The sequence below is a fragment of the Pseudomonas rubra genome (genome assembly GCF_028656935.1).
In the GTDB taxonomy this organism is placed as follows: domain Bacteria; phylum Pseudomonadota; class Gammaproteobacteria; order Pseudomonadales; family Pseudomonadaceae; genus Aquipseudomonas; species Aquipseudomonas rubra.
Genome location: NZ_JAMDGZ010000011.1, coordinates 1 through 50,702, shown reverse-complemented (window position 1 = coordinate 50,702; position 50,702 = coordinate 1). Strand labels below are relative to the sequence as shown.

Below are 50,702 nucleotides of genomic sequence, written 5' to 3'. Positions count from 1 at the left end.
GGATCTAACTTATTGAATAGACTTCGCGGTTCTCCAGGGCCGAGAGCAGCTTGGTCTGGATCGGCAACGGCAAGTCGGCAATTTCGTCCAGGTACAGGGTGCCGCCATTGGCCGAACCAAACCAGCCGGCCCGGCTGCTAGCGGCACCGCTGTGGGCGCCGGCGCTATAGCCGAACAGCTCAGCGTCGGCATAGGTCGGGCTGATCGCCGCACAGTTGACCGACACAAACAGCCCGCCGCGGTCACTGGCACGGTGAATCTGCCTTGCCAGCAGTTCCTTGCCGGTGCCGGTCTCGCCGCGGATCAGCACCGGTAGCGCCAAGGGCGCGAGCAGCTCCAGCTCCTCGCGCAGTTGTCGCGAGCGCGGGTCGACAAATACCAGCGCCTTGGCCCGGATACTCAGCGGGCTCTTGTCCAGTTCGGGAAAGGTCAGCAACGGCTGACCGAAGGTGTCGTGATTACTCATGGCAAACTCCCGCCCTGAGCGCTTTACACCCGGGCGTTCGAATCAAGGCAAAGGGTCAGCGCCTGAACCTCAGGCGCGGCGTAGGGCGTGCTGCTCCAGGCGGTTCTGCAGGCGATACAGGTAGGCAAATCCCTGTTCCCAGCGACGGTGCCCGGACTTGACGTTGATGTGCCCGGCACCGGCGAGAAAACCCACCTCAGCGCCCCAGGCACGGGCCAGTTGCATGGCCCGCGGCGCACTCACGGCCGGGTCGTTGTCGGAGCTGACCACCTGGCTTGGGAACGGCAACGGCAGTTGCGCAATCGGTGCGAAGTTACGCAGCGCAGGTGCACACGTCGGACGCTCGACGTCCGCCGGCGCCACCAGCAAAGCGCCACGAACCCGGCGCAGCAGAATCGCACTGGCTTGCGCCGCCCAATGGGCAACGGTGATGCAACCCAGGCTGTGAGCGATCAGGATCACGGGCGATTCATCGGCGGCCACGGCGTGTTCGAGGGCGGCTACCCAGTCCTGGCGCTGCGGGGTCAACCAGTCGGCCTGTTCGACCCGGGCGCTGTTGGGCAGCACCTGCTGCCAATGGGTTTGCCAGTGATCGTCTGGCGAACCTTGCCAGCCCGGCACAATCAGGTAACGGATCGACTCGTTGCGCATGGGGACGCCTCCTGCTGCGTTTGCGTGCATGAGGTCAAGTATAGGGAGGTGGTTATATTCGTAAAGGAATAAGAAGCTATTTATTAATAACAAAAATAAATATCTTTCATAAAAAAAAGGGACCGCCCCCTGCCGAAGGACGGTCCCTGAAGCATTGCCTGAGCGTTGTTGCTCAGCGGGCGGTAATCACCGACAACTTGGTGATACCCGCGCGTTCGATCGAGGCCATGGCCCGCGCCACTTCCCCATAATTCACGCCATCGTCGGCCTGCAACTGCACACGCAGTTCCGGATCCCTGGCCTTGGCCGCCTGCAGGTTGGTTTCCAGCAAATCAGGCTGGATCTCATCCTTGTTGATAAACAGCTTGCCGCCACCGTCGATGCTGACCACCAGCGGGTCTTTCTGCTCCACCGGAGCCACGGCCTCGGTCTTGGGCAGGTTGATCGGGATGGCATTGGTCAAAAGCGGCGCGGTGACGATGAACACCACCAGCAGCACCAGCATCACATCCACCAGCGGCGTTACGTTGATCTCGCTGAGTACTTCGTCACTGTCTTGGGTCGAGAAGGCCATATCAGGAGGCCTCCTTCACTTTCTGGGTGTTCTGGCCGGTGCCGGCCTTGTGGGCGGCAGGGTGTACCAGCACGCGGAAGGCGCTCTTCTGCGCCAGGCTGTAGAAGTCGTGGGCAAAGTCATCGAGGTCAGCGGCAGTCAGCTTCAGGCGGCGCAGGAAGTAGTTGTAGACCAACACGGCTGGCACTGCGACAGCAATCCCCACACCGGTGGCGACCAGCGCTGCGCCGATCGGCCCGGCGACGGTTTCCAGGCTGGCTGAACCTGCAGCGCTGATGCCCTTGAGCGCTTCCATGATGCCCCAGACAGTACCGAACAGGCCGATGAAGGGCGAGGTGCTGCCGATACTGGCCACTACCGCCAGGCCAGTCTCCAGCGAGCGGCGTTCGCGGACAATCTGCTGGCGCAAGGCCCGCTCGAGCCGGTCCTGGTGGTTGATCGCCTGGCTCAGGTCGCTGGCCTGCTGGCCCGGCTCACCGACAGCAATGGCAGCGTATCCGGCCTGGGCGACACGGGCCGCAGCGCCGGGTTGCCCATGGCTGAGTTCGGCAGCGGAATCCAGGCTTGAAGCGGCCCAGAACTGTTTGTGGAAGCGTTTGTCCTGGTTCTTCAGGCGGACGAACTGCACGCCCTTGACCAGGGCCAGGCCCCAGGTGACGACGGAGAAGCCCACCAGCAGCCAGATCACCGCGCTTTCGATGGATTCGAGGGGGGATGCCAATACAGTCATGATCAATACTCTCTTCTATTAGCGCGAATTAGCGGATCTTGAAGTCGATGGGTACGCTGACCCAGCCGTTCTGGGCCACATCGCCCTGCTTGGCCGGGACGAAGCTCCAGCGCTTGACGGCGGCCAGGGCGGCGTCGTCGAGTTGCTGGCGGCCACTGCTTTTCTGGATCTGGATGTCACCCGGCTTGCCGCTGACCAGCACCTGTACCCGCAGCACCACCGTGCCTTCCCAACCGCGACGCTGAGCCAGCGACGGATACTCCGGCGCCGGGTTCTTCAGGTACGCGGCGTTGGCCGACGCCGGCGTCACCGGTGCGGGCGCCGGGGGTGCGGCAGGCGCTGGCGGTTGCGGCGCTGCCGGCGGTTGCTCGACGGCCTTGGGTTCAGGCTTGGGTACCGGCTTGGGCACAGGTTTCGGCTTGGGCTTGGGCGCAGGTTTGGGTGCAGGCTTGGCGGCAAGTTCATCGACCGGCGGTGGCGGCGGCTCAACCACCGCCGGAGGTGGTGGCGGTGGTGGCTCCACAGCAGGAGGCGCCGGTTGCGAAAACTCGATGGTCATCGGCGGGATTTCCGGTGGTACCACTGGCAACACCGGGGTCGGCGCCTGGCTGACCCAGTACGCCACCGCACCGTGCAAGGCCAGGGCAAACACCCCGAGCAGAATCTTCTCCCGACGGCTCAGCGCGCTTTTCGGTGTGCTTTGCAGGCGCAACTGCGCCAGCGGCAACCGCAGCGGGCGACCGAGGTCGACCAGCTCGCCGCTCGGCGTCTGGCGCCAAAGCACATCGTGAGCACTGGCGGCGGTCTGGACATTACCCATTGATCAACTCCTGGGACGTGGGTGCGGTTCATCGAAGGCAGGTCAATTGCCTTCGCTGGGATGGATCATCAACGTGCACTGCTTATGTCTTAAAGTAATTTTTAAAGTTATAGATAGAACTAAAACGCCTATATAAATTGACCGAACCGCTCTAGGCCGCAGCCTTCAAGGGCTGGCGCCAAACGCCTGAAACGCCATGCTTGCAGGGCATGAAAAGTATTCGGCAAAGGCATGGCAAAACGCTGTTTCAGAAGTCGTAGCGGCCGGTCACACCCAAGGTCCGCGGCGTGCCCAGCAGGCCCTCATAGCCGCCGTTGGCTGCGCTCCAGAGGGTGGTGTAGTAGGTCTTGTCGAAGGCGTTCTTCAGCCACAGCGAGACATCCCACTGGCCTTGGCCAAGGTCGCCACGCAGGCCGGTGGAGAGGTTGACCACGGCGTAGCTGGGGATCTGCGCAAAGTCCGAGTCCTCGACCGTACCGACCGCCTTGGAGCGGAAGGCATAGCTGGCGGTGACATAAGGCTGCAGACCGTTGCCCAGGTCCCACTGGTACTGGCCGTTGGCGTTGGCGATCCATTTCGACGCACCGACCACCTGGTGGCCGCTCAGATCGCAAGCTGCGGGGGCACCCGGCTGCAGAGCGACTTCCGGCGCGCAAGGGGCATCCTTGTAGGACAGGTACCGAACGTCGTTGTAGGAACCGTTGAGGTTAAGGGTCAGGCCACGCACCGGGATCAGTGTGCTTTCCAGCTCCACCCCGCGTGAACGCACAGAGCCGGCATTGGTCAGGTACTGCACGCGGTTGGCATCGTCGTAGGCGTTGGTCTGGTAGCCGTGCACTTCGGTCCAGAACAGGTTGGCATTGAGCTGCAGCCGACGGTCCCAGAGGGTGCTCTTCAAGCCCAGTTCGGCGTTATTGGCGCGCTCGGTGCCGATCAGCAGAGAGTCGGCGCCGGCTACCGGCGCGGTGCCCACGGCCAGGTTGACGCCACCGGACTTCTCGCCGTGAGACAAGGTGGCGTAGCCGAGCAGGTCATCGGTGAAGCGATAACTCAGGTTGAGCAAACCTGAAGGGCTGGTGCTGTACTGGTTGAGATCGCCCGAATCATAAGCGCCAACCCGGCCCTGGCGGGCAGCGGCCGCGGCGCCTGCCACGGTCGCGCCACCCACAGGCGCGGCGCGATCGACCCAGGCGCTTTTCTCCTCATAGGTGCCCCGTACCCCGGCGGTGAAGTCCAGGCGCTCGGTCAGGTGCCAGGTGCCCTGGGCAAACAAGGCGAAGCTGTCGGTCGTGATATGGCCCTTGCCGACGCTGCTGACGTTGGCCAGTGCGCCGGCTGGCGTGCCGTTCCAGATATCCGCCTGGGGCCCGTACTGAACGAAGGATTTGTTATCCAAGTCAGAGCCGAAGTAATAGGCACCCAGCACATAGTCGAAGAAGCCACCGGTGGGCGAGGCCAGGCGAAACTCCTGCGAGTACTGTTTATCGCGCACCGAGACACCGGCGTTGTAGGCCGCCGGCACATTGAGGCCGTCATCGTTGCGCGGGGTGAAGTCCCACCAGCGGTAAGAACTTACCGAGGTCAGGGTAAAGTCGTTGTCCAGGGTCCAGTTGGCCTCCAGTGAAGTGCCGCCCTGGAACACCGTGACCTGCTGATCGTCATCGAGGTTGACCTTGCGCTTGCTGCCGTCGACCAGCGTCGCCCCGGCCGCCCGGGCCCGGGTTTCATAGCGGTTGACGCCATTGATGGTCGGCCCGGTGCTGTACAGCACGCGGGTGCCGGCGCTGGAGTCCTCTTCGTTGTAGTCACCAATCCAGCGCAGGTTGAACTGCTCGCTGGGCTTGTACAGCAGTTGCCCGCGAAAGCCCTGGCGCGAACCGCCGTTGAGGGTGTGGCCGTCGAACTCATTCTTGATATCGCCGTCATTGCGCGTGCGGTAGGCCGAAATTCGCCCGGCCAGGGTTTCGCTCAAGGGGCCGGACAGCGTGCCCTTGGTCTGGAAGTAACCGTCCTCGCCCACCGAGGTTTCGATGCTGCGCTCGGGGGTGAAACTGGGCGCGCGGGTGCTGATGTTGATCACCCCGGCGGTGGTGTTCTTGCCGAACAGCGTGCCTTGCGGGCCACGCAGCACTTCCAGTTGCTCAATGTCCATGAGGTCGAACACGGCCATGCCCGGGCGGCCGAGGTAAACGTTATCCAAGTACAGGCCAACGCTGCCCTCCAGGCCGTCACTGGCCGGGTTGTTGCCCAGGCCGCGGATCGACACGCTGGACTGGCGCGCATGCATGTAGGCGACGTTGACGCTGGGCACCAGTTGCTGCAGGTCCTGGATGCGATACACCCGCTGGCTTTCCAGGGCCTGGCCATCGAGCACGCTGATCGGTGTCGGCACGTCCTGTGCGCTCTCTTCGCGGCGCCGGGCAGTGACGGTCACGGTCTTGAGCTGACTGTCGCTGGCCTTGACCTCAGGCTCTACTGATTCTGCGGCCTGGGCCGGCAACCAATGGGCGCTGCCGGCCAGCAGCAAAGCCAGGGGCAGGCGCTGGAGCCGCCGTGAAGACAAGGGTGCAGCGCGAAGGGACAGGCTCATGGGCGGCTCCTGGCAAAGGAATTTATATTCCTTTAAGTTATTTATTTATGATTCGACATACATTTACTGCATAAGAGATTGCCTTTATAAGGAGTGCACCAGCGGCAGAGCAAATGCATTTGCCCGATACTTTTTATGTGAAAAATGCATATAGACCTGCGCCAACTTCGCCACCTGATTGCCCTTGCCGAACACCGCAGCTTTGTTGCCGCAGCAACCTCGGTGAACCTGTCGCAATCGGCCTTCAGCCGCAGCATCCAGGCCCTGGAGCACAGCGCTGGCTGCCAGTTGGTGGACCGCTCGCACAAGGAGCTGCCGCCGACCAAACAGGGCCTGGTGGTGCTCGAACACGCGCGGCGGCTAATCAGCGGCGCACGCCAATTGAGCAACGAGATCAGCCAGTTCAATGGCCTGGAGGCGGGCGAGTTGCGCTTTGGCTGCGGCCCGGCGCCCGCAGCGGGCCTCGTACCACGGGCGATTGGCGGCTTCATTGGCCGTTATCCCAAGGCGCGGGTGCAGTTTCAGGTCGATGACTGGCAGAGCCTGAACAAACGCCTGCTGGCCGAGGAGTTCGAGTTCTTTGTCGCCGATACCCGCCATTTCGAGGCCGACCCGCAGTATCAGACCCTGCGCCTGCGCCCCCGGCGCTGGCACTTCTGCTGCCGTGCCGGGCACCCGCTGGCGGCGCTGTCCAGCGTCAGCGCCGAGCAGCTGTTGCACTATCCATTGGCCGTCACCCTGCGCCCGCCCAACCTGCGCAAGGTCATCGCCGACCTCAGCGGCCGACCGGATTTCGTCGCCAACGTCGAATGCGAAAACAGCTACAGCCTGCTCGGCGTAGTGCTCAACTCCGATGCCATCGGCATCTGCGGCACCTACAGTGACGCTCTGCACAATGCTTCCGGCAAGCTGGTGCGGCTGAGCATCGACGGCCTGGGTGACGACTGTGAAGAGCTCTACACCCGCTACGGCATCGTCAGCCAGGCGCGCCTGCGCCTGTCACCGCTGACCGAGGCGATGATCGAGCAGATCATCCTCACCGATCAGGCCGACCGCGCCCTCGACGCCCGCAACCTGGAGCACCTGGCGATCTGAGCCATTGCACAAAACGCATCAAAGGCATTCAGCAAATGCGCTTGTGATGCGCGCCGCGGGCGGCGAAAACAGTCAGCTGAAATTCGCTCAGGTGACTGCCATGCCCCACCCCACTGCCGTGCGCAACGTGCTGTACATCATGTGCGACCAACTGCGTCGCGATTACCTGTCGTGCTATGGCCACCGCCACCTGCACACGCCGAACATCGACCGCCTGGCCGCTGCCGGGGTGCGCTTCAGCCGTGCCTATACCCAGGGCACCATCTGCGGCCCATCGCGGATGTCGGCCTACACCGGACGCTATGTCAGCAGCCACCAGGTGGCCTGGAACGGCGTGCCGCTGCCGCTGGACGAGCTGACCCTCGGTGATTACCTGCGCCCAGCCGGGATCCGCACCGCACTGGTGGGCAAGACCCACGCCACGCCGAACCAGGAGGCCCTGCAACAACTGGCCATCGACCCGCTGGGGAGCACGGCCGAACACCTCAACGAGGTAGGTTTCGAGCCGGTTGCCCGCCACGACGGTATCTTCCCCGACGACCCGCAATTCGCCGGCAAACGCGAAAGCGCGCCCTACACCCGCTACCTGCGCGACCACGGCTTTGCCGGCGACAACCCGTGGCACAGCTGGGCCAATGCGGCCCAAGGCAATGACGGCGAAATCCTCAGCGGCTGGCACATGCGCAACGCCGATTTGCCCACGCGCCTGCCCGAACAACACTCCGAGACGGTCTACACCACCGACCGCGCCATCGACTTCATTCAGGCCCAGGGCGAACAGCCCTGGTGCCTGCACCTGTCGTACATCAAACCGCACTGGCCCTACATCGCTCCGGCGCCTTACCACGCGCTGTACAACGCCAGCCAGGTGCAGGCGGCGATACCCGCTGCGCAAGACAATGATCACCCGGTGTATGCCGCGTTCCGCCTGCACCAGGAAAGCCAGAACTTCTCTCGCGAAGCGGTGCGACGCAAAGTGATCCCCACCTACATGGGCCTGATCAAACAGATCGACGACCAGCTCGGGCGCCTGTTCGATGTGCTGCAAAGCAATGGGCGCTGGGATGACACATTGATCGTGTTCACCAGCGATCATGGCGATTTTCTGGGCGACCATGGCCTGGGCGAAAAGGAGTTTCTGCTCGAGCCTGCGGTGGGTATACCGCTGATCGTGCGTGATCCACGGGCCGCAGCCGATATCAGCCGCGGCACGGTGGATGAGCGCTTGGTGGAAACCATCGATGCACTGCCGACCTTTCTCGACGCCCTGGGGCTGCCAGCTGCAGCGCATCGGCTGGAGGGGCGCTCGTTGATCCCTCTGCTGCACGGTACAGCCAACGCCTGGCGCCACTACGCCATTGCCGAATACGACTACGCCTTCCAGGCACCGGCCCGTGAACGGTTGGGCCAACCGATCGACCGCTGCCGGATGACCATGGTGCGCAGCGAGCGCTGGAAGTACATCGCCTATGACGGTTTTCGCGCACAGTTGTTCGACCTGCTCAATGACCCGCAGGAGTTGCACGACCTCGGCGCAGACCCGGCCTTTGCCAGCGTGCAGGAGACGCACCAGGGTTATCTGTTCGAATGGCTGAGGGGCTTGAAACGGCGGACCACCATCAGCCATGCCGAGATCGAGCGGCGTGGGCAGTGGTTTCGCTATGGCGAACCGCGGGAGGATAGCGTAGTGAAGATTGGGGTGTGGTAGGGGCTGCTTTGCAGCCCATCGCTGGCAAGCCAGCTCCCACAGGATTCGCTGTGGGAGCGGGCTTGACCCGCGATGAGGCCCTTAGATATTGGCCACTTTCTGCCAGACCTTGGGCTTGAAGAACAAGGTCTCGCCCCGCGCCAGCCCGCTCAGGCTGTCGTGGTCCTTGACCACCTCGGCCTCGATCAGCTCGCTCTGCCCTTCGACCTTCAAGGTCACCCGGGTAGTCGCTCCCAGCGGACGGATGTCGCGCACTTGGGCCGGGTGGTGGCCCTCGATTTCGTGACGCGACAGCGACACTTCATGGGGGCGGAACAATACGTGCTGGCCTTCGCTCAGGTGCAGGCGGTTGGAATCGCCGAGGAAGTGATAGACGAAATCGCTGGCCGGGTTCTCGTAGACTTCACCCGGCGAGCCGATCTGCTCGATCACGCCCTTGTTCATCACCACGATACGGTCGGCGACTTCCATGGCCTCTTCCTGGTCGTGGGTGACGAACACCGAAGTCAGGTTGATGTCTTCGTGCAACCGCGCCAGCCAGCGGCGCAGCTCTTTACGCACCTTGGCATCCAGCGCACCGAATGGCTCGTCGAGCAACAGCACCTTGGGCTCCACCGCCAGGGCCCGAGCCAGGGCGATACGCTGGCGCTGGCCGCCCGACAGTTGCTCGGGGTAGCGGTCGCTGAGCCAGTCGAGCTGGACCATGTTCAGCAGTTCGTGGACCTTCTCGGCAATCTTGCTCTCGCTCGGACGCTCGCCCTTGGGCTTCATGCGCAGGCCGAAGGCGACGTTGTCGAACACGCTCATGTGGCGGAACAGCGCGTAGTGCTGGAACACAAAACCGACGTTGCGATCACGCACGTCGTGGCCGGAGACGTCTTCGCCATGGAAGACGATACTGCCCTGATCCGGCGTTTCCAGGCCGGCGATGATTCGCAGCAGCGTGGTCTTACCGCAGCCGGACGGGCCCAGCAGGGCCACCAGCTCACCGCTGTGGATATCCAGGTTGATGCTGTCCAGAGCCTGGAAAGCGTTGAAGCGCTTGCTGACGTTACGAACTTCGATCGACATGAATTATTCCTCCGCCGCGTTATGGCGCAGACGGTTAATACGGGACTCGCTCCACTGCTTGAGCAGCAGGATGAAGAGCGCCAGGATCAGCAACAGGCTGGCGACGCTGAAGGCCGCAACGTGGTTGTATTCGTTGTAGAGGATCTCGACGTGCAGCGGCAAGGTGTTGGTCACCCCGCGAATATGCCCGGACACCACCGACACCGCACCAAACTCACCCATCGCCCGCGCGGTACACAGCACCACGCCGTAGATCAGGCCCCATTTGATGTTGGGCAGGGTCACGTGCCAGAACATCTGCCAGCCGTTGGCCCCGAGCAGGCGCGCAGCCTCCTCTTCCTGGGTGCCCTGCTCCTGCATCAGCGGGATCAGCTCACGAGCGACGAACGGCACGGTGACGAAGATGGTCGCCAGGACAATACCCGGCAGGGCGAAGACGATCTGGATGTCGTGATCCTGCAGCCACGGCCCGAACAGGCCCTGGGCGCCGAACATCAGCACGTAGACCAGGCCGGCGATCACCGGCGACACCGAGAACGGCAGGTCGATGAGGGTGACCAGGATGCTCTTGCCGCGGAAGCTGTACTTGCTCACGCACCAAGCGGCGCTAACCCCGAAGACCAGGTTCAGCGGCACCGAAATGGCCACGGCGATCAGGGTCAGCTTCAGGGCCGACAGGGCGTCGGGCTCGAAGATCGCCTCGAAGAAGGTTCCCAGGCCCATTTTCAGGCCCTGGGACACCACGATCACCAGCGGCAGCAGCAGGAACAGGGCGAAAATCAACCAGCCAAGGCTGATCAGGATGCGCCGTGATGTGGCACTGCCACGGCGCGCGGCATTGGCCGAAGCGGCCGCGCCAATAGAAGTTGCAGACATGGACGTGGCCTCCTTCAAGGGGTTTCGATGCGCCGCTGCAGCAGGTTGATCAGCAGCAACAGGATGAAGGAAACCACCAGCATCATTACGCCGATGGCGGTGGCGCCGGTGTAGTCGTACTGGTCGAGCTTGACCATGATCAGCAGCGGCAGGATCTCGGTCTTCATTGGCATGTTGCCGGCGATGAAGATCACCGAACCGTACTCGCCAACGCCACGGGCAAAGGCCAGGGCGAAGCCGGTCAGCCAGGCTGGTAACAACGCCGGCGCGAGCACGTAGCGAAATACCTGCAGCGGCTTGGCACCCAGGCAGGCGGCGGCCTCTTCGACCTCACGGGGAATGTCGGCGAGTACTGGCTGCACCGTGCGCACCACGAACGGCAAGGTGACGAAGGTCAGCGCCAGGGTGATACCCAATGGGGTATAGGCGATCTTGAAGCCCAGGTCGGTGGCGAACTGCCCGACCAGGCCGGCCGGCGCATACAGCGCGGTCAGGGCGATGCCGGCGACCGCCGTGGGCAGGGCGAACGGCAGGTCGATCATCGCATCGATGACTTTGCGCCCGGGGAAGCTGTAGCGCACCAGCACCCAGGCCAGCAGGGTACCGATGATGCCGTTGATGATGGCGGCGCAGAGGGCCGTGCCGAAGCTCAGTTTGAGCGCCGCAAGCACTCGCGGCGCGCTGACGATGGCCCAGAACTGCTCCCAGGTGAGCTGGGCGGCATGTATGAACATGGCGGCCAGCGGTATCAGCACAATCAGGCTGAGGTACACCAAGGTGTAGCCCAGCGTCAGCCCGAAGCCGGGTATGACGGGGGAAATACGACGTGACATAGAGGTCCCTGGTTGAACGCACGAAGCCCGGAACGAATCCCGGGCCCATGCTGGCTACTGAACGGCGATCATCCTCACAGGCAATGCGTCACTGCGCCGTGTAGATCTGGTCGAACACGCCACCATCGCTGAAGAACTTGGGTTGGGCAGTCTTCCAGCCACCGAAGTCTTTGTCGATAGTCACCAGGTCCAGTTTCGGGAACTGCTTGGCGTATTCGGCAGCGACTTTCGAATCACGCGGGCGGTAGAAGTTTTCGGCGGCAATCTTCTGCCCGGCCGGGCTGTAAAGGTGCTTGAGGTATTCCTCGGCGATCTTCTCGTTACCCTTTTTCTCGGCGTTCTTGTCGACCACGGCCACCGGCGGCTCGGCGAGGATCGACAGCGACGGTACGACGATCTCGAACTTGTCGCTGCCACCGTCTTCCTTGAGGGCCAGGAAGGCTTCGTTTTCCCAAGCCAGCAAGACGTCACCCTGACCGTTGTTGACGAAGGTGATGGTCGAGCCACGGGCGCCGGTGTCCAGTACCGGCACGTGCTTGAACAGCTCTTTCACGTATTCCTGGGCCTTGGCTTCGCTGCCACCGGCTTTGAGGCCGTATGCCCAGGCGGCGAGGAAGTTCCAGCGAGCGCCACCGGAGGTTTTCGGGTTCGGGGTGATGACCGAGACGTCTTTGTTGATCAGGTCGCCCCAGTCCTTGATGCCTTTGGGGTTGCCCTTGCGCACCAGGAACACGATGGTCGAGGTGTAGGGAGTGCTGGCGTCCGGCAGGCGAGTCTGCCAGTTATCCGGCAGAGTCTTGCCCAGCTTGGCCACTTCATCGATGTCACCGGCCAGGGCCAGGGTTACCACATCCGCGCGCAGGCCATCGATCACGGCGCGGGCCTGCTTGCCCGACCCACCATGGGACTGCTGGATCTTCACCTTGTCGTCCGGGTGAGCCTGCTGCCAGTGCTTGATGAACTCGGCGTTGTACTGCTGATACAACTCGCGGGTCGGGTCATAGGACACGTTCAGCAGTTCGTAGTCCTTGGCGATGGCGGAACCGGCAAAAACGGCGCTGGCGAGGGCGGCCAGGGCATAACGGCGGATGGACATGGTGAAGCTCCCGATTGGCGTATTTTTCTAATTAGGTGGCGCGTTCATCGCGGGCAAGCCCGCTCCCACAGTCGGTCAGCTGGGCTTGTTGGCGGGGTTTTGCAGACGGAACTTTTCCTTGCGTTCGATCTGTACGACCTGGGCGTTGTGCACGGTGATTTCCACCGCACCAAACCGCAGGTCGCGCAGGGCGCTCTGGATTTCGCGCAGAATGGTGGCTTCGTCCTGACCGTCAACGCTACGCAGAGATGCGCTCATGCTCGTGCTCCTGTGAAATGGGTGCCGTGCAGTGCGTGAAGGGGAGCGACTGCGCCTGGCTTGAGAGCAATCTTAGGGGCGCACGAATATTCTTAAAAATACTATTTAAGAATTTTTATATAACCAAAATCTTGTATGAGGCCTAGCGCGGGGCAAGCCCGCTCCCGCCCACGCGATAGGGCCCTCAGGGCCGGCGTAATTGCTGCGCCGGCACCGGCCGGCCGAACCAGTAGCCCTGGCCCAACTGGCACTGCTGTTCGAGCAGAAAGCGCGCCTGCTCGGCCTGTTCGATACCCTCGGCATGCACCAGCATGCCCATGCTCCGGGCCAGGGCGATGATCACCCGCACGATCGCCACATCGTCGTCGTCACACGGCAAGCCGGCGACAAAACCCTGATCGATCTTGAGCTTCTGCACCGGCAGGCGCTTGAGCCGCAACAACGATGAGTAACCGGTGCCAAAATCATCGATGGCCAGGCGCAAGCCCAGCTCACGCAGCCGATGCAGTTGCTCAAGGGCTACTTCGGGGTCTTCCATCACCGCGCTTTCGGTCACTTCCAGCTCCAGCAAGGCTGGCTCCAGCGCGGTGTCGTGAAGCACCTGGGCAACCTGCTGATAAAGGTCGCGATGGCCAAACAGGCGGCTGGAAATATTCACCGCGACGAACTCCAGCAGCCGCCCCTCAGCCTGCCATTGCACCATCTGCAGGCACGCCTGGCGCAGCACCCAGGTGTCGATATCGGCAATCAGCCCGGTGCGCTCGGCAATCGGGATGAACTCCCCCGGTGGCACCAGCCCGCGCTGCGGGTGCTGCCAGCGCACCAGCGCCTCGACGCCGATCATCTTGCCACTGCACAGGTCATGCACCGGCTGGTAGTAGACCCGCAGCTCTTCCTGCTCCAATGCCCGGCGCAACTCCCCGGCGGTCTCCACCCGTTGCTGGGCATGGGCCGTCAGCTCTTCGGTGTACAACGCGTAACCGGCGCGGCCGCAGGTTTTAGCCTTGAACAGTGCAGAGTCGGCATTGCGCAACAATTGTTCGGCGCTCAGGGCATCGCTAGGAAACAGGCTGATGCCAATGCTGACGCTGATGAACAGGCGCTGGCTGTCGAGTTCGAACGGCTCTTTCATGCAATCGATGATGCTCTGCGCCAAGGCTGCGGCCTGGCCCACCTGCGGGCAGTTCTCGGCGAGTACGGCAAATTCGTCGCCGCCCAGCCGCGCCAGTGTCACTGCATTGTCCAGCAACGACCTCAAGCGCTCGCCAACGACCTTGAGCAACTGGTCACCGATGTTGTGGCCGAGGCTGTCGTTGATGCTCTGGAAATGGTCCAGGTCGAGCAGCAACAGGGCGCAGCCACGCTTGTTGGCCTGGGCCGCAGCCAGTGCCTGCTGGGTGCGGTCATTGAACAACAGCCGGTTGGGCAGGTCGGTCAGCGGGTCGTGGTGGGCCAGGTAGGCCAGTTCGCGCTCTGAATGCTTGATCGCGCTGATGTCGCTGAACACCGCGACGTAATGGCTCAACTCGCCGCTGTCATCGCGGATGGCGCAAATCGTCTGCCATTGCGGATACACCTCACCGCTTTTACGCCGGTTCCAGATCTCACCGCTCCATTCGCCCTTTTGCGCCAGGGTGGCGTAAATCTGCTGGTAGAACGGCGCCCCATGACGCCCGGACTTGAACTTGCTCGGACGCTGGCCGAGTACTTCGTCCTTGTCGTAGCCGGTGATCTGCATGAAGGCCCGGTTCACGTGCACGATCAAGCCGTCGCGGTCCGTCACCAACACCCCTTCCAGCGTACTGTCGAACACTGCGGCGGCCATGCGCAGACGCTCGCGGTCTTCGCGGCGCAAACGCACGCCGACACCGATGAAGTTAAGCAGGCGCGCGCGCGAGACAAAGATCAGCAAGGCGCTGCACAGCACCCAGAAATGCGCGCTGATCAGTTGCCAGCGGGCGATTTGCTCGGCTGCATCGAAAAGACTGTTCAGTAATTGATCAGACAGAGCCAGCCACAGTACCGACAACACGAGGTAGAGCGCCGCCATGCGCATGGCGTCTCGAATGGAAGCAGACATAAGGTCCCGGGCAAACCCACAAAAATTTGTGGGGATTATAGGGTAGAAACATCCTCTAACCTCCTATCTAAAAGGCCGACTGGTTTTATTTGCTGGCGCAGGGATAATGCTTCCCGCTGTTCCCTATGTTCTTGAGGGCCATATCGCCTATGTGGTACGAAGGTTTGCTCAACTTGTCCGTGTGGCAGTTGCTTGCAGTTACCCTGGTAATGACGCATGTGACCATCGTTGGTGTCACCGTCTACCTGCACCGTTATTCCGCCCACCGCTCGCTGGAACTCAACGCCGGGCTCAAGCACTTTTTCCGTTTCTGGCTGTGGCTGACCACGGCGCAGAACACCCAGGAATGGACCGCCATCCATCGCAAGCACCATGCCAAATGCGAAACCGTCGATGACCCGCACAGCCCGGTGATCAAAGGCCTGTCCACGGTGCTGCGCAAGGGCGCCGAGCTGTACCGCGAAGAAGCACAGAACCCGGAAACCCTGCGCATCTACGGCAAGAACTGCCCGCAAGACTGGATCGAGCGCAACCTTTACAGCCGCTACAAGCTCGGCGGCATCGCCCTGATGGCGGTGATCGACCTGCTGTTGTTCGGCACCGCTGGCATCACCATCTGGGCGGTGCAGATGATGTGGATTCCGTTCTGGGCGGCCGGCGTGGTCAACGGCCTGGGCCATGCCGTCGGCTATCGCAACTTCGAATGCCGCGACGCCGCCACCAATCTTGTGCCCTGGGGCATCATCATTGGCGGTGAAGAGCTTCACAACAACCACCACACCTACCCCAACTCGGCCAAGCTGTCGGTCAAGCGCTGGGAGTTCGACATGGGCTGGGCCTGGATCAAGCTGTTCTGCTGGTTGCGCCTGGCCAAGGTGCAGCGCGTCGCACCGATCGCCCACCGGATCGAAGGCAAGGGTCAGCTGGACATGGACACCGCCATGGCGATCCTCAACAACCGCTTCCAGATCATGGCGCAGTACCGCAAGCTGGTGATCGCGCCGCTGGTCAAACAGGAACTGGCACGGGTCGACGATTCGATGCGCCACCAGTTCCGCCGTGCCAAGCGCTTGCTGTCGCGGGAAACCAGCCTGCTGGAGGACCGCCATCACCTGCGCATCCAGACCATGCTCGAGCACAGCCAGTCGCTCAAGACCATCTACGAGAAGCGCCTGGCCCTGCAACAGATCTGGGCGCGCACCAGCGCCAATGGCCACGACATGCTCGCCGCCATGAAAGACTGGGTACACGAAGCAGAAGCCAGCGGCATCCAGTCGCTGCGTGACTTTGCCGCCCAGCTCAAGACCTACTCGCTTCGCCCTGCCCTGGCCTGATGCCGTTGATCGGCGCGCCTGCCTCCCGGCGCGCCGACCGGAACTTACCCGCCTAATCTCACTCTGACAGGCATATCGCCCGCGTGGCGGGCCGGGTCGTGGCCGCACGCCCCCGTCGTGAGAATTTCCGCGAAAATGGTCAAGAACAAATCAACAAGCCCGGCCTGCAATCCGCCCCCTGAAGCCGCCCAAACCCTTCTGGCCCTGATGCATGCCCAAGGTGAAGTCGCCCGCCTGAGCGAACGTGAACAGCTGTTCAGCGCCTTGCTCGACAGCGTCAACGCGGTGCTCTGGGCGTTTGATTGGGAAAGCCGCCAAGTGCTGTACGTCAGCCCTGCTTATGAGCGGATCTTTGGCCGCCCGGCCGGGCTGTTGCTGGCCGACTTCAATGAATGGCGTGACAGCATCTACCCCGACGACCTTGACTACGCCGAACGCAGCCTGGCCCAAGTGCTGGTCAAAGGCGCGGTGGAAGACCGTGAGTACCGCATCATTACCGCCGATGGCCACGTGCGCTGGATCAGCGACAAGTGCTTCATCAACCAGCAAAACGATCCGAACCAGCGGCTGATCATTGTCGGCATGGCCGAGGACATCACTGAAAAGAAACAGCTCGAAGGCGAGCTGCAGCGCCTGGCCACCACCGATGTGCTGACCCAGAGCAGCAACCGCCGGCATTTCTTCGAGTGCGCCCAGCAAGCCTTTGAAACCGCGCGGCTGGAGCAGGGGCCGTTGTCGTTCCTGCTGCTCGACATCGATGACTTCAAGCAGATCAACGACACCTACGGCCACCAGGAAGGCGACCATGTGCTGCAACGTATCGCCGATACCGGCAAGGCGGTGCTGCGTCGTGGTGACCAATTCGGACGCATTGGTGGCGAGGAGTTTGCTGCGGTGTTCCCCGGCTGTACGCCGCAGATCGCCCAGCAGATCGCCGAACGCCTGCAGCGCGAGATCCAGCGCTTAAGCTTCAGCCATGAAGACCAGGTGTTTGGGGTGACCGTGAGTCAGGGGCTGACCGGGATCCTCGACGCCGACGAATCACTGGACAGCCTGTTTGCCCGGGCAGACGCGGCGATGTACCAGGCCAAGCGCCAGGGCAAGAATCAAATTGTAAGGAGCTAAGGGTAGGAGCGGGCTTGCCCCGCGATCACTCTCAATCCTTGCGCAACCTGCCCAGCTCTGCCATCCCCACCTTGAGCAAGCGCGCCGTCTTGCTTTGAGCCAGCTCTTCCAGCCCCTGGTCCGCCGGCAAGCGCGCCAGTTGTCCGGCCAGGTGCATGACCAGCGCATCGCGTGAATACACGCCACCGCCCAACTGGTAGATCGCCGCAACCAGCTGACGCAGCTCCAGCGGCAGGCGCCAGCGGGTACGCAGGGCCGACCCGAACGCTGCGGCAAATTCGTTGAGCGACAGCTCCACCACGTCCTCATCCAGCGCGCCCCCGGCCTGCTGCCATTCCTGCAAGCAACGCAGCAACGCCAGGTCTCCCAGGCAATGCAGCAACCCGGCGCAATAGCAGCGTTCCTGGTCGAGTTCGAGCATGCGCGCCAGGGTCCGCGCATATTCTGCGGTGTGCAGCGACAATGCCCAGAAGTGTTCGGCATGACGCGACAGCAGCGAATCGCTGAGCTTGGCGCAACGCTTGAGCGCCAGGCCCAGGATCAGGTTCATGCTCTGGGTGGTGCCCAGCTTGTTCAGCGCCTGCATCAGGTTCTGCACCGCGCCGTCGCGATGCAATGCCGCACTGTTGGCGGCGGCGATGAGCACAGCGGTGACCTGCGGATCGTTGCCGATCTCGGCTTCCAGCACTTTAAGGTCCAGCCCTTGGGGCTGCAGGCTGCGATTGATGGCCTGTTTCACGTCAGCCAGTAGCGGCCCGCCATCTGAAGTGGCGCGGCGCCCTTCGAGAAACGCCGGCAAGGTCGCTCCCGGCTGCAACGCCGGCAGCGGGCAGGCCACGGTTTCGCCATTGCTGGGCAACAGTTCTTGCAGACGCTGGCGCAGAGCGTCCATGTTCAGTGGCTTGCTCAGATAAGCCGTGGGCGCGAACGGTAGCACCTCGCGGACACTGGCGGCGTCACTGCGGTTGCTCATGAGAATGAACGGCAACGCCGGCTGGCGGCCCTTGGCGCGCACGTTGCGCAACAGGTCGAGGCCGTCACCGCCTGGCAATTCGCGTGCGGCGATGATCAGATCCGGTTTGCTGGCCAGCGCCGTGAAGGCTTGAGAACCGTCGGCGCATGCCAACAAGCGCGCATCGCAACGTACGCTGAGCAGCATCTGGCTCAGCATGTCCAGTACCCAGGGGTCACCTTCGGCAATCAGCACACAAGGTGCCTGGACGGGCTCTACAACGCTCATACACAACTCTCCCGATATTCCGCTACACGCAATCCAGTGCACCTTCCAAGGTGTCTCCTTACAGGCAACCTTAGCCCCCTGGCATTCCTCTGGGCGAAAAAAAACCCGCCGAAGCGGGTTTTTCTTCTAATGCGTCACAGTTTACGCGAGTTCTGCAAAGCACTCTTCGATGATCGCCAGACCTTTGTCCAGTTGCTCATTCGGTGCAGTCAGCGGCACCAGGACACGCAGGACGTTGCCGTAAGTGCCGCAGGACAGCAGGATCAGACCCTTGTCACGCGCCTTGGCCACAACCGAAGCCACTGCTGCTGCATCAGGGGTGTGGGAGCCGGCTTTGTCGAAGACTTCAACAGCGATCATCGAGCCCAAGGCACGTACGTCACCGATGATCGGGTGCTTGTCCTGGATCTTGCGCAGGGCGGCAACCAGACGCTCGCCAACTTCCTGGCTGCGCTCCAGCAGTTTCTCTTCCTCGAACACTTCGATCACGGCCAGGGCCGCGGCGCAGGCAATCGGCGAGCCGGCGTAGGTACCGCCCAGGCCGCCCGGGGCGATGGCATCCATGTACTCGGCCTTGCCGCAGACACCGGCCAGTGGGAAACCACCGGCGATGGACTTGGCGAAGGTGGTCAGGTCAGGCGCAACGCCCATTTGCTCCATGGCGAAGAACGTACCCGTGCGGCCAGCGCCGGTCTGTACTTCGTCAGCAATCAGCAGGATGCCGTGCTGGTCGCACAGCGCGCGCAGACGCTTCATCAGCTCTTTGGGAGCCGGGATGAAACCACCCTCGCCCTGAACTGGCTCGATGATGATCGCGGCGATGTCGCGTGGCTCGGCATCGTTCTTGAAGATGCGCTCGATGGAAGCGATCGAATCCTCGACGCTCACGCCGTGCAGCTCGTTCGGGAAGATGGCGCGGAAGATGCCGCCTGGCATCAGGCCCATGCCGGCCGAGTAAGGTACGACCTTACCGGTCAGGCCCAGGGTCATCATGGTACGGCCGTGGTAGCCGCCGGTGAAGGCGATGACACCGGCACGGCCAGTGGCGGCACGGGCGATCTTCACGGCGTTTTCAACGGCTTCGGAACCGGTGGTGACCAGCAGGGTTTTCTTGGCGAAATCGCCAGGAACCCGCGCGTTGATCTTTTCGCACAGCTCGACGTACGGCTCGTAGGCCAGTACCTGGAAGCAGGTGTGGGTCACTTTGGTCAGCTGTTCCTGAACGGCAGCGATCACCTTCGGGTGCAGGTGGCCGGTGTTCAGTACCGCGATACCGCCGGCGAAGTCGATGAACTCGCGGCCTTCGACGTCAGTGACGGTGGCGTTTTTTGCCGACTCGGCAAAGATCGGGTGGATCTGGCCAACACCGCGTGGAACAGCGGCGACACGACGTTGCATCAAAGATTCGTTGGTCTTGCTCATAATGTCCTCAATTCGCCACACACAAGGTGGCGCGATTCAAGTCGGAGCGGCCGGTATTCAACTGCTGGCAGCATGCGTTGATCGACTGCCGCAGGGGCCCAGGCCACTGGATGTACGGTGTAAAAAGGCCAGCGAGACGTCGCTCTCGCGCCCCGCTGGCAGAGGTAAAGCCTTACGCTGCGATCAAACGCTGATGCACAGGTATTTGATTTCCAGGTAGTCCTCGATGCCGTACTTGGAACCTTCGCGGCCCAGGCCCGAGGCCTTGATACCGCCGAACGGCGAGACTTCGTTGGAGATCAGACCGGTGTTGATACCGACCATGCCGTACTCCAGGGCTTCGGCAACACGGAACACTCGGCTCATGTCGCGGGCATAGAAGTACGAGGCCAGGCCGAACTCGGTGTCGTTGGACATGGCGATGACTTCGGCCTCGTCCTTGAAGCGGAACAGTGGCGCCAGCGGGCCGAAGGTTTCTTCCTTGGCCACGGCAGCGTGCTTGGGTACGTCGACCAGAATGGTCGGCTCGAAGAAGTTGCCTTCGATCAGCTTGCCACCGCTGAGCACCTTGGCGCCCTTGCCGACGGCATCATCGATGTGTTCCTGGACCTTGGCCACGGCCTTGCCGTCGATCAGCGGGCCGGTGGTGGTGCCGTCTTCCAGGCCGTTGCCGATTTTCAGCTTGGCCACTGCGACCTTGAGCTTCTCGGCGAAGGCTTCGTAGACGCCATCCTGAACGTAGATACGGTTGGCGCAAACGCAGGTCTGGCCATTGTTGCGGTACTTGGAGATGATCGCGCCCTCGACGGCCTTATCCAGGTCGGCGTCGTCGAACACGATGAACGGAGCGTTACCGCCCAGTTCCAGGGACACTTTCTTGATGTCCTTGGCGCATTCGGCCATCAGCTGGCGACCGATTTCGGTGGAGCCGGTAAACGACAGCTTGCGCACGATCGGGTTGCCGGTCAGCTCGCTGCCGATGTCGCCGGCGCTGCCGGTCACCACGCTGAGCACGCCAGCCGGGATACCGGCACGGGTGGCCAGCTCAACCAGGGCCAGGGCCGAGTACGGGGTTTGCGATGCCGGCTTGAGCACCATGGTGCAGCCTGCGGCCAGGGCCGGGCCGGCTTTGCGGGTGATCATCGCCGCCGGGAAGTTCCACGGGGTGATTGCCGCAGTCACGCCGATTGGCTGCTTGATCACGATCAGGCGCTTGTCTGGCTGGTGACCCGGGATGGTGTCGCCGTAAACGCGCTTGGCTTCTTCGGCGAACCACTCAATAAAGGAAGCGGCATAGACAATCTCGCCCTTGGCTTCGGCCAGCGGCTTGCCTTGCTCGGTGGTCATCAGGCGGGCCAGGTCGTCCTGGTGCTCGATCATCAGCTCGAACCAGCGACGCAGCTTGCCAGCACGTTCTTTGGCGGTCAGCGCGCGCCAAGCCGGCAGCGCCTTGTCGGCGGCCTCGATGGCACGGCGGGTTTCAGCGGCGCCCATCTTCGGCACAGTGCCGATGATCTCGCCCGTCGCCGGGTTGTTGACCTTGATCGTCTGGCCGTTGTCCGCGTCCAGCCACTCTCCATTAATGAAGGCTTGCTGGCGGAACAACTGGGCGTCTTTAAGCTGCATGTCTGGCTTCCTTAACGGCACCGTGCAGGCACGGCGCGAATTATTGATTGTAGAAAAAGGAGAGCGTTTGAAATCTCAAACGAATCCTAGGATCAACGAGGAGAAAGGACAATAGGGTGTTCGAAAAAAAGAACAAAAAGCGCTGTATGGTTGATTTTTTCGGATCAGCGTCACATATGACCCCTTGAGTGTGCGAAATCGACCACAGCCATTCTGACGATGGACGCCGCCAGCCTAGATGGGTATCATGGCGCCCGCGTTGCACTCGTAGCTCAGCTGGATAGAGTACTGCCCTCCGAAGGCAGGGGTCGTGGGTTCGAATCCCGCCGAGTGCGCCATACAAGACAAAGGCTCAGGTGAATACCTGGGCCTTTTTTGTTTTCCGGGCCAACTGCTCCTACAGGGTTAGAAGGTCTTCGGAAAGCAACGACAGGGAAAACACACGCTGAAAAAAAATTGTTCCAGCAGACCAGCCTGCCGATAAGGCAAAATGCTACTAACTGATTCGCATTCCTGAATCAGGCATCTGGAACACACCAGCGAGAAGGATCTTTATGAAGCGGTTCGCTTTGACCCCGGCCCGGTTGGTCGGGATGCTGTGCTGCCTGTTCGCCCTGAACACGGCACAGGCCAAGGATGACGGTACCGACCCCTCCGTCACTATCGAAAAGGACATTCTGCGTACCGTGGTTGCCGAAGATGGCAGCTACGCCTCCACCCAGGACCTGGTCCTGCTGATCAACGAAGAACGCGCGATCCAGGCCAAGGCCCAGCAATCGCTGTACTACAACCGTACCCTGGAAAGCCTCGAAGTAACCCAGGCCTACACTCAGAAGCCCGATGGCCGCAAGGTGCAGGTCAGCCCCGAGCAGATCAAGGAGCAGCAGGAGCAGCAGTCTTCGCGCGCGCCGATGTTCCACGACAGCCTGGTCAAGGTGGTGATTTTCCCGGAAGTGGCGGTGGGCGATCGCCTGGTACTGAGCTTCAAGAAACAGCGCAAGACCCCGCTGTTCCCCGGCCAGTTCGAAGACCTGGCCATGCCACAGTTCCACCCGACCAAACAGTTCACCCTGATCTACGACCTGCCGAAGAACCTCAAGCTCAATGCCGAAGCCAAGGGTTTCAAGGCCTCCAGCCCCAAGGCCGAGGCCGGTCGCAAGGTCTACCAGTGGGATTACGTGCAGGGTGACAACGCCCGTACCGAGTTGGGCGCAGTAGCCTACTCGGACTACGGCAAGTACCTGGCCGTGTCTACCTTCGCCGACTACAGCGAGTTCGCCAAAGCCTATGCGGCACGCGCCAACAGCGAAGTAACACCAGCCATCCGCGAACTGGCCGAGAAGCTCACCGCCAAGATCGACGACCCGCGTGACAAAGCCCTGGCCTTGGGCGACTGGGTGCGCCGCAACATTCGCTACGTCGCCGTGTACATCGGCGCCGGTGGCGTGGTGCCGCACGCTGCCGACACCGTGCTGAGCAACCGCTATGGCGACTGCAAGGACCATGTAGCCCTGCTCGAAGCGCTACTGGCCGCAGTCAATATCGAGAGCACCCCGGCGCTGATCAACCTCGGTAATGCCTATGCCCTGCCCAAGGTGCCGACCCTGGGCGTGATCAACCATGTGATCACCTACATTCCAAGCCTTGATCTGTACCTGGACTCCACCGCCGAAGCCATCGCCAGCGGTTACCTGCCCGCCCCGGTGCTGGACAAGCCCACCGTACTGGCCCGCTCCGGCAAACTCGGCCATACCCCGTCCAACCAGCCAGGGCTGGTGCGTAACAGCACTACCTACACCGTGGCCAGCACCGGCGCCGCCGACTTCTCGCATGACTCGAAGATCGACGGTTGGGCTGCCGAGATGAACCGCTGGATGATGCGCAACATGCAGCCGGCCGAGCGCGACCTGCTGACCCAGCGCATCCTTGCTGCCTACGGCCAGCGCGGTAGCGGCAAGATCAGCAGCGACGACCTGGAAAACACCGGCTCGTTCAGCATGCAGATCAACGGCCGCAGTGAAAACCTGGTCAATCTGCCCGGCCCGATCGGTGTACCGACCTTGACCAGCCTGGCCGGTGGCATTGCCCAGAACGTCTTCGGCTTTGTCGCTGAAAAGCAGCGCACTCAGGACTTCACCTGCATCTCCGGCATCACCGAAGAACAGGCGCGTTTCGAGTTCCCGGCTGACGTCACCATCCTTGCTGCGCCAAAGCCTGTGACCCTCAAGGACAAGCACTTCGACTACAGCGCCGAATATGCCCAGCAAGGCAACAGCCTGGTGATCAAGCGTCGCCTGGACTTCCACTACCCCAAAGCGGTGTGCAGTGCCAAGGACTTCGAGAAAATGAAACCGACGATTGAAGCCATGCTCAATGACCTGAACAGCCAGGTAATCGTCCAGAAGAGCTGATGTGTCGTGCCCTGCCGCACCTTGTGTGCCGCAGGGTACTGCCACCGTTACGCCATCTATGAAATATTTGGTAAACTCCGCGGCGCCCGCTGCTGCGCCCACGCAAGCGAAAACGATCAAAAGGAATTGTCATGGCAATGGTTTTTTGCCGCGGTTGTGCCAAGGAAATCCATGAAACGGCTCCTAGCTGCCCAACGTGCGGCGCCCCTCAGTATCTTCCCGCTGCAGCTCAACCTGCCAGCCAGCCATCGTACTGGATGAGCATTACCTCGCTTATCCTCGGGATTCTGTGCGCAGTTACTCTCACCGATGACGGCGAATGGGACAGTGACACCCTTTTGGGGTTGAGCCTATTTGCGCTAGCCGGACTGATCTTGGGTATCCTCAGCCTCATCAATAAAAAGCCGGGAAGCAACATGGCGGTAGCCGGTGCGGCTATGTCGGGCATTTCTCTGTTTGTGTATATCGGACTTTCAGTCAATTAATGTAAGGGACAACAAATGAGTATGGTTTTTTGCCGCGGCTGCGCCAAGGAAATCCACAACAGCGCCGTGGCCTGCCCTGCCTGCGGCGCGCCGCAAGCAACTGCGCCAGCCGCTGCAACCGCCGCGCCTGCGCCGACCGGCATCTGGTACTTTGAAGTACTGAAGAAGTACGCCGTATTCGCTGGCCGCGCACGCCGCAAGGAATACTGGATGTTCTGCCTGGTCAACGTCCTGATTGCCATGGTGCTGGGCTTTATTGAAGGTGTAGCCGGTGTCGGCGCCATCCTCTCCAATCTGTACAGCCTGGCAGTGCTGATCCCGGGCATCGCCGTTGGCGTGCGACGCATGCACGATACCGACCGTAGCGGCTGGTGGTTGCTGCTCCCGATCGTCAACCTGATCTTCCTGTGCCAGGACAGCCAGCCAGGCCCGAACCGTTTCGGCCCGAACCCGAAAGGTATCGCTTGATCACAGATTGATCGAGACTCAACGCAAAGCGGCCATCATTGGCCGCTTTTGCATTTTTGCGCCCATGACGTTTTTCAATCACATCGATGCCGCTTTCGCCCTTGCCCTGCGGCCATCTGTACACGATTCTGTAGCTATCTGCCGTCACCCACTCCCAGCATCGCAGAGGCCTCTATGAAAACCGTGGCACAGCTTCTAAAGACAAAAGCCCAGCAGCACCACCAGGTGCACACCATTGGCCCTGACCACATGGTGCTCGATGCGCTGAAGTTGATGGCCGAGAAGAACGTCGGCGCCCTGCCTGTGGTGGAGAACGGGGAAGTGGTGGGGATCGTCAGCGAGCGTGACTATGCGCGCAAGATGGTGCTCAAGGGCCGCAGCTCAGTGGGCACACCAGTCAGCGCGATCATGAGTGCACCGGTGATCACCGTCGACCCGCACCAGAATATCGACTACTGCATGAGCATGATGACCAACAGTCACCTGCGCCACCTGCCGGTGGTCGAGAATGGCGAGCTGCTCGGCTTGCTGTCGATCGGTGACCTGGTCAAGGAAGCCATCGCCGAGCAGGCCAATATGATCCAGCAACTGGAACAGTACATTCGCGGCGACTGAATCAGCGGTATTCGCCCTCCAGCTCATCGAGCTGGTGGTCGAAGCTGCGCAGGCGCGCCGACCAGGTGTACACCAGCACTTCCAGGTCACGGTTGAGCACGGCGGCGCCACGGCCACTGCTTTGCTGCGAATCGCACAAGTCCAGTTGGTAGCGCTCCCGGGCCATAGCGGTCGCCACCGTGGACAACTCACGGGCGTTGTCCAGCCAGTGCCGGCGGTGGTCGTGGGTTTCGCGATCCAGCTCGCGGCATTGGCGCTTCAAGGCTTCCAGGCTCTGCTCCAGCGGCGTGCCTTCAAGCTCGCCCATCACCTCCTGGAAGGTGCGCCCGGGCTGCCAGTAGCTACCCCAGAAATAGCGGTCGAACACGGTTTCGACCCGGCGCAAGGCAACCTTGGTGTTCCAGATCGCCACCAGGGTGCGCCCCTGAGCCAACTGACGCTTGCTGACCCGCAGTTGCTGCCAGGCAATCCACGCCAGCGCAGTCAGCGCCAGCGCGCCGATCACGCCCCCGGCGGCATAGAGAAAAACCAGGGCCTGGCCCAGTTGGTGAGTCTGTTTGATGCCATAGAAATAGCCGACGGTCAGCAGCCCCAAGGCAGTCACGGCGCACCAGAATCCGGCGGCATAGGGATCTTTCATTGGCGCTATCCCCTTGTTGTTTTTTCCTGAGCATAGCAACGCCATTCGCCGGTAGATGTGCCGCTCAGCGATTATTTTCGCGGACGCCTCAACGCCTCGTTGAGCTGGTCGAACGGCTCTGCCCAGTCAGCGTCATCACTAATGCTTTGCCTGAGAAAGTCCCGCTGACTCTCGGTCCAGAAGGGTGCATCCACCAGTTTTATTTCGTTTTTCAGCGGCGAATGACTGGTGATGAACTGGTCGATACTCTGCGCATCGTCAGCCAGGCCAAGCTGTTTGAAGAGCTCCGAAAACGGATGAATGTTCGGTTCCATGCATGACTCCTTGAGGCCAGGCCGGGCATCCACGACGCCAGCCTGGCAGTGGGTTGATCATCAGCACACCTCACGCACTTCGGCGTTTGGCACCAGTTTCAGGTATTGCGCCATGTTCATGTGGATCAAGTGGTCGTGATCACCGGCCTCGACATAGATATCGCCCTGACGGGTCAGGGTCGGATCGACCAGCATCTTGATCGAATACGCATCACCCAGCGCCGGAATCGCGCCACGCTCGCAGTCGCCAAACAGATGTGGCAGGCCGCTTTCATGGGTCATTTGCCATGCGCCAGTAGCGCGCACCTTGCTCATGTCCAGGTGACGGTTGGCCGGCAGCACGGCCATCAGGTAGTTGCCGTGGCGGTCGTCGAGCATGACCGACTTGGCCACCCGTTCAGCAGGCACCCCGGCTGTACGCGCCGACTCAAGACTGGTGGATGAGTGCGGGTGAGAAACAATGTCGTAATCGCAGCCAGCCTTGTCCAGGCATTGCTGCAGGGTTTTTGCCATACGCATGATGCACCTCCGGATACAGCGCCCCCACCTTTGAAGTTTAGGCCGTGCTGCGCCAAGCGGCCGACTAAACTTATTGGACACGCACAGCCCGGGTGAATTCAGGTGAGCGCTCGCTGGTGTCGGCACCTGCTTCTGTTTTTACTACTCGGCGTGCTGACGAGCGGTGTGGCTGCGCCCGCAAACCCTGTGCTGGTGTTGAGCATCAACGACGCCATCGGCCCGGCCAGCGCCGACTATCTTGTGCGCGGCCTGGAGCAGGCCAAAGTGCAGCAGGCGCAACTGGTGGTGATCCGCCTCGATACCCCCGGCGGGCTCGACAGCTCGATGCGCACAATGATCAAGGCGATTCTCGCCAGCCCCGTACCGATTGCCACCTTTGTCGCCCCCGGTGGCGCCCGTGCGGCCAGCGCCGGGACGTACATCCTCTACGCCAGCCACATTGCCGCGATGGCCCCAGGCACCAACCTTGGTGCCGCCACTCCGGTGCAGATCGGCGGCCTGCCGGGTACGCCGAAGGACCCGGCCGCCCCCACCAGTGACAAGCAAGCGCCCAACAGTGAGCAAGACACCCTGACCCGCAAGCAGATCAACGACGCCGCAGCCTATATTCGCGGCCTGGCGCAACTGCGTGGGCGCAATGCCGATTGGGCGGAACAGGCGGTGCGCCAATCCGTCAGCCTGCCGGCCAATGAAGCCTTGCGCCTTAAAGTCATCGACCGCATCGCCAACGACCTGCCTGACCTGCTGCGCCAGCTCGATGGCAAAAGCCTCGAAGCGGCCGGCCAGCCGGTGCAGTTGCACACCGCCAACGTGAGCATCATCGAGCGCGAGCCGGACTGGCGCACGCGCCTGCTGGCGGTGATCACCAACCCGAGCGTGGCGCTGATTTTGATCATGATCGGCATCTACGGCTTGCTGTTCGAGTTCATGAGCCCTGGCTCCGGGGTTGGCGGGGTGGTAGGCGGCATCTGCCTGCTGGTCGCGCTGTACGCCTTGCAGTTGCTGCCGGTGAACTACGCTGGCGCGGCGCTGATCATGCTTGGTATCGCGTTCATGATTGCCGAGGCGTTCTTGCCCAGTTTCGGCGTGGTTGGCTTTGGCGGTATCGTCGCCTTCGTGGTCGGTGCGGTCATCCTGATGGATACCGATGTGCCCGGCTTCGGCATCCCCATCGCCTTGATCCTGAGTCTAGCCCTGCTCTCGGCGCTGTTGCTCGGCGGTGTGCTGGGCATGGCCATGAAAGCGCGCAAACGGGCGCTGGTCAGCGGTGACGCGGGGCTGGTGGGCAGCCTGGCGACGGTGATGGCGGTCAATGACGCTGATCCGTTCATAGGTTCCGTACAGGCACAGGGTGAGCAGTGGCAGGCCCAGTGCCAGACGCCACTGCAGGTAGGGCAATGCGTTCGGGTGATCACTCGCAAGGGCGTACTACTAGACGTCAGCGCCGAGGCCGAAGCGCCGGCGCGAGGAGACTGAAATGTTTTTCGAACTGGGCTTTGGCGCCTTGCTGGCACTGCTGGCGGTGCTGTTGCTGTCGGCGTTTCGCATCCTGCGCGAATACGAGCGGGGCGTGGTGTTCCAGCTCGGGCGCTTTTGGCGGGTCAAGGGGCCGGGGCTGGTGTTGTTGATTCCGGGGATCCAGCAGATGGTCCGGGTCGACCTGCGCACCATCGTTCTCGATGTCCCGCCGCAGGACGTCATCACCCGCGACAACGTTTCGGTCAAGGTCAACGCCGTGTTGTACTTTCGCGTGCTCGACCCGCAGAAGGCAATCATCCAGGTCGAGGACTTTCTCATGGCCACCAGCCAGCTGGCGCAGACCACGTTGCGCGCGGTGCTCGGCAAGCATGAGCTGGATGAACTGCTGGCCGAACGCGAACGGCTGAACCTGGACATTCGCCAGGTGCTGGATGCGCAAACCGATGCCTGGGGCATCAAGGTAGCCAACGTCGAGATCAAGCATGTCGACCTCAACGAGTCGATGATCCGCGCCATTGCCCGCCAGGCCGAAGCCGAACGCGAACGACGGGCCAAGGTGATCCATGCCGAAGGCGAACTGCAGGCCTCGGAGAAGCTGATGCAGGCCGCAGAAATGCTCAGCCGCCAATCGGGAGCGATGCAACTGCGTTATATGCAGACCCTGGGCAGCATTGCCGGCGACAAGTCGTCGACCATCGTGTTTCCGTTGCCGATCGAGATGCTCAAAGGCTTTGTGGATAAGTGAGATCTATCGCGGGGCAAGCCCGCTCCCACAGGGTGCCTCTGTGGGAGCGGCGGTGCGACGCCTCGACTTGCCCCGCGATGCGATCTACCAGCCGCCACCCAAGGCTAGGAACAACCCGATCTGCCCCATCGCCACCTGGGTGTTGGCCGCCGCCAGCTGCGCACGCATGTCAGTGTAGGTGCGGGTCGCCTGCAGGTCCGCAAGGAACGACTCGCGCCCGGCCTGGTAAAAGCGATGGGTCTGCTGCGCCGCCAACTGCGCCGAGCGCTCGGCATCGGCCAGGGCATCACGCCGCGCAAGCAAAGCGCTGTACTGCACAAGGCTGGTCTGGGTTTCGCGAATGGCGTTGAGCACCACGCCATCAAAATGCGCCAGCGCCGCCTGGGTCGAGGCCTCAGCTTCTCGAATACGTGCCCGTGAGCCATTGGTCGGCACATTCCAGGTCAGCAATGGACCAAAGCCCCAGCGGTTGGTTGCGGGCTCTGCGAGGTTATCCAGAATCCCGATGGTGCCCACCTGGGCACCGATGCTGATATCCGGATACAGCTGCCCGGTGGCCACGCCGATGGTTGCGGTGGCCGCCGCCAGGCCGCGCTCGGCCTGACGGATATCCGGACGACGCTTGAGCAACGCGGCACCATCACCCACCGGCAATACTTGGGCGATGTGCGGCAGCTCGGCGCAATCAGCGGTACCGGCCGGTAACTGCTTGACCGGTGTGGCCAGCAACATCGACAAGCTGTATAGCCCCGCCTCGCGCGCGGCCTGATAACGCGGCAACTCGGCGCGCAAGGATTTGAACTGGGTCTGCGAACGGGTCACCTGGGTTTCATCACCGCGCCCGGCATCACGCAGACGCTGGGTCAGGGTCACGCTCTGCTCCTGCAGGTCCAGGGACTCATGGGCGATGTGGTATTCCTCGTTGGCCGCGCACACCTGGGTGTAGGCGCGCACCACATCCGCCACCAGGGTGATGCGGGCAGTATCGGCCGCGGCCTGGGTCGCATCGGCATTGGCCTGGGCGGCCTCGACGCCACGCTTGAGGGTGCCCCACAGGTCAAACTGGTAGGAGGCGCTGATGATCGCCTCGCCAATGTTGGCGACCGGCACTTTCTCCGGCTGCAGGAAGGCTTCGCCAGACTCCTGCAAACGCTGGGCACCCAGCTTCACCGCGCCGTTGAAGCCACCCCGGGCCTCGGCTTCTTCGACCTGAGCGCGCGCCTTGGCAATGTTCGCTGCCGCCACGCGCAGCTCGCTATTGGCCTCCAGGGCCTGGCGTACCAGCTCGTTGAGGCGCTCGTCCTGGTACAGGTGCCACCAGTCTTTGGGCACAGGCGCCGAGACCACGCTGTCGGCGTCCTGGCGCAGCTCGCCCTGCAGGTCGGCGCGCTGGACCGCTGCGTTGTTCGGCACGTGGTAATCCGGCCCGACCATCTGGCAGGCCGACAGCAGCAGGCTCAGGCCGATCAGCGACAGCCGTTTCATTGCCCGTTGCCCTCAAGGATCGACACCGTCGCGGTACGCCCGGCGATCATGCGAAAGTCCGCAGGCACTTCATCAAAGGCGATGCGCACCGGGATTCGTTGGGCCAGACGCACCCAGCTGAACGCCGGGTTGACGTTGGGCAGCAGGTTGGCGCCGCTGCTGCGGTCACGGTCTTCAATGCCGGCAGCGATGCTTTGCACCTGCCCGCGCAGGCGCGTGTTGTCGCCCATCACCCGGATATCCACGGCCTGGCCGATATGAATGCCGGCCAGCTTGGTCTCTTCGAAGTAGCCATCGACATGGTAGGAATCGCTGTCGACCACCGACAGCACCGCCCGCCCGGCGCTGACGAACTCGTGGGCGCGCGGGGCGCGGTCGTTGAGGTAGCCATCAACCGGGCTGCGCACCACCGAACGGTCGAGGTTCAGTTGGGCGGCATCCACTGCCACCTGGGCTTCGGCCAGGGCCGACTCGGCACGGGCCTGGCGCGACTGGCTCTCCTCCAGCTGTTCCTGCGCCACCAGGTTGCCCAGGCCACGGTTACGCCGGGCTTCACGCTGGGCCTGGGCCAGGGTTTCCTTGCGCTCGGCCAGCGTCGCCTGGGCCTGGCGCAGGGCCAGGTGGAAACGGTCCTGGTCGATGGTGAACAGCACGTCGCCGCGCTTGACCACCTGGTTGTCGCGCACCTCGACCTGCTGGATCAGGCCGGAGACATCCGGGGCGATCTGGATCACATCGGCACGGATATGCCCGTCACGGGTCCAGGGCGCGAACATGTAGTACATGACCATCTGCCAGACCAGCACGGTCGCCAGTGTCACTACCAGCAGGGTCAGGACCACGCGGCCCAGGGTCAACAAAGGTTTTTTCATGGCAGCATCAGGTTTCGGCAAAAGTGGTCGAGCGTGCCGAGCAGCACGGCGTACAGCGCAACGTTGAACAGCGCCCGGTGCCAGACCAGGCGGTAGAAATGCACCCGGTTGAGCAGCGCGTGCACCCCCAGGAACAACAGATAGGTGACTACCATCATCACCAGCAGCGTGGGCAGGAACACCCCGCTGATATCCAGATCCCCGATCACAGCGGCGCTCCATCGATGCCGTAAGGCAGTTGTGGCTGATCGTCGGATGGCTCCAGCACCACCTCGACACCCGGCAACAACGCCAGGCGCAGGCCGCTCAGGGCATGCAGCAGGTGCACGCGGGCTTCACCGCTGTCGGCCAGGTCAGTGAGGTTAAGGGCGCGGCGGGCGCGCTCCATGCTTTGCAGCAGCGCTTGCGGTGCGTGCAGACGACGGCGCGCGTCGAGGCAGGCCTGGAAGTGCTCACCGACCTCTTGCACCACCCTTTCCAGCAACTGGCGCGGCTGTGCGCCAACCCGTGGCATGTAGGCCAACAGGTCGAGCAGGTTCAGGCCCACGCGCAGGTCGCGCAGGGCCGTGCCGGTGTCCTGGCCGGTCTGAGTCAGGCGCGGCAGTAGCTGCATCAGCCGGTCGAGCATCTGTACGCCCAGGTGGCGGTGTTCGGCCAGGGTCGCTGGCTGGGTCATGCCAACGATGTCGTGCCAGCTGAAACGGGTCAGGCGTTTGGCCGCCAGTTCCACGCCGAACGGGCGCACCACCACGGTCCAGATAAAGGCAAACAACAAGCCCACCGGCCCGGCCAGGTTGGCGTTGATGAAGGTCAGGAAGTTGGCGTCGTAGGCGCCCTGGATACTGATGAAGGAAGCGGTGTTGACGATGGTCAGCAAAGTGCCCAGGTAGAAGCGCGGCTGCACGGTCAGGGTGCCGACGCAGATGCACGGCACGGCAAAGGCCAGCACCAGCATGGGGAAGTCGTGCAGGTTGGGCAACACCAGGAACAGGTAGAGGCTGGCGAACAGCACCGACAGTGAAGTCCAGAAGAAAAAGCGGTAGATCTGCGGCGCCGGGTCGTCCATGGCGGCAAAGAAGCTGCAAGCCACAGCGGCAAGGATCACCGCACTGCCGCCATCATCCCAACCCAGCAGAATCCACAATGCCGTGGCAGCGATGATTGCCGTGACCGTGGAGAACACCGAATAGAGCATCAGCCCATGGTCGAAAAACGGTGTCAGCCGGCCCAGGCGCCAGTGCCGGTAGACCGCGCGCCAGGGCGACAGGTCTTCACTACGAATCGCGTGCTGCAGGCTGCAGCAGTCCTGCCACAGGTCGACCCACTCAGCCAGGCGATAGAGTGCATTGGACAGCAACAGCGAGGCTCGCTCGTCCAGGGCTGCGGCGCTCGGTTGCAGGTGCTCGATGCGCGCCCGTAGCGCTGACCAGCGCGCCGGGGCCGGGCCTTGCGCGGTGCCTTGCAACCACGCCCGGGCCTCGGCCAGCAACGGCTGCAACAGCTCGGTCTGGGCCGGGGCGCGGCCTTCGAGGGCGAGCAAGGCGTCATCCAGGGCATCGATCACCGGTAGCAGATGGATCATTCGCCCACGCAGCTCGCGAGCGTTCTTCACCGTTTGCGGGCGTGCACCTTCATGGGACAGCTGGCCGATCATCAATTCCAGAGAGTTGAAGGTGACGACCATCGAGGCGCGCAATCCACCGACCTTGTCGGCGCTGGCTTCGCGGGCCAGAAAGGTGTCGCTGTAGCGGATCGCCTCATTGAACCAGTTGCCGGTGGCGCCCACCAGCACCGGGGTCAGGCGCCGCGGCCAGAAGATCGCCCCGACCACCGCTGCGCAAACAATCCCCAGGCAGATTTCCTGGGCCCGCGACGAGGCAATGTCGAACACTGCCAGCGGGTTGTCGACCACTGGCAAGGCAATCATTGGCAAGGTGTACCCGGCGAGCATCAGTGCATAGCTGTTGGCGGTGCGCAGGTGCAACGAGAGAAACAGCAAGGTGCCGGTCCACAAGGCCACGGCAACGGTCAGCAGCACCGGCGCCTGCACCAGCAGCGGCACCAGGAACACCGCCCCGGCAGCGCCGAGCAAGGTGCCTAAGGCGCGGTACAGGGCCTTGGAGCTGGTGGGGCCGACAAACGGACTGGAGACGATATACACCGTGGCCATGGCCCAGTAAGGCCGTGGCAGTTGCATCAGCAGGGCGATGTACAGGGCGATCATCGAGGCGGCGAAGGTGCGTACGCCGTAGAACCAGTCGCGCGCGGGCGGCATCGAGCTGAAAAAACCCTTCACGTTGCCACGCCCGGGCCACGCGGCACGCGCAGGTTGGCCACCAGCATACCGCTGCCGGTGTTGAGTTGCAGTGTGTCGAGGGTCATGAAGGGAGGTTCGAGGCTATATTCATAGTTTGCTAACTATCAATATTCTTCGATCACCGCCCCTGCCGTCAAGCATGGCTGACAGGCGTCATGCTCAGGGTTGCAACTGGTCGTCCAGCTTCATGTTCAGGGCCAGCTTGCTGCCCAGGCTGATTGCCTGCTCGCGCCAGAACAGATAGCGCAGGGCATCATTGGCCTCACTGAAGTGCACTGCCAGCTCTTCGGCGGCCTGCATGACTCCGGCTACGGCGGCCAGCTCCAGCCAGTAGACAGCGGCCTTGGTATCGGCGTTGACCGCCTGGCCATGCAGCAGTCGCTGGCCAATCTCGAAGCGACAACGGGCGTCGCCGCGCTGGGCGCCGCGCAGGAACCAGCGATAGGCCTGCTGCAGGTCGATTTGCCAAGCCTGCGGATCGCTGTCGCAGATTTCCTCTTCGTAGAGATCACCCAGCGCCGCAGCGGCATGCTCCAGGCCCCGCTCGAACGCTTGCTGGTAATACTCGGCGGCGCTGGCATAGGCCACCTCCACACCCTTGCCGAAGTAATGCTGCTGGCCCAGGTTGAACCAGGCCGCCGCACTGCCCTGCAAAGCCGCCATACGCAGCAGGTGCCCGGCCAGGGTTGGGTCGGCGCGCCAGTATTTGCCGTTGAGCCAGATCCAGCCCAGGTCGTTGAGTGCGCCGACATTGCCTTCCAGGGCCAGGGCGCGCAGGTCGTCGTACACCGCTTGCAGGTCGGTGGCTTCATCCAGGCGGCTGATCAGGCTGAAACTCTCGCCCAGCACTGCCCGCTGGCTGGGCATGCCGACCCCGGCGTACAACCGCTGCATGCGGCCAGGCCGGCCGGGCGCAGGGATGATCCGCTCGGGCAACAGGCGCTCAAGCAGTGGGTAAATGTTGCTGGCAGCTGACATGTTCGTCCTCATTGAACTACCCACAGATCCAACAGCGGGAGTGATGAGGCGTGATTCTGCGCACGATCACGACAAAACCTGTCGCGAACGATTCGGTTAGGGCACTCAACTGCTTCATCCTTGATCTGGATACATAAATGGCTAATTGCCATATCACAGCGCTGGCGCCATGCTACAACCGCAAGCCTAGACAAGGACGCTACCTTTTGCCCTCTGCCACGACCCGCGCCACCCTCAGCCGCCAATGGGAGTTGCTGCGCCAGTTGCCCAGCCGCTCACCGGGGGTCACCAGTGCCGAGTTGGTGGGTCGCCTGCAGGACGCAGGCTTTACCATCAGCAAGCGCAGCATCGAGCGCGACCTCAATGAACTGTCGCTGATCTTCCCACTGGAGCGCAACGACAAGAGCATCCCGTACGGCTGGCACTGGGCGGCCAACGCCTGCATCGAATTGCGCGGTATCAGTGTCAGCGAGGCGCTAAGCCTGGCGCTGGTGGAAGAAGCGGTACGGCCGCTTTTGCCGGGGAGCATGCTCAAGGTGCTCGACCCGCGCTTCAGTCACGCCCGGCAGAAACTCGAACACCTGTCGGGGGCGAACAAGGTCGCACGCTGGCTGGACAAGGTCGCCAGCGTGCGACCGGACATGAACATGCAGGCGCCCGAAGTGCCCGACAGCATCCTTGAGACCGTGCAGCACGCACTGCTTGAAGAGTACCAGTTGCACTGCCACTACTATTCGGCGCACAACGACAAGCTCAGCGAGCTGACCCTCAACCCCCTGGCGTTGATTCAGCGCGGCCAGGTCAGTTACCTGATTGCCACCGCCGCGCCCTGTACCGACATTCGCCAGTTTGCCGTGCACCGCTTTCGCAAGCTGCGCATCCTCGACAGCCCCACCGAAGGCCTGCACGCCTTCGACCTGCAGGCTTACCTGCGCAGCGATGCCCTGCAGTTCGGCGATAGCGACAAGATCGAACTTCAGGCCTGGATCAGCGACAACCTCGCCCGCCTGGTGCGCGAGACACCATTGTCTGCAGACATGCACCTGACCCCGCTGGACGCTGGCCATCGCCTGCGGGCCACCGTCAGCAACAGCTGGCAGTTGCGCTGGTGGCTGCTAAGCCAGGGCGATGGGTTGATCGTCGAGCAACCGCTGAGCTTGCGCCAGCAGATTGCCGAAACCCTCAGCAATGCCGCAGCGCAGTACCAGTCAGCCTGAGCGGGGCTTACTCTGAGACATACTGTGGGAGCGGGCTTGCCCCGCGATAGCGTCCTGTCAGCCACATCGCATCGCGGGGCAAGCCCGCTCCCACAGGGGCCTCGCCAGCTTTTAAAAAGCTGTGCAAGACCGTTGCTCCCACCTAACGTTCGCGCAGCGCCTCGGCCCGTGCCCGGATGATCGGCTTGAGCAGGTAGCTCAACACGCTTTTCTTGCCGGTGATGATGTCCACCGAAGCCACCATCCCCGGGATGATCAGCAATGGTTTTTCGTCGGTGCCCAGATGGCTGCGCTCGGTGCGCAGCTTGATCACGTAGAAGGTGTTCTTGTCTTCGTCGGTGATGGTGTCGGCGCCGATCTGTTCGAGCTTGGCCTTGAGGCCGCCGTAGATGGTGAAGTCATAGGCGGTGAATTTGACCATCGCCTCCTGCCCCGGGTGCAAGAAGGCAATGTCTTGCGGGCGGATGCGCGCTTCGACCAGCAGGGTGTCGTCCAGCGGCACGATTTCAACTAGGTCACTGCCCGGCTGGATCACGCCGCCAACGGTGTTGACCAGCAGTTGCTTGACGATACCGCGCACCGGTGAGGTAACCAGGGTACGGTTGACCCGGTCGTCCAGCGCCTTGCCGGTGGCCTGGGCCTTGCTCAGGTCGGTGCGGGCCTCGTTGAGTTGGGTCAGGGCTTCGCTGCGGAACTTGCCACGGGTTTCGTCGATTTTGCGCTCGACTTCCTTGACCGCCGATTCGGCGCGCGGAATCGCCAGCGTGGTCGCATCCAGCTGGCCGCGGTTTTCTACCTCGGCACGCTTGAGGCGCAGCACCTCCACCTGAGAGATCGCGCCCTGGGCCACCAATGGCTCGGACATGCTGATTTCCTGACGCAGCAGCTGCAAGCTATTGCGGTACTGAGCCTGCTTGGAGCTGAACTCGCGCAGCTCCTGCTGGCGCTGCACCAGTTGCTCCTGCAAGCCGCCGATTTCGTCCTGCAACTGCTGGCGGCGGCTCTGGTACAGGGCCTCTTCGTTGGCGGCCTGGCTCGGTGCGGCCTTGCGGATCTCTTCGTCGATTTTCAGCGGCCGGTCTTCAACCTCGGCGCTCAGGCGCTCGACACGCAGGGCCATGGCCAGGCGATCCGCTTCGGTCTCACCGACGTTGGAGACGAAGCGGGTATCGTCCAGGCGCAGCAACGGGTCGCCAATTTCTACAATTTCGCCTTCTTTGGCGTAGATCTGCGCAACGATACCGCCTTCGAGGTTCTGGATTTTCTGCAGTTTCGACGACGGGATCGCCTTGCCTTCGCCGCGGGTGACTTCATCGATAATGGCGAAGTTGGCCCACAAGCCCAAGAACAGGAAGAAACCGATCACCCCCCAGATGGTCAGGCGCACGATGCGCGGGGCATCCTCGATCAGCGCCTTGTTGACCTCGGGTAGCGGCTGGCCGCTGAGTGATTCGGAACCTTTGAAGTACCTGCGCAGGCTGTCCTTGATCTGGCCCATATCCATCTTAAGCAACACTGATCTGCCCCTTCTTCAGCGCATCCATGACGGCGGCTTTCGGGCCATCCGCGACTATCTGTCCGCGATCGACAACGATCAGGCGGTCGACCAGTGACAACAGCGAGGCCCGATGAGTCACCAGGACCACGGTCTTGTTCTCGATGACCGCTTGCAGGCGTTGCTTGAGGCGTTCTTCACCGGTGTTGTCCATGGCGCTGGTCGGTTCGTCGAGCAGCAGGATTTGCGGGTTGAGCAGCAGCGCACGGCCGAGGGCGACGTTCTGCCGCTGCCCGCCGGAGAGGTTCTGGCCGCGCTCGCCGACCTGCAGCTCGTAGCCTTGCGGATGCAGCCGGGCGAACTCGTGCACCCCGGACAACTCGGCGGCCTGCAGGACCATTTCGTCCTCGACATAGCGAGCACCGCTGACCAGGTTGTCGCGCAGGGTACCGGCCAACAACTGGATGTCCTGGGGCACGTAGCCGATGTTGTGACGCAGCTCGCTGACGTCAATCTGGCGAATGTCCACGCCATCGACCAGCAACGAGCCGGCATCGGCTTCATAGAGGCCGACGATCAGTTTGGCCAGTGAGCTTTTGCCCGAGCCGCTACGGCCAATGATGCCGATTTTCTCGCCGGGGCGGATCGACACATTGACGCCCTTGAGCGCCAGGTTCTGCTGGTTGGGGTAGGTGAAGTCAACACCACGAAACTCGATGGCACCCTGCAGCACCTGGCGGCTCAACGGCCGCTCTTCGAAGTTGCGCTCTTGCGGCAGTTCCATCATCTGGTCGGTGGAGACCATGGTGACCTTGGCTTGCTGGTAACGGGTCAACAGACCGGAAAGCTGGCCCAGCGGGCCAAGGGCACGGCCACTGAGCATGTAGCAGGCGATCAGGCCACCCATGCTCAGGTTGCCGGCCATGATCTGGTAGACACCGGCGCAGATCAACGCCACGCCCGCCAGTTGCTGGATCAGCAGGGTGATGTTCATCGCCAGGCCCGACAGCACCTTGACCCGCAGCTCAAGGCGGCTGAGGGTACCGATGGTCTGCTCCCACATGTACTGGCGTTCGCTTTCGGCGTTGTTGACCTTGACTGCATCGAGCCCGGCGAGGGTTTCGATCAGGCTCGACTGGCGCTCGGAGGCCAGCGCCATGGTCCGCTCCAGGGTCGCCACCAGCGGCTTTTGCAGGGCATAGCCGATGCCCAGGGCCAGCGGGAAGGCGATGATCGGAATCCACACCAGGTGGCCGCCGATGATGGCGATCACCAGCAGGATCAACAGGGTGAACGGCAGGTCGATAAGGCTGGTCAGGGTCAGCGAGGCGAGGAAGTCACGCAGGCCCTGGAATTCATGGATGTTCTGGGCAAAGCTGCCGACCCTGGCCGGCCGGTACTTCATGGCCATGCCAACGATGCGCTCGAACAGCGTGGCAGAGATGATCAGGTCGGTCTTCTTCCCGGCCAGGTCCAGGCACAAGCTGCGCAGGCCTTTGAGGATCAGGTCGAAGATATAGGCGCCGGAGATACCCAGGGCCAGGACCCAGAGGGTTGACGTGGCCTGGTTGGGCACCACACGGTCGTAGACGTTCATCACGAACAGCGGCGCGGCCAGGGCGATCAGGTTGATCACCAGGCTTGCGGCGATGGCGTCGATGTACAGCCAGCGGCTGCGCTTGAGAGTGTCACGGAACCAGGAGCGTGCCCGCGGGATCAGGTTGCCGTGGTTGACGTCGAACTTGTGCTGCGGCTGGGCAAAGAACACCCGGCCACTGTAGTCGCTTTGCAGGGCTTCGCGGCTGACATGCACCTCGCCGCCGTCGCTCTCGCTGAGCAACAGGCGCGCACTGCCGTCGCTCTCCCAACCCAGCAACACCGTACTGCGACCGTCCTTGAGCAGGAGCATGGCCGGCATGGCGATGCTCGGGATCTGCTCAAGCTGGCGTTGCAGCAAACGGCCCTGCAACCCGGCACGGGCTGCCGCACGTGGCAGCAGCTCCGGGCTCAGGCGCTGGGCCGGGAGCGGCAGGCCGGTGGTCAGCATGGCCCGGCTGGCGGGCTTCTGGTGCAACACGCAAAGAGACAGCAGGCTGTCCAGCAACGGATCGTCGTGCTGACTGCGTGGATCATGGCTGAGCTGGACTCGACTGACTTCTGATTCCACGCGGGCTCTCTTGACGGTTGCGGTGGGCTATAACAGTGAACCTCAGTTCATGCCTGGCAGGTTCACTTTCGGTTTAAGGTCGTTCTGCACTACCGAGGCCATCGGTGCGACAACACCCTGGCTCTTGAGCAGTTGACCAATGGTCGCTTTGATTCGGTACTGAGTAAACACCTGGCTGTTCTTCACTTCGGTGAGACGGCGCTGGGCAGTGAAGAGTTCGTTCTCGCTGTCGAGCAAGTCTAGCAAGGTACGTTCGCCCAGGCTGAACTGCTTCTGGTAGGCGGAGCGCACACTGTTGCTGTGATCGACGTATTGCTGGGCGATCGGCAACTGCGCATTGGCGTTGTCCATAGCATTCCATGCCAGACCCAACTCCTCATTGAGCTGGCGCAAGGCATTGTTACGAATGTCCAGCGCCTGATTGGTCAGGTACGACTTGGATTCCAGGTCGGCCTTGTTGCTGCCACCGGCATACAAGTTGAAACTCATACGCAGCATAGCCTGCCATTCGTTGTTGTGGCCGTTCATGCCATCAAGATCGTTATCGGCCGTCCGTCCGAGTTCTGCATCAAAACGCGGATAGAAAGTAGACTTTGCTGCTGCGTATTGCTTTTCCGCCGCAGCGATATCGGACTCTGCCGAGCGCAGGATCGGGCTGCTCTCCACCAACTGTTGACGGGCCTCGTCGAGGTTGGCCGGCAACAGGTCGATAAAGGGCGCCGGGCTGCTCAACTCGTCCGGCATCTGACCGACCACGCTCAGGTAGTTGGTCTTGGCGTCGGCCAGGTTGGTCTGCTCGGTGATCAGGTTGTTGCGGGCCTGGGCCAGGCGGGCTTCGGCCTGGTCAAGGTCAGCCAGGCGGCCAACGCCACGGGCAGTTCGCAGCTTGATCTGGTCGTAAATGCGTTCGTGGCTGCGCAGGTTGTCTTCTGCCAGACGAACCATCTCGCGACGGGTCAGGACATCCAGATAGACCTGGGCAACGGTCAGTGCGGTGCGCTCGGAGGCACCCAGCAACGAGTAGGCACGGGAGTTGACGGTGGCTTGCTGACGACCGACTTCGCTCGAGGTGGCAAAACCGTCGAAGACCATCTGCCGCAGGCGCACGCTCGACTCACCACGGTTGAGAGTTTCCCAGCGGTTGCCGGTACTCGGGCTGTCAGTGCCTTCACGGCCATATCCGGCCAGGACATCGACGCGTGGCAGGTAACCGCCTTTGGCGGCACGCAATTGGTAATCGGCAGCGATTCGGCTGTTAACCCCGGCCTGGATTTCCGGGTGCACCTCAAGGGCCTTTTGCATGGCCTCTGGCAGGGTCTGTGCTTGAACGAAACTGGTGGCGAGGACGAAAGGAAGAGCAGTGAACAGTGACGCGCGCATTTAACTTTTTTCCCAGGGACGTCTTGTCCCAAATCACAGCAGAAATCGTTGCTGCATTAGAAAATGGCAACCGGAATGACCTTATGTCGGAAACTTCCGAAGGGGTACTTGGAATAGTACGAAGGAAGAGTGGCAGCCGCTCAAATATCAATGTGACATTACCCTGCTGATTGTTTAGGATGGCTGCAGGAAGGTCAATACTTTGGCATAAACTTAATAGCCAACAGTTATCGACAAATAATTGACGTCAAAAGCGCCAAACTTACTAGCGAAACATTCCATCGGAAGCGGCAATTCAGCGCCTGCTGGCATGGAAGCCAAATTGAACAGGTAGTCCGGAGAGTCCAATGAGCAGTGTTGTTGCCATCGTCAAAAGCATTGTTGGCCAAGTAATCGCCGTATCCCCAGAAGGGATTCAACGTGTACTCATCGAAGGTGACCGCCTGTTCGCTGGCGAGCAGGTGCTCACCGGCCTGGCCGGCGCTGTCACCCTGGAGCTGGCCGACGGCCGCTCCCTGGACCTGGGACGTGATACCCAGTGGAGCGCCGAGGCCCCAGACAGCAGCACCGACCTGGCCGCTGCCACCGCCCAGGCTGCGCCTTCGGTCAAAGAGCTGCAGCAGGCCATCGCCGCCGGTGCTGACCCGACTACAGAACTCGAAGCCACCGCAGCGGGCCCGTCGGCCGCAGGTAGCGGCGGCGCGGTCGGTGGTGGTCACAGCTTCGTCATGCTCGATGCCACCGCAGGCTCGGTCGACCCGACCATCGGCTTCCCGACCGGCCCCATTGGCTTTGCCACTGCCGCCGCCACCCAGGAACTGGGCGGCCTGGACGATGCCAACAACCCGAGCACCACCACGCCTACGCGTGAATCCGGCCTGAGCCTGAGCGCCACGCCGTCGATCACCGAGGCGGGCGGCGTGATCATCTACACCGCCACCTTGGGCCAGCCACCGCTGACCGACCTGAGCGTGACCCTGTCCAATGGCCAGGTCATCGTCATCACCGCCGGGCAAACCACCGGTAGCGTCAGCGTGACCATCCCGCCGAACGACACGGTGTACCTGGACGGTGGCGAGATTTCCGCGACCATCACCGGCACCACTGGCGGCGCGGGCCTGATCATCACCCCGGACACCACGCCGGCAGTGACCCAGATCACCGACACCATCGACACCACCACGGTCACCCTGACCGCCAACCCGAGTGTCACCGAAGGCGGCGTGATCACCTATACCGCCACCCTGACCAACCCGGCGCAGACGCCGGTGACCGTCACCCTGTCCAACGGCAGCACCATCACCATCGGTGCCGGCCAGAGTTCCGGCACTGTCGATGTGCAGACGCCGGCGAACGACGTCTACAACAATGGCAGCAGCGTCAGCACCACCATCACTGACGCCAGCGGTGGCAACTTCGAGAACCTGGTACCGAACCCGACCCCGGCGGTCACTACCATCAACGACTCGATCGATGACACCGGCCTGAGCCTGAACGCTACCGGTAGCGTGGCCGAAGGCGGCTCGATCATCTACACCGCGACCCTGACCAACCCGGCCGGCACCCCAGTGACCGTGACCCTGAGCAACGGCTCGGTGATCACCATTGCAGCGGGCCAGACCGAAGGCAGCGTCACCGTGCCGGCGCCAAGCGACGACGTGTACGTCGATGCCGGCAACGTCAGCGTGAGCATCGACAAGGTCGATGGCGGCAACTTCGAAAACCTGCTGGTCAGCAAAGAACCGGCGGTGACTGAAGTTACCGACACCATCGACACCAGCACCGTCACCCTGACCGCGACCCCGAGCGTTTCGGAAGGCGGCGTAGTCACCTACACCGCTTCGGTTACTGCTCCGGTTACTGGTTCTGCGTTGGTAGTGACCCTGGCCAACGGCCAACAGATCACCATCCCTGTCGGCGCAAGCTCGGGCACCGTGGACTTCGTTGCACCGAACAACGTGCACACCACCAATCCGGATCTGACCAACAGCATTACCGGTACCACCGGTGGTAACTACGAGAAGCTGGACACTGCCGGTAACCCGGTAACCACCGTCACCGACGGTCCAGGCACTGACGACACCACTGGCCTCAAGCTGACCGCGACTGGCTCTGTGGCTGAAGGTGGCTCGATTGTTTATACCGCCACCCTGACCAACCCAGCCGGCACCGAGATGAAGGTGACGCTGAGTAATGGTGAAGTGATCACCATTGCAGCTGGCCAGACCGAAGGCAGCATTACCGTTGCCGCACCTGCCGACGACGTCTATATCGACGCTGGTGAAGTGAATGTCACAGTCACCGGTACCACCGGCGGCGACTTTGAGAAAGTCGCCGTAGATGGCACTCCAGCAGTGACTCAAGTCACTGACACTATCGACACATCTACTGTCACCCTGACGGCAAACAGCAGTGTTGCTGAAGGCGGCGTGGTGACCTACACCGCTTCGGTTACTGCTCCAGTGACGGGTTCTGCGTTAGTAGTGACCCTGGCCAACGGTCAGCAAATTACTATTCCAGTCGGTTCCAGCTCCGGCACTGTGGACTTCGTTGCACCGAACAACGTGCACACCACCAATCCGGATCTGACCAACAGCATCACCGGTACCACCGGCGGTAACTACGAGAAGCTGGATACTGCCGGTAACCCGGTCACCACCGTTACTGACGGTCCAGGTACCGACGACACCACCGGCCTGAAACTGACCGCTACTGGTTCGGTCGCGGAAGGCGGCGAGATTGTTTACACCGCCACCCTGACCAACCCAGCTGGCACTGAAATGAAGGTGACCCTGAGCAACGGTGAAGTGATCACCATCGCCGCAGGCCAGACCGAAGGCAGCATTACTCTGCCTGCTCCATCGGATGACGTGTACGTCGATGCCGGTGAAGTCAGCGTGACCATCGCTGGCACCACCGGTGGTGACTTCGAAAAAGTGGCTGTGGATAACACCCCAGCTGTCACCGAAGTGACCGATACCATCGACACTTCGACTGTCACCCTGACCGCCACGCCAAGCGTGACTGAAGGCGGCGTTGTCACTTACACCGCTTCGGTAACCGCGCCGGTTACCGGTTCGAACCTGGTGATCACCCTGGCCAACGGCCAACAGATCACCATTCCTGTGGGCGCAAGCTCCGGCACTGTGGACTTCGTTGCACCGAATAACGTGCACACCACTAATCCGGATCTGACCAACAGCATCACCGGCACCACCGGCGGCAACTACGAGAAGCTGGACACTGCCGGTAACCCGGTCACCACCGTTACTGATGGTCCTGGTACCGATGACACGACCGGCCTGAAATTGACTGCCACCGGTTCGGTCGCTGAAGGCGGTGAAATCGTTTACACCGCGACACTGACCAACCCAGCTGGCACTGAAATGAAGGTGACCCTGAGCAATGGTGAAGTCATCACCATTGCCAAGGGCCAGACCGAAGGCAGCATTACTCTGCCAGCGCCGTCGGATGACGTGTATATCGATGCGGGTGAAGTCAGCGTGACCATCGCTGGCACCACCGGGGGTGACTTCGAGAAAGTGGCTGTGGATAACACTCCAGCCGTCACCGAAGTGACCGACACCATCGACACCAGCACCGTCACTCTGACCGCGACTCCGAGCGTGACCGAAGGCGGCGTAGTGACCTACACCGCTTCCGTCACCGCTCCGGTTACCGGTTCGAACTTGGTGATCACCCTGGCCAACGGTCAGCAAATTACTATTCCAGTCGGTTCCAGCTCGGGCACCGTGGACTTCGTTGCACCCAACAACGTGCACACCACCAACCCGGACCTGACCAACAGCATCACCGGCACCACCGGCGGCAACTACGAGAAGCTGGACACTGCCGGTAACCCAGTGACCACTGTTACCGACGGTCCAGGTACCGACGACACCACCGGCCTGAAATTGACTGCCACCGGTTCGGTCGCTGAAGGCGGTGAAATCGTTTACACCGCTACCCTGACCAACCCGGCTGGCACCGAAATGAAGGTCACCCTGAGCAACGGTGAAGTCATCACCATCGCCAAGGGTCAGACCGAAGGCAGCATCACCCTGCCGGCTCCGTCGGATGACGTGTACATCGATGCCGGTGAAGTCAGCGTGACCATCGCGGGAACTACTGGTGGTGACTTCGAGAAAGTCGAAGTTGATCCAGCGGCTGCCGTGACTGAAGTCACTGACACCATCGACACCAGCACCGTGACTCTGACCGCCACTCCAAGCGTGACTGAAGGTGGCGTGGTTACTTACACCGCTTCGGTTACTGCGCCAGTGACGGGTTCTGCGTTGGTAGTGACTCTGGCCAACGGTCAGCAAATTACTATTCCAGTCGGTTCCAGCTCGGGCACCGTGGACTTCGTCGCACCGAACAACGTGCACACCACCAACCCGGCGCTGACCAACAGCATCACCGGTACCACCGGCGGCAACTACGAGAAGTTGGACACTGCCGGCAACCCGGTCACCACCGTTACCGACGGTCCAGGCACCGATGACACTACCGGCCTCAAGCTGACTGCCACCGGTTCGGTCGCTGAAGGCGGCGAAATCGTTTACACCGCGACGCTGACCAACCCAGCTGGCACCGAAATGAAGGTCACCCTGAGCAACGGTGAAGTCATCACCATCGCCAAGGGCCAGACCGAAGGCAGCATTACTCTGCCGGCTCCGTCGGATGACGTGTACATCGATGCCGGTGAAGTCAGCGTGACCATCGCGGGAACTAATGGTGGTGACTTCGAGAAAGTCGAAGTTGATCCAGCGGCTGCCGTGACTGAAGTCACTGACACTATCGACACGTCGACTGTCACCCTGACCGCTACTCCAAGCGTGACCGAAGGCGGCGTGGTCACTTACACCGCTTCGGTGACTGCTCCAGTCACCGGTTCGAACCTGGTCATCACTCTGGCCAACGGCCAACAGATCACCATTCCGGTCGGTTCCAGCTCGGGCACTGTGGACTTCGTCGCACCCAACAACGTGCACACCACCAACCCGGCGCTGACCAACAGCATCACCGGCAGCACCGGTGGCAACTACGAGAAGCTGGACACTGCAGGCAACCCGGTCACCACCGTTACTGACGGCCCAGGTACCGATGACACTACCGGTCTCAAACTGACCGCCACCGGTTCGGTCGCTGAAGGCGGTGAAATCGTTTACACCGCTACCCTGACCAACCCGGCCGGCACTGAAATGAAGGTCACCCTGAGCAACGGTGAAGTCATCACCATCGCCAAGGGACAGACCGAAGGCAGCATTACTCTGCCGGCGCCTTCCGATGACGTGTACGTCGATGCCGGTGAAGTCAGCGTGACCATCGCCGGCACCACCGGTGGTGACTTCGAAAAAGTGGCTGTGGATAACACTCCAGCCGTCACCGAAGTGACCGACACCATCGACACTTCGACTGTCACCCTGACCGCGACACCGAGCGTTTCGGAAGGCGGCGTTGTCACTTACACCGCTTCGGTAACCGCGCCGGTTACCGGTTCGAACCTGGTGATCACCCTGGCCAACGGTCAGCAAATTACTATTCCAGTCGGTTCCAGCTCGGGCACCGTGGACTTCGTTGCACCCAACAACGTGCACACCACCAACCCGGACCTGACCAACAGCATCACCGGCACCACCGGCGGCAACTACGAGAAACTGGACACCGCGGGCAACCCAGTGACCACCGTTACCGACGGTCCAGGTACCGATGACACTACCGGCCTGAAATTGACTGCCACCGGTTCGGTCGCTGAAGGCGGTGAAATCGTTTACACCGCGACGCTGACCAACCCGGCTGGCACCGAAATGAAGGTGACCCTGAGCAACGGTGAAGTCATCACCATCGCCAAGGGCCAGACCGAAGGCAGCATCACTCTGCCTGCTCCATCGGATGACGTGTATATCGATGCGGGTGAAGTCAGCGTGACCATCGCCGGTACTACTGGTGGCGATTTCGAGAAAGTCGAAGTCGACCCGGCGGCGGCTGTAACTGAAGTCACCGACACCATCGACACTTCGACCGTTACCCTGACCGCTACCCCAAGCGTGACCGAAGGTGGTGTAGTCACATACACCGCTTCCGTCACCGCTCCAGTCACCGGTTCGAACCTGGTCATCACTCTGGCCAACGGCCAACAGATCACCATTCCTGTGGGCGCAAGCTCCGGCACCGTGGACTTCGTTGCACCCAACAACGTGCACACCACCAATCCGGATCTGACCAACAGCATCACCGGCACCACTGGCGGCAACTACGAGAAGCTGGACACTGCGGGCAACCCAGTGACCACTGTTACTGATGGTCCAGGCACCGACGACACCACCGGCCTCAAACTGACCGCGACTGGTTCGGTCGCGGAAGGCGGTGAGATCGTCTACACCGCGACGCTGACCAACCCAGCTGGCACCGAAATGAAGGTCACTCTGAGCAATGGTGAAGTGATCACCATCGCTGCGGGTCAGACCGAAGGCAGTATTACCCTGCCTGCTCCATCGGATGACGTGTACATCGATGCCGGTGAAGTCAGCGTGACCATCGCCGGCACCACCGGTGGTGACTTCGAAAAAGTGGCTGTGGATAGCACCCCAGCCGTCACCGAAGTCACTGACACCATCGACACCAGCACCGTTACTCTGACCGCGACTCCGAGCGTGACTGAAGGCGGCGTAGTGACCTACACCGCTTCGGTTACTGCTCCGGTCACCGGCTCGAACCTGGTCATCACCCTGGCCAACGGTCAGCAGATCACCATCCCTGTGGGCGCAAGCTCGGGTACCGTGGACTTCGTTGCACCGAACAACGTGCACACCACCAATCCGGACCTGACCAACAGCATCACCGGGACCACCGGCGGCAACTACGAGAAGCTGGACACCGCGGGCAACCCAGTGACCACTGTTACTGATGGTCCAGGCACTGACGACACCACCGGCCTGAAACTGACCGCCACCGGTTCGGTCGCTGAAGGCGGCGAAATCGTCTACACCGCGACGCTGACCAACCCTGCTGGCACCGAAATGAAGGTGACCCTGAGCAACGGTGAAGTCATCACCATCGCCAAGGGCCAGACTGAGGGCAGTATCACTCTGCCGGCTCCATCGGATGACGTGTACGTGGATGCGGGCGAAGTCAGCGTGACCATTGCTGGCACCACCGGGGGTGACTTCGAGAAAGTGGCTGTGGATAACACTCCAGCCGTCACCGAAGTCACTGACACCATCGACACTTCGACCGTTACCCTGACCGCCACGCCAAGCGTGACTGAAGGTGGCGTTGTCACTTACACCGCTTCGGTGACTGCTCCGGTTACTGGCTCGAACCTGGTGATCACTCTGGCCAATGGTCAGCAGATCACCATCCCAGTCGGTTCCAGCTCGGGCACCGTGGACTTCATTGCACCGAACAACGTGCACACCACCAATCCGGACCTGACCAACAGCATCACCGGTACCACCGGTGGTAACTACGAGAAGCTGGACACCGCGGGCAACCCAGTGACCACCGTTACTGATGGTCCAGGCACCGATGACACTACCGGTCTCAAACTGACCGCTACCGGTTCGGTCGCTGAAGGCGGCGAGATCGTTTACACCGCTACCCTGACCAACCCGGCTGGCACTGAAATGAAGGTCACCCTGAGCAATGGTGAAGTCATCACCATCGCCGCGGGCCAGACCGAAGGCAGCATCACCCTGCCTGCGCCGTCCGATGACGTGTATGTGGATGCGGGCGAAGTCAGCGTGACCATCGCTGGCACCACCGGTGGTGACTTCGAAAAAGTGGCTGTGGATAACACTCCAGCCGTTACCGAAGTGACCGATACCATCGACACTTCGACCGTGACTCTGACCGCGACTCCAAGCGTGACTGAAGGCGGCGTCGTCACTTACACCGCTTCGGTTACTGCTCCGGTGACCGGTTCGAACCTGGTCATCACCCTGGCCAACGGTCAGCAGATCACCATCCCTGTGGGCGCAAGCTCGGGTACCGTGGACTTCGTTGCACCGAACAACGTGCACACCACGAACCCGGACCTGACCAACAGCATCACCGGCACCACCGGCGGCAACTACGAGAAGCTGGATACTGCCGGTAACCCGGTCACCACCGTTACTGATGGTCCAGGCACTGACGACACCACCGGCCTCAAGCTGACTGCAACTGGCTCCGTGGCTGAAGGCGGCGAAATCGTCTACACCGCCACCCTGACCAACCCGGCTGGCACCGAGATGAAGGTCACCCTGAGCAATGGTGAGGTCATCACCATTGCCAAGGGTCAGACTGAAGGCAGCATCACTCTGCCTGCTCCATCCGATGACGTGTATGTGGATGCGGGCGAAGTCAGCGTGACCATTGCCGGCACTACCGGTGGTGACTTCGAGAAAGTGGCTGTGGATAACACTCCAGCCGTCACCGAAGTGACTGACACCATCGACACTTCGACAGTTACCCTGACCGCGACCCCGAGTGTGACTGAGGGCGGCGTTGTCACTTACACCGCTTCGGTGACCGCTCCGGTTACCGGTTCGAACCTGGTGATCACCCTGGCCAACGGTCAGCAGATCACCATCCCGGTGGGTTCCAGCTCCGGCACTGTGGACTTTGTCGCACCGAACAACGTGCACACCACTAACCCAGACCTGACCAACAGCATCACCGGCACCACCGGCGGCAACTACGAGAAGCTGGACACTGCTGGCAATCCGGTCACCACCGTCACCGACGGACCAGGTACCGACGACACCACCGGCCTCAAGCTGACCGCAACTGGCTCCGTGGCTGAAGGCGGCGAGATCGTTTACACCGCCACCCTGACCAACCCAGCCGGCACTGAAATGAAGGTGACCCTGAGCAACGGTGAAGTCATCACCATCGCCAAGGGCCAGACCGAAGGCAGCATCACTCTGCCTGCTCCATCCGATGACGTGTACATCGATGCCGGTGAAGTCAGCGTAACCATCGCCGGTACTACTGGTGGCGATTTCGAGAAAGTCGAAGTCGACCCGGCAGCGGCCGTCACTGAAGTCACTGACACTATCGACACTTCGACTGTCACTCTGACCGCGACTCCAAGCGTGACCGAAGGCGGTGTAGTGACCTACACCGCTTCCGTCACTGCTCCGGTTACTGGCTCGAACCTGGTCATCAACCTGGCCAATGGTCAGCAGATCACCATTCCGGTTGGCGCAAGCTCCGGCACTGTGGACTTCGTCGCACCGAACAACGTGCACACCACCAATCCAGATCTGACCAACAGCATCACTGGCACCACCGGCGGCAACTACGAGAAGTTGGACACTGCCGGCAACCCGGTCACCACCGTCATCGACGGCCCAGGCACCGACGACACGACCGGTCTGAAGCTGACTGCGACTGGCTCCGTGGCTGAAGGCGGCGAAATCGTTTACACCGCCACTCTGACCAACCCGGCTGGCACCGAGATGAAGGTCACCTTGAGCAACGGTGAAGTGATCACCATTGCCAAGGGTCAGACTGAAGGCAGCATCACCCTGCC

At 61.9% G+C, this 50,702-nt stretch carries 37 protein-coding genes, 1 tRNA gene and 1 pseudogene; 13 read left to right on the top strand and 26 right to left on the bottom strand.

Annotated elements, in window-relative coordinates; all coding sequences use genetic code 11:
- Window positions 1–19: 19 nt before the first annotated feature.
- The 6 genes and pseudogenes from M5G17_RS05010 to M5G17_RS04985 form a co-directional block, all read right to left on the bottom strand.
- A pseudogene (locus tag M5G17_RS05010) lies at window positions 20–466 on the bottom strand (sigma 54-interacting transcriptional regulator); the annotation flags it as partial.
- Window positions 467–535: 69 nt separating this feature from the next.
- Window positions 536–1,117 carry an alpha/beta hydrolase gene (locus M5G17_RS05005; protein WP_273891922.1) on the bottom strand — a complete coding sequence of 194 codons (582 nt, stop codon included), beginning with the start codon at window positions 1,115–1,117 and terminating at the stop codon, window positions 536–538.
- A gap of 172 nt (window positions 1,118–1,289) precedes the next feature.
- A complete protein-coding gene (locus M5G17_RS05000; protein ID WP_273891921.1) occupies window positions 1,290–1,691 on the bottom strand; it encodes an ExbD/TolR family protein in 402 nt (133 codons plus the stop codon).
- A gap of 1 nt (window position 1,692) precedes the next feature.
- On the bottom strand, window positions 1,693–2,421 hold the full coding sequence (locus tag M5G17_RS04995; RefSeq protein ID WP_273891920.1) for a MotA/TolQ/ExbB proton channel family protein: 729 nt from the start codon (window positions 2,419–2,421) through the stop codon (window positions 1,693–1,695).
- 28 nt (window positions 2,422–2,449) lie between these two features.
- Entirely contained in the window at window positions 2,450–3,241 is a 792-nt protein-coding gene (locus M5G17_RS04990) for an energy transducer TonB (protein WP_273891919.1), read from the bottom strand.
- Window positions 3,242–3,488: 247 nt separating this feature from the next.
- Entirely contained in the window at window positions 3,489–5,831 is a 2,343-nt protein-coding gene (locus M5G17_RS04985) for a TonB-dependent receptor (protein WP_273891918.1), read from the bottom strand.
- Between the two features lie 144 nt (window positions 5,832–5,975).
- Between M5G17_RS04985 and M5G17_RS04980 the strand changes: the two genes are divergently transcribed.
- Window positions 5,976–6,926, top strand: coding sequence for a LysR family transcriptional regulator (locus M5G17_RS04980; protein WP_273891917.1), 951 nt, complete (start codon window positions 5,976–5,978; stop codon window positions 6,924–6,926).
- A 100-nt stretch (window positions 6,927–7,026) separates the two neighbouring features.
- Window positions 7,027–8,634, top strand: coding sequence for an alkaline phosphatase family protein (locus M5G17_RS04975; RefSeq protein WP_273891916.1), 1,608 nt, complete (start codon window positions 7,027–7,029; stop codon window positions 8,632–8,634).
- An 81-nt stretch (window positions 8,635–8,715) separates the two neighbouring features.
- Here M5G17_RS04975 and M5G17_RS04970 read toward each other — a convergent pair whose 3' ends face one another.
- From M5G17_RS04970 to dibA, 6 genes are all read right to left on the bottom strand, one after another.
- Window positions 8,716–9,705, bottom strand: coding sequence for a sulfate/molybdate ABC transporter ATP-binding protein (locus M5G17_RS04970; protein ID WP_130262290.1), 990 nt, complete (start codon window positions 9,703–9,705; stop codon window positions 8,716–8,718).
- A gap of 3 nt (window positions 9,706–9,708) precedes the next feature.
- Window positions 9,709–10,581: a sulfate ABC transporter permease subunit CysW gene (gene cysW, locus M5G17_RS04965; protein ID WP_273891915.1), complete on the bottom strand. Its 873-nt coding sequence runs from the start codon at window positions 10,579–10,581 to the stop codon at window positions 9,709–9,711.
- Between the two features lie 14 nt (window positions 10,582–10,595).
- Complete coding sequence (gene cysT, locus M5G17_RS04960) at window positions 10,596–11,414, bottom strand: sulfate ABC transporter permease subunit CysT (RefSeq protein WP_273891914.1); 819 nt, start codon at window positions 11,412–11,414, stop codon at window positions 10,596–10,598.
- Window positions 11,415–11,502: 88 nt separating this feature from the next.
- Entirely contained in the window at window positions 11,503–12,510 is a 1,008-nt protein-coding gene (locus M5G17_RS04955; RefSeq protein ID WP_273891913.1) for a sulfate ABC transporter substrate-binding protein, read from the bottom strand.
- Window positions 12,511–12,585: 75 nt separating this feature from the next.
- On the bottom strand, window positions 12,586–12,768 hold the full coding sequence (gene oscA / locus M5G17_RS04950) for a sulfur starvation response protein OscA (protein ID WP_059404116.1): 183 nt from the start codon (window positions 12,766–12,768) through the stop codon (window positions 12,586–12,588).
- Between the two features lie 184 nt (window positions 12,769–12,952).
- On the bottom strand, window positions 12,953–14,848 hold the full coding sequence (gene dibA, locus M5G17_RS04945) for a phosphodiesterase DibA (RefSeq protein ID WP_273891912.1): 1,896 nt from the start codon (window positions 14,846–14,848) through the stop codon (window positions 12,953–12,955).
- 149 nt (window positions 14,849–14,997) lie between these two features.
- Between dibA and desA the strand changes: the two genes are divergently transcribed.
- Together desA and M5G17_RS04935 are read left to right on the top strand one after the other, a co-directional pair.
- Window positions 14,998–16,182, top strand: coding sequence for a delta-9 fatty acid desaturase DesA (gene desA, locus M5G17_RS04940; protein WP_273891911.1), 1,185 nt, complete (start codon window positions 14,998–15,000; stop codon window positions 16,180–16,182).
- Between the two features lie 135 nt (window positions 16,183–16,317).
- Window positions 16,318–17,307 carry a GGDEF domain-containing protein gene (locus M5G17_RS04935; protein WP_273891910.1) on the top strand — a complete coding sequence of 330 codons (990 nt, stop codon included), beginning with the start codon at window positions 16,318–16,320 and terminating at the stop codon, window positions 17,305–17,307.
- Between the two features lie 31 nt (window positions 17,308–17,338).
- Here the strand turns inward: M5G17_RS04935 and M5G17_RS04930 are convergent, their stop codons facing one another.
- From M5G17_RS04930 to gabD, 3 genes are all read right to left on the bottom strand, one after another.
- The gene (locus tag M5G17_RS04930) at window positions 17,339–18,547 is read right to left on the bottom strand and encodes a response regulator (RefSeq protein ID WP_273891909.1); all 1,209 of its coding nucleotides are present in this window, start codon (window positions 18,545–18,547) and stop codon (window positions 17,339–17,341) included.
- Window positions 18,548–18,688: 141 nt separating this feature from the next.
- Window positions 18,689–19,969, bottom strand: coding sequence for a 4-aminobutyrate--2-oxoglutarate transaminase (gene gabT / locus M5G17_RS04925; RefSeq protein ID WP_273891908.1), 1,281 nt, complete (start codon window positions 19,967–19,969; stop codon window positions 18,689–18,691).
- 183 nt (window positions 19,970–20,152) lie between these two features.
- Window positions 20,153–21,595, bottom strand: a complete 1,443-nt coding sequence (gene gabD / locus M5G17_RS04920; protein WP_273891907.1) for an NADP-dependent succinate-semialdehyde dehydrogenase — start codon at window positions 21,593–21,595, stop codon at window positions 20,153–20,155.
- A 261-nt stretch (window positions 21,596–21,856) separates the two neighbouring features.
- On the opposite strand from gabD, the gene M5G17_RS04915 reads away from it, so the two are divergent.
- The 5 genes from M5G17_RS04915 to M5G17_RS04895 all read left to right on the top strand — a co-directional run bounded on the left by M5G17_RS04915 (window position 21,857) and on the right by M5G17_RS04895 (window position 25,574).
- A tRNA-Arg gene (locus M5G17_RS04915) sits at window positions 21,857–21,933 on the top strand.
- 216 nt (window positions 21,934–22,149) lie between these two features.
- Entirely contained in the window at window positions 22,150–24,006 is a 1,857-nt protein-coding gene (locus tag M5G17_RS04910; RefSeq protein WP_273891906.1) for a DUF3857 domain-containing transglutaminase family protein, read from the top strand.
- Window positions 24,007–24,137: 131 nt separating this feature from the next.
- Complete coding sequence (locus tag M5G17_RS04905) at window positions 24,138–24,491, top strand: DUF4190 domain-containing protein (protein WP_273891905.1); 354 nt, start codon at window positions 24,138–24,140, stop codon at window positions 24,489–24,491.
- 21 nt (window positions 24,492–24,512) lie between these two features.
- Window positions 24,513–24,959 carry a DUF805 domain-containing protein gene (locus tag M5G17_RS04900; RefSeq protein WP_273891924.1) on the top strand — a complete coding sequence of 149 codons (447 nt, stop codon included), beginning with the start codon at window positions 24,513–24,515 and terminating at the stop codon, window positions 24,957–24,959.
- Between the two features lie 174 nt (window positions 24,960–25,133).
- Window positions 25,134–25,574, top strand: a complete 441-nt coding sequence (locus M5G17_RS04895; protein WP_273891904.1) for a CBS domain-containing protein — start codon at window positions 25,134–25,136, stop codon at window positions 25,572–25,574.
- Between the two features lies 1 nt (window position 25,575).
- On the opposite strand, the gene M5G17_RS04890 is transcribed toward M5G17_RS04895, so the two are convergent.
- The 3 genes from M5G17_RS04890 to M5G17_RS04880 all read right to left on the bottom strand — a co-directional run bounded on the left by M5G17_RS04890 (window position 25,576) and on the right by M5G17_RS04880 (window position 27,047).
- Window positions 25,576–26,214, bottom strand: a complete 639-nt coding sequence (locus tag M5G17_RS04890) for a hypothetical protein (RefSeq protein WP_045201740.1) — start codon at window positions 26,212–26,214, stop codon at window positions 25,576–25,578.
- A 71-nt stretch (window positions 26,215–26,285) separates the two neighbouring features.
- Window positions 26,286–26,528: a DUF2789 domain-containing protein gene (locus M5G17_RS04885; RefSeq protein ID WP_273891903.1), complete on the bottom strand. Its 243-nt coding sequence runs from the start codon at window positions 26,526–26,528 to the stop codon at window positions 26,286–26,288.
- A 60-nt stretch (window positions 26,529–26,588) separates the two neighbouring features.
- Entirely contained in the window at window positions 26,589–27,047 is a 459-nt protein-coding gene (locus tag M5G17_RS04880; RefSeq protein ID WP_130262265.1) for an aminoacyl-tRNA deacylase, read from the bottom strand.
- Between the two features lie 102 nt (window positions 27,048–27,149).
- On the opposite strand from M5G17_RS04880, the gene M5G17_RS04875 reads away from it, so the two are divergent.
- Window positions 27,150–28,523, top strand: a complete 1,374-nt coding sequence (locus tag M5G17_RS04875; RefSeq protein ID WP_273891902.1) for an NfeD family protein — start codon at window positions 27,150–27,152, stop codon at window positions 28,521–28,523.
- Between the two features lies 1 nt (window position 28,524).
- The gene (locus tag M5G17_RS04870; RefSeq protein ID WP_273891901.1) at window positions 28,525–29,271 is read left to right on the top strand and encodes a slipin family protein; all 747 of its coding nucleotides are present in this window, start codon (window positions 28,525–28,527) and stop codon (window positions 29,269–29,271) included.
- 84 nt (window positions 29,272–29,355) lie between these two features.
- On the opposite strand, the gene M5G17_RS04865 is transcribed toward M5G17_RS04870, so the two are convergent.
- The 5 genes from M5G17_RS04865 to M5G17_RS04845 all read right to left on the bottom strand — a co-directional run bounded on the left by M5G17_RS04865 (window position 29,356) and on the right by M5G17_RS04845 (window position 34,923).
- Entirely contained in the window at window positions 29,356–30,756 is a 1,401-nt protein-coding gene (locus tag M5G17_RS04865) for an efflux transporter outer membrane subunit (RefSeq protein ID WP_273891899.1), read from the bottom strand.
- A complete protein-coding gene (locus tag M5G17_RS04860; protein ID WP_273891898.1) occupies window positions 30,753–31,628 on the bottom strand; it encodes an efflux RND transporter periplasmic adaptor subunit in 876 nt (291 codons plus the stop codon). Before M5G17_RS04860 ends, M5G17_RS04865 begins: the two co-directional genes overlap by 4 nt.
- Complete coding sequence (locus M5G17_RS04855; RefSeq protein ID WP_273891897.1) at window positions 31,625–31,837, bottom strand: DUF1656 domain-containing protein; 213 nt, start codon at window positions 31,835–31,837, stop codon at window positions 31,625–31,627. Before M5G17_RS04855 ends, M5G17_RS04860 begins: the two co-directional genes overlap by 4 nt.
- On the bottom strand, window positions 31,834–33,924 hold the full coding sequence (locus M5G17_RS04850; RefSeq protein ID WP_273891896.1) for an FUSC family protein: 2,091 nt from the start codon (window positions 33,922–33,924) through the stop codon (window positions 31,834–31,836). Before M5G17_RS04850 ends, M5G17_RS04855 begins: the two co-directional genes overlap by 4 nt.
- Window positions 33,925–34,104: 180 nt before the next feature.
- Complete coding sequence (locus M5G17_RS04845) at window positions 34,105–34,923, bottom strand: tetratricopeptide repeat protein (protein WP_273891895.1); 819 nt, start codon at window positions 34,921–34,923, stop codon at window positions 34,105–34,107.
- A 206-nt stretch (window positions 34,924–35,129) separates the two neighbouring features.
- On the opposite strand from M5G17_RS04845, the gene M5G17_RS04840 reads away from it, so the two are divergent.
- On the top strand, window positions 35,130–36,140 hold the full coding sequence (locus tag M5G17_RS04840; protein ID WP_273891894.1) for a helix-turn-helix transcriptional regulator: 1,011 nt from the start codon (window positions 35,130–35,132) through the stop codon (window positions 36,138–36,140).
- 142 nt (window positions 36,141–36,282) lie between these two features.
- Here M5G17_RS04840 and M5G17_RS04835 read toward each other — a convergent pair whose 3' ends face one another.
- Genes M5G17_RS04835 through M5G17_RS04825 form a run of 3 tightly spaced genes read right to left on the bottom strand, consistent with a single transcriptional unit; the run spans window position 36,283 to window position 41,182 of the window.
- On the bottom strand, window positions 36,283–37,644 hold the full coding sequence (locus tag M5G17_RS04835; protein WP_273891923.1) for an HlyD family type I secretion periplasmic adaptor subunit: 1,362 nt from the start codon (window positions 37,642–37,644) through the stop codon (window positions 36,283–36,285).
- 1 nt (window position 37,645) lies between these two features.
- Window positions 37,646–39,802: a type I secretion system permease/ATPase gene (locus M5G17_RS04830; protein ID WP_130262256.1), complete on the bottom strand. Its 2,157-nt coding sequence runs from the start codon at window positions 39,800–39,802 to the stop codon at window positions 37,646–37,648.
- Window positions 39,803–39,844: 42 nt separating this feature from the next.
- On the bottom strand, window positions 39,845–41,182 hold the full coding sequence (locus tag M5G17_RS04825) for a TolC family outer membrane protein (RefSeq protein WP_273891893.1): 1,338 nt from the start codon (window positions 41,180–41,182) through the stop codon (window positions 39,845–39,847).
- A 347-nt stretch (window positions 41,183–41,529) separates the two neighbouring features.
- On the opposite strand from M5G17_RS04825, the gene M5G17_RS04820 reads away from it, so the two are divergent.
- Window positions 41,530–50,702, top strand: a 9,173-nt coding sequence (locus M5G17_RS04820; protein ID WP_273891892.1) for a retention module-containing protein, incomplete at its 3' end; no start/stop codon positions are given.

Coding starts and splice junctions, on each gene's coding strand:
- M5G17_RS04825 (WP_273891893.1), bottom strand. CDS start 41,182: ATGCGCGCGTCACTGTTCACTGCTCTTCCTTTCGTCCTCGCCACCAGT.
- M5G17_RS04870 (WP_273891901.1), top strand. CDS start 28,525: ATGTTTTTCGAACTGGGCTTTGGCGCCTTGCTGGCACTGCTGGCGGTG.
- desA (WP_273891911.1), top strand. CDS start 14,998: ATGTGGTACGAAGGTTTGCTCAACTTGTCCGTGTGGCAGTTGCTTGCA.
- gabT (WP_273891908.1), bottom strand. CDS start 19,969: ATGAGCAAGACCAACGAATCTTTGATGCAACGTCGTGTCGCCGCTGTT.
- M5G17_RS05005 (WP_273891922.1), bottom strand. CDS start 1,117: ATGCGCAACGAGTCGATCCGTTACCTGATTGTGCCGGGCTGGCAAGGT.
- M5G17_RS04900 (WP_273891924.1), top strand. CDS start 24,513: ATGGTTTTTTGCCGCGGCTGCGCCAAGGAAATCCACAACAGCGCCGTG.
- cysW (WP_273891915.1), bottom strand. CDS start 10,581: ATGTCTGCAACTTCTATTGGCGCGGCCGCTTCGGCCAATGCCGCGCGC.
- M5G17_RS05000 (WP_273891921.1), bottom strand. CDS start 1,691: ATGGCCTTCTCGACCCAAGACAGTGACGAAGTACTCAGCGAGATCAAC.
- M5G17_RS04980 (WP_273891917.1), top strand. CDS start 5,976: ATGCATATAGACCTGCGCCAACTTCGCCACCTGATTGCCCTTGCCGAA.
- gabD (WP_273891907.1), bottom strand. CDS start 21,595: ATGCAGCTTAAAGACGCCCAGTTGTTCCGCCAGCAAGCCTTCATTAAT.
- M5G17_RS04955 (WP_273891913.1), bottom strand. CDS start 12,510: ATGTCCATCCGCCGTTATGCCCTGGCCGCCCTCGCCAGCGCCGTTTTT.
- M5G17_RS04885 (WP_273891903.1), bottom strand. CDS start 26,528: ATGGAACCGAACATTCATCCGTTTTCGGAGCTCTTCAAACAGCTTGGC.
- M5G17_RS04890 (WP_045201740.1), bottom strand. CDS start 26,214: ATGAAAGATCCCTATGCCGCCGGATTCTGGTGCGCCGTGACTGCCTTG.
- M5G17_RS04990 (WP_273891919.1), bottom strand. CDS start 3,241: ATGGGTAATGTCCAGACCGCCGCCAGTGCTCACGATGTGCTTTGGCGC.
- M5G17_RS04865 (WP_273891899.1), bottom strand. CDS start 30,756: ATGAAACGGCTGTCGCTGATCGGCCTGAGCCTGCTGCTGTCGGCCTGC.
- M5G17_RS04910 (WP_273891906.1), top strand. CDS start 22,150: ATGAAGCGGTTCGCTTTGACCCCGGCCCGGTTGGTCGGGATGCTGTGC.
- M5G17_RS04985 (WP_273891918.1), bottom strand. CDS start 5,831: ATGAGCCTGTCCCTTCGCGCTGCACCCTTGTCTTCACGGCGGCTCCAG.
- M5G17_RS04835 (WP_273891923.1), bottom strand. CDS start 37,644: ATGGATATGGGCCAGATCAAGGACAGCCTGCGCAGGTACTTCAAAGGT.
- M5G17_RS04845 (WP_273891895.1), bottom strand. CDS start 34,923: ATGTCAGCTGCCAGCAACATTTACCCACTGCTTGAGCGCCTGTTGCCC.
- M5G17_RS04975 (WP_273891916.1), top strand. CDS start 7,027: ATGCCCCACCCCACTGCCGTGCGCAACGTGCTGTACATCATGTGCGAC.
- M5G17_RS04905 (WP_273891905.1), top strand. CDS start 24,138: ATGGCAATGGTTTTTTGCCGCGGTTGTGCCAAGGAAATCCATGAAACG.
- M5G17_RS04880 (WP_130262265.1), bottom strand. CDS start 27,047: ATGCGTATGGCAAAAACCCTGCAGCAATGCCTGGACAAGGCTGGCTGC.
- M5G17_RS04930 (WP_273891909.1), bottom strand. CDS start 18,547: ATGAGCGTTGTAGAGCCCGTCCAGGCACCTTGTGTGCTGATTGCCGAA.
- M5G17_RS04970 (WP_130262290.1), bottom strand. CDS start 9,705: ATGTCGATCGAAGTTCGTAACGTCAGCAAGCGCTTCAACGCTTTCCAG.
- oscA (WP_059404116.1), bottom strand. CDS start 12,768: ATGAGCGCATCTCTGCGTAGCGTTGACGGTCAGGACGAAGCCACCATT.
- M5G17_RS04860 (WP_273891898.1), bottom strand. CDS start 31,628: ATGAAAAAACCTTTGTTGACCCTGGGCCGCGTGGTCCTGACCCTGCTG.
- dibA (WP_273891912.1), bottom strand. CDS start 14,848: ATGTCTGCTTCCATTCGAGACGCCATGCGCATGGCGGCGCTCTACCTC.
- M5G17_RS04895 (WP_273891904.1), top strand. CDS start 25,134: ATGAAAACCGTGGCACAGCTTCTAAAGACAAAAGCCCAGCAGCACCAC.
- cysT (WP_273891914.1), bottom strand. CDS start 11,414: ATGTCACGTCGTATTTCCCCCGTCATACCCGGCTTCGGGCTGACGCTG.
- M5G17_RS04995 (WP_273891920.1), bottom strand. CDS start 2,421: ATGACTGTATTGGCATCCCCCCTCGAATCCATCGAAAGCGCGGTGATC.
- M5G17_RS04935 (WP_273891910.1), top strand. CDS start 16,318: ATGGTCAAGAACAAATCAACAAGCCCGGCCTGCAATCCGCCCCCTGAA.